52 protein-coding genes, 1 tRNA gene and 3 pseudogenes are annotated in these 51,818 nt (G+C 64.6%); 14 read left to right on the forward strand and 42 right to left on the reverse strand.

The features are described from left to right. Positions 1-92: 92 nt before the first annotated feature. The 5 genes from AC13CR_RS03745 to AC13CR_RS03765 all read left to right on the forward strand — a co-directional run bounded on the left by AC13CR_RS03745 (position 93) and on the right by AC13CR_RS03765 (position 4,852). Positions 93-169, forward strand: a tRNA-Met gene (locus AC13CR_RS03745). Between the two features lie 204 nt (positions 170-373). Then, positions 374-2,383, forward strand: a complete 2,010-nt coding sequence (locus tag AC13CR_RS03750; RefSeq protein WP_482900320.1) for an AAA family ATPase — start codon at positions 374-376, stop codon at positions 2,381-2,383. Positions 2,384-2,432: 49 nt separating this feature from the next. Further along, a complete protein-coding gene (locus AC13CR_RS03755) occupies positions 2,433-3,362 on the forward strand; it encodes a helix-turn-helix transcriptional regulator (RefSeq protein ID WP_482900321.1) in 930 nt (309 codons plus the stop codon). A gap of 90 nt (positions 3,363-3,452) precedes the next feature. Next, the gene (locus AC13CR_RS03760; protein ID WP_482900322.1) at positions 3,453-4,190 is read left to right on the forward strand and encodes a hypothetical protein; all 738 of its coding nucleotides are present in this window, start codon (positions 3,453-3,455) and stop codon (positions 4,188-4,190) included. Continuing rightward, positions 4,184-4,852 (forward strand): hypothetical protein, encoded by a 669-nt coding sequence (locus AC13CR_RS03765; protein WP_482900323.1) that lies wholly within the window; start codon positions 4,184-4,186, stop codon positions 4,850-4,852. The genes AC13CR_RS03760 and AC13CR_RS03765 overlap by 7 nt, the downstream gene beginning before the upstream one ends. 154 nt (positions 4,853-5,006) lie before the next feature. Here the strand turns inward: AC13CR_RS03765 and AC13CR_RS03770 are convergent, their stop codons facing one another. The 14 genes and pseudogenes from AC13CR_RS03770 to AC13CR_RS03835 form a co-directional block, all read right to left on the reverse strand. Beyond that, entirely contained in the window at positions 5,007-5,510 is a 504-nt protein-coding gene (locus AC13CR_RS03770) for a metallophosphoesterase (RefSeq protein ID WP_482900324.1), read from the reverse strand. Between the two features lie 376 nt (positions 5,511-5,886). Further along, the gene (locus AC13CR_RS03775) at positions 5,887-6,126 is read right to left on the reverse strand and encodes a hypothetical protein (protein ID WP_482919988.1); all 240 of its coding nucleotides are present in this window, start codon (positions 6,124-6,126) and stop codon (positions 5,887-5,889) included. 129 nt (positions 6,127-6,255) lie between these two features. After that, positions 6,256-6,915 carry a lysozyme gene (locus AC13CR_RS03780; protein WP_482900326.1) on the reverse strand — a complete coding sequence of 220 codons (660 nt, stop codon included), beginning with the start codon at positions 6,913-6,915 and terminating at the stop codon, positions 6,256-6,258. A gap of 65 nt (positions 6,916-6,980) precedes the next feature. Then, complete coding sequence (locus AC13CR_RS03785) at positions 6,981-7,235, reverse strand: hypothetical protein (protein ID WP_482900327.1); 255 nt, start codon at positions 7,233-7,235, stop codon at positions 6,981-6,983. A gap of 4 nt (positions 7,236-7,239) precedes the next feature. Continuing rightward, a complete protein-coding gene (locus AC13CR_RS03790) occupies positions 7,240-7,983 on the reverse strand; it encodes a DUF2793 domain-containing protein (RefSeq protein ID WP_482900328.1) in 744 nt (247 codons plus the stop codon). A 14-nt stretch (positions 7,984-7,997) separates the two neighbouring features. Then, positions 7,998-10,118: pseudogene (locus AC13CR_RS03795) on the reverse strand (baseplate multidomain protein megatron); the annotation flags it as partial. A 564-nt stretch (positions 10,119-10,682) separates the two neighbouring features. Continuing rightward, a pseudogene (locus tag AC13CR_RS03800) lies at positions 10,683-12,563 on the reverse strand (baseplate multidomain protein megatron); the annotation flags it as partial. Between the two features lie 3 nt (positions 12,564-12,566). Next, positions 12,567-13,055 (reverse strand): NlpC/P60 family protein, encoded by a 489-nt coding sequence (locus tag AC13CR_RS03805; protein WP_482900329.1) that lies wholly within the window; start codon positions 13,053-13,055, stop codon positions 12,567-12,569. Beyond that, positions 13,055-13,939, reverse strand: a complete 885-nt coding sequence (locus AC13CR_RS03810; protein WP_482900330.1) for a DUF2163 domain-containing protein — start codon at positions 13,937-13,939, stop codon at positions 13,055-13,057. The genes AC13CR_RS03805 and AC13CR_RS03810 overlap by 1 nt, the downstream gene beginning before the upstream one ends. Then, positions 13,936-14,562 carry a phage distal tail protein, Rcc01695 family gene (locus AC13CR_RS03815; protein WP_482900331.1) on the reverse strand — a complete coding sequence of 209 codons (627 nt, stop codon included), beginning with the start codon at positions 14,560-14,562 and terminating at the stop codon, positions 13,936-13,938. The genes AC13CR_RS03810 and AC13CR_RS03815 overlap by 4 nt, the downstream gene beginning before the upstream one ends. Then, positions 14,562-16,976, reverse strand: coding sequence for a tape measure protein (locus AC13CR_RS03820; RefSeq protein ID WP_482900332.1), 2,415 nt, complete (start codon positions 16,974-16,976; stop codon positions 14,562-14,564). Before AC13CR_RS03820 ends, AC13CR_RS03815 begins: the two co-directional genes overlap by 1 nt. Next, complete coding sequence (locus tag AC13CR_RS03825; protein WP_482900366.1) at positions 16,939-17,205, reverse strand: DUF7697 family protein; 267 nt, start codon at positions 17,203-17,205, stop codon at positions 16,939-16,941. Before AC13CR_RS03825 ends, AC13CR_RS03820 begins: the two co-directional genes overlap by 38 nt. Further along, a complete protein-coding gene (locus AC13CR_RS03830) occupies positions 17,202-17,639 on the reverse strand; it encodes a hypothetical protein (protein WP_482900333.1) in 438 nt (145 codons plus the stop codon). Before AC13CR_RS03830 ends, AC13CR_RS03825 begins: the two co-directional genes overlap by 4 nt. A 2-nt stretch (positions 17,640-17,641) precedes the next feature. Further along, positions 17,642-18,586, reverse strand: a complete 945-nt coding sequence (locus AC13CR_RS03835) for a phage tail tube protein (RefSeq protein ID WP_482900334.1) — start codon at positions 18,584-18,586, stop codon at positions 17,642-17,644. Between the two features lie 200 nt (positions 18,587-18,786). On the opposite strand from AC13CR_RS03835, the gene AC13CR_RS03840 reads away from it, so the two are divergent. Further along, positions 18,787-19,077, forward strand: a complete 291-nt coding sequence (locus tag AC13CR_RS03840; RefSeq protein WP_482900335.1) for a thermonuclease family protein — start codon at positions 18,787-18,789, stop codon at positions 19,075-19,077. A gap of 18 nt (positions 19,078-19,095) precedes the next feature. Here the strand turns inward: AC13CR_RS03840 and AC13CR_RS03845 are convergent, their stop codons facing one another. The 12 genes from AC13CR_RS03845 to AC13CR_RS03900 form a co-directional block, all read right to left on the reverse strand. Then, a complete protein-coding gene (locus AC13CR_RS03845) occupies positions 19,096-19,518 on the reverse strand; it encodes an acyl-CoA transferase (RefSeq protein ID WP_482900336.1) in 423 nt (140 codons plus the stop codon). Between the two features lie 82 nt (positions 19,519-19,600). Then, entirely contained in the window at positions 19,601-20,164 is a 564-nt protein-coding gene (locus AC13CR_RS03850; RefSeq protein WP_482900337.1) for a hypothetical protein, read from the reverse strand. After that, positions 20,161-20,784, reverse strand: coding sequence for a hypothetical protein (locus tag AC13CR_RS03855; RefSeq protein WP_482900338.1), 624 nt, complete (start codon positions 20,782-20,784; stop codon positions 20,161-20,163). The genes AC13CR_RS03850 and AC13CR_RS03855 overlap by 4 nt, the downstream gene beginning before the upstream one ends. Before the next feature lie 101 nt (positions 20,785-20,885). After that, a complete protein-coding gene (locus AC13CR_RS03860) occupies positions 20,886-21,503 on the reverse strand; it encodes a DUF6441 family protein (protein WP_482900339.1) in 618 nt (205 codons plus the stop codon). Next, entirely contained in the window at positions 21,500-21,814 is a 315-nt protein-coding gene (locus AC13CR_RS03865) for a head-tail joining protein (protein ID WP_036700376.1), read from the reverse strand. Before AC13CR_RS03865 ends, AC13CR_RS03860 begins: the two co-directional genes overlap by 4 nt. A gap of 18 nt (positions 21,815-21,832) precedes the next feature. Beyond that, positions 21,833-22,855: a major capsid protein gene (locus AC13CR_RS03870; RefSeq protein WP_482900340.1), complete on the reverse strand. Its 1,023-nt coding sequence runs from the start codon at positions 22,853-22,855 to the stop codon at positions 21,833-21,835. A 45-nt stretch (positions 22,856-22,900) separates the two neighbouring features. After that, positions 22,901-23,281: a head decoration protein gene (locus tag AC13CR_RS03875; protein ID WP_036700378.1), complete on the reverse strand. Its 381-nt coding sequence runs from the start codon at positions 23,279-23,281 to the stop codon at positions 22,901-22,903. 41 nt (positions 23,282-23,322) lie between these two features. Continuing rightward, positions 23,323-24,624 (reverse strand): S49 family peptidase, encoded by a 1,302-nt coding sequence (locus AC13CR_RS03880; RefSeq protein ID WP_482900367.1) that lies wholly within the window; start codon positions 24,622-24,624, stop codon positions 23,323-23,325. Continuing rightward, positions 24,624-26,123 carry a phage portal protein gene (locus AC13CR_RS03885; protein ID WP_482900341.1) on the reverse strand — a complete coding sequence of 500 codons (1,500 nt, stop codon included), beginning with the start codon at positions 26,121-26,123 and terminating at the stop codon, positions 24,624-24,626. Before AC13CR_RS03885 ends, AC13CR_RS03880 begins: the two co-directional genes overlap by 1 nt. Before the next feature lie 3 nt (positions 26,124-26,126). Further along, positions 26,127-26,342, reverse strand: a complete 216-nt coding sequence (locus AC13CR_RS03890) for a phage head-tail joining protein (protein WP_482900342.1) — start codon at positions 26,340-26,342, stop codon at positions 26,127-26,129. Beyond that, the gene (locus tag AC13CR_RS03895) at positions 26,342-28,381 is read right to left on the reverse strand and encodes a phage terminase large subunit family protein (RefSeq protein WP_482900343.1); all 2,040 of its coding nucleotides are present in this window, start codon (positions 28,379-28,381) and stop codon (positions 26,342-26,344) included. Before AC13CR_RS03895 ends, AC13CR_RS03890 begins: the two co-directional genes overlap by 1 nt. After that, positions 28,329-28,865: a hypothetical protein gene (locus tag AC13CR_RS03900; RefSeq protein WP_482900344.1), complete on the reverse strand. Its 537-nt coding sequence runs from the start codon at positions 28,863-28,865 to the stop codon at positions 28,329-28,331. Before AC13CR_RS03900 ends, AC13CR_RS03895 begins: the two co-directional genes overlap by 53 nt. 128 nt (positions 28,866-28,993) lie before the next feature. Here AC13CR_RS03900 and AC13CR_RS03905 point away from each other — a divergent pair, with 128 nt between their 5' ends. The 4 genes from AC13CR_RS03905 to AC13CR_RS03920 are packed head-to-tail and all read left to right on the forward strand — an operon-like array spanning position 28,994 to position 30,212. Continuing rightward, positions 28,994-29,215, forward strand: coding sequence for a hypothetical protein (locus tag AC13CR_RS03905; protein WP_036700431.1), 222 nt, complete (start codon positions 28,994-28,996; stop codon positions 29,213-29,215). Between the two features lie 9 nt (positions 29,216-29,224). Then, on the forward strand, positions 29,225-29,452 hold the full coding sequence (locus tag AC13CR_RS03910; RefSeq protein WP_482900345.1) for a hypothetical protein: 228 nt from the start codon (positions 29,225-29,227) through the stop codon (positions 29,450-29,452). Next, positions 29,442-29,666: a hypothetical protein gene (locus AC13CR_RS03915; protein ID WP_482900346.1), complete on the forward strand. Its 225-nt coding sequence runs from the start codon at positions 29,442-29,444 to the stop codon at positions 29,664-29,666. The genes AC13CR_RS03910 and AC13CR_RS03915 overlap by 11 nt, the downstream gene beginning before the upstream one ends. 12 nt (positions 29,667-29,678) lie before the next feature. After that, a complete protein-coding gene (locus tag AC13CR_RS03920) occupies positions 29,679-30,212 on the forward strand; it encodes a DUF3489 domain-containing protein (protein WP_482900347.1) in 534 nt (177 codons plus the stop codon). Here AC13CR_RS03920 and AC13CR_RS03925 read toward each other — a convergent pair. The 14 genes and pseudogenes from AC13CR_RS03925 to AC13CR_RS03990 form a co-directional block, all read right to left on the reverse strand. Continuing rightward, positions 30,205-31,536, reverse strand: a complete 1,332-nt coding sequence (locus tag AC13CR_RS03925; RefSeq protein WP_482900348.1) for a site-specific DNA-methyltransferase — start codon at positions 31,534-31,536, stop codon at positions 30,205-30,207. The two genes, AC13CR_RS03920 and AC13CR_RS03925, sit on opposite strands and share 8 nt — an antisense overlap. Next, on the reverse strand, positions 31,533-32,792 hold the full coding sequence (locus tag AC13CR_RS03930) for a site-specific DNA-methyltransferase (RefSeq protein ID WP_482900349.1): 1,260 nt from the start codon (positions 32,790-32,792) through the stop codon (positions 31,533-31,535). Before AC13CR_RS03930 ends, AC13CR_RS03925 begins: the two co-directional genes overlap by 4 nt. Before the next feature lie 494 nt (positions 32,793-33,286). After that, positions 33,287-34,213, reverse strand: a complete 927-nt coding sequence (locus AC13CR_RS03935; protein WP_482900350.1) for a hypothetical protein — start codon at positions 34,211-34,213, stop codon at positions 33,287-33,289. 124 nt (positions 34,214-34,337) lie between these two features. Then, positions 34,338-37,463: a type I restriction endonuclease subunit R gene (locus AC13CR_RS03940; RefSeq protein WP_482900351.1), complete on the reverse strand. Its 3,126-nt coding sequence runs from the start codon at positions 37,461-37,463 to the stop codon at positions 34,338-34,340. Between the two features lie 106 nt (positions 37,464-37,569). Continuing rightward, positions 37,570-38,685, reverse strand: a complete 1,116-nt coding sequence (locus AC13CR_RS03945; RefSeq protein WP_482900352.1) for a Fic family protein — start codon at positions 38,683-38,685, stop codon at positions 37,570-37,572. Further along, positions 38,685-39,962 carry a restriction endonuclease subunit S gene (locus AC13CR_RS03950; RefSeq protein ID WP_482900353.1) on the reverse strand — a complete coding sequence of 426 codons (1,278 nt, stop codon included), beginning with the start codon at positions 39,960-39,962 and terminating at the stop codon, positions 38,685-38,687. Before AC13CR_RS03950 ends, AC13CR_RS03945 begins: the two co-directional genes overlap by 1 nt. Then, positions 39,959-41,512, reverse strand: a complete 1,554-nt coding sequence (locus AC13CR_RS03955) for a class I SAM-dependent DNA methyltransferase (RefSeq protein WP_482900354.1) — start codon at positions 41,510-41,512, stop codon at positions 39,959-39,961. The genes AC13CR_RS03950 and AC13CR_RS03955 overlap by 4 nt, the downstream gene beginning before the upstream one ends. A 66-nt stretch (positions 41,513-41,578) precedes the next feature. Beyond that, the gene (locus AC13CR_RS03960) at positions 41,579-42,253 is read right to left on the reverse strand and encodes a hypothetical protein (RefSeq protein WP_482900355.1); all 675 of its coding nucleotides are present in this window, start codon (positions 42,251-42,253) and stop codon (positions 41,579-41,581) included. Next, positions 42,250-42,825, reverse strand: a complete 576-nt coding sequence (locus tag AC13CR_RS03965) for a DNA methyltransferase (protein ID WP_482900356.1) — start codon at positions 42,823-42,825, stop codon at positions 42,250-42,252. Before AC13CR_RS03965 ends, AC13CR_RS03960 begins: the two co-directional genes overlap by 4 nt. A 28-nt stretch (positions 42,826-42,853) precedes the next feature. Next, a pseudogene (locus AC13CR_RS03970) lies at positions 42,854-43,270 on the reverse strand (DNA cytosine methyltransferase); the annotation flags it as partial. Between the two features lie 71 nt (positions 43,271-43,341). Then, a complete protein-coding gene (locus tag AC13CR_RS03975) occupies positions 43,342-44,310 on the reverse strand; it encodes a helix-turn-helix domain-containing protein (protein ID WP_482900357.1) in 969 nt (322 codons plus the stop codon). Next, entirely contained in the window at positions 44,307-44,702 is a 396-nt protein-coding gene (locus AC13CR_RS03980; RefSeq protein ID WP_482900368.1) for a VRR-NUC domain-containing protein, read from the reverse strand. The genes AC13CR_RS03975 and AC13CR_RS03980 overlap by 4 nt, the downstream gene beginning before the upstream one ends. Positions 44,703-44,710: 8 nt before the next feature. Then, entirely contained in the window at positions 44,711-44,974 is a 264-nt protein-coding gene (locus AC13CR_RS03985) for a hypothetical protein (protein WP_482900358.1), read from the reverse strand. Then, the gene (locus AC13CR_RS03990; protein ID WP_482900359.1) at positions 44,971-45,228 is read right to left on the reverse strand and encodes a helix-turn-helix transcriptional regulator; all 258 of its coding nucleotides are present in this window, start codon (positions 45,226-45,228) and stop codon (positions 44,971-44,973) included. Before AC13CR_RS03990 ends, AC13CR_RS03985 begins: the two co-directional genes overlap by 4 nt. A 637-nt stretch (positions 45,229-45,865) precedes the next feature. Between AC13CR_RS03990 and AC13CR_RS03995 the strand changes: the two genes are divergently transcribed. After that, positions 45,866-47,128 (forward strand): tyrosine-type recombinase/integrase, encoded by a 1,263-nt coding sequence (locus tag AC13CR_RS03995; protein ID WP_482900360.1) that lies wholly within the window; start codon positions 45,866-45,868, stop codon positions 47,126-47,128. A gap of 3 nt (positions 47,129-47,131) precedes the next feature. Here the strand turns inward: AC13CR_RS03995 and AC13CR_RS04000 are convergent, their stop codons facing one another. Further along, the gene (locus tag AC13CR_RS04000; RefSeq protein WP_482900361.1) at positions 47,132-47,737 is read right to left on the reverse strand and encodes a hypothetical protein; all 606 of its coding nucleotides are present in this window, start codon (positions 47,735-47,737) and stop codon (positions 47,132-47,134) included. Between the two features lie 497 nt (positions 47,738-48,234). Between AC13CR_RS04000 and AC13CR_RS04005 the strand changes: the two genes are divergently transcribed. From AC13CR_RS04005 to AC13CR_RS04015, 3 genes are read left to right on the forward strand one after another with little or no spacing between them, the layout of a single operon-like run. Continuing rightward, positions 48,235-49,320 (forward strand): HD domain-containing protein, encoded by a 1,086-nt coding sequence (locus AC13CR_RS04005; protein ID WP_482900362.1) that lies wholly within the window; start codon positions 48,235-48,237, stop codon positions 49,318-49,320. Beyond that, on the forward strand, positions 49,317-50,285 hold the full coding sequence (locus tag AC13CR_RS04010) for a nucleotidyltransferase domain-containing protein (RefSeq protein WP_482900363.1): 969 nt from the start codon (positions 49,317-49,319) through the stop codon (positions 50,283-50,285). Before AC13CR_RS04005 ends, AC13CR_RS04010 begins: the two co-directional genes overlap by 4 nt. Next, positions 50,251-50,808 (forward strand): histidine phosphatase family protein, encoded by a 558-nt coding sequence (locus AC13CR_RS04015; RefSeq protein WP_482900364.1) that lies wholly within the window; start codon positions 50,251-50,253, stop codon positions 50,806-50,808. Before AC13CR_RS04010 ends, AC13CR_RS04015 begins: the two co-directional genes overlap by 35 nt. A gap of 461 nt (positions 50,809-51,269) precedes the next feature. On the opposite strand, the gene AC13CR_RS04020 is transcribed toward AC13CR_RS04015, so the two are convergent. Further along, positions 51,270-51,518, reverse strand: coding sequence for a hypothetical protein (locus AC13CR_RS04020; protein ID WP_482900365.1), 249 nt, complete (start codon positions 51,516-51,518; stop codon positions 51,270-51,272). Positions 51,519-51,818: the final 300 nt, after the last annotated feature.

Raw genomic sequence — 51,818 nt, forward strand, 5'->3', positions numbered from 1 at the left:
GACAGATTCTCTGACATGAAAGGCAGCGCAGGCCAGGACCCGCGCGCCCAACCCAGGGGCCCGAGCAGCCCGCCAGAAAAAGCTCAAACCGGCGCGGGGTAGAGCAGCCCGGTAGCTCGTCAGGCTCATAACCTGAAGGTCACAGGTTCAAATCCTGTCCCCGCAACCAGAAAATCAAGAAAGATCAAATAGATAGGCTGATGGTATTTTTATACCATCGGCCTTTTCGCGTTCTACATCAACGCCACATCAACACCCGGAACCAAAACCGGCATCGGCCCGCATTCGCCGACATTCACTGGCAGCGGACGACAGATGCGTCCGAATCTGACGGGGGCGCGGATTATCTTCTCCTCATCAACGGAGGGAAAAGATGACCTGCGAAAAACACCTTGCGCTCGACCTAGTCTCCTCCCTGGCAGAGCGCTTTGGGCCCGGAAGCAAGATCGCCAAGGAGCTGCCGGGATGGATCGAGTATCTGACCGACGTGGAATGCCCTGAGCGCCCGCGGACCCGGCCCGGTGCTGCCTGGTGGGGGAGGGTGCGCAGTCTGCTGGATGATCTCAGCCAGGAAGCTGGCGCTAGCGACGACAATGTGGTGCGGGCAAATGCGACGCGGATCGGCGAGCACTTCTGCTTGACGGAGGTCGAGGCGCGGATCCTCGAGTTCTTCGCCAACTATCGCATCTTCGATATGTTCGAGCATGTAGTCGATCAGGCGCTGGAAACGAGGGAGGTGACCCTGCTTTTCCTCGTCGCGCAATTCTCGGGCGCTGAGCAAGGGGAAGTCAGAACGGCACTGCGTCCCGATGCACGGCTGAAAGCTTCAGGCCTGTTGCAGAACGAGGGTCGCAACTGGTCCAGCCAGAAAGTTCCTTACGCTGTTTCACCTCGATTGGCGGATGTCATGCGGGCGGATGTCGATGACATCGAAGAACTGGTTGCGTTGCTGTTTCCCCCAGCGCCCGCACCTGAGGCCGAATGGCGGGACTTCGAGGGGCTGGGCGAAAGCGCTGATCTCATGCGCAAACTGCTGACCAATGCGATCGTGAACGGCACGCCGGGCGTGAACATCCTGCTTTATGGCGCGCCGGGCACGGGCAAGACCGAATTCTGCAAGGTGCTTGCCCGCGAAGTGGGGGCCAGCCTGCGCGCCATCGGCGAGGCTGATGACAGCGGCGAAGAGCCGTCGCGGGGCGAGCGGCTGGCCGAACTTGGCATTGCCGGACGGATGCTGTCGGCGCGGCAAGATACTGTGCTGCTGCTGGACGAAATGGAGGACCTGTTCGGTGGCGCGATGCCGTCGTTCTTCCGGCCAGAGCGGATCTCCAAGGTCTTCGCGAACCGGCTGCTCGAAACCAATCCCGTGCCGACGCTCTGGACCACCAATTCCATTGAGGCCTGCGATCCGGCCTTCCTGCGCCGTATGACCTTTTCCGTCGAAATGCGCACGCCGTCCGAGTGGGTACGCAAGCGCATCTGGCAAAGGCTCGCTGATCGGCATCGGCCGCTGGCCGAGACGGGCGCGCTGATGGCGCTGGCCGGGGTCCACGACCATCCCCCGGCGCTGGTGTCCGATGCGATGCGCGTGGCGCGGGACTGCGGCGGCGGGATCGAGACGTTCGGGCAGGTTCTGGGAGCTTCGGCCAAGCTGACCAATGGCGGGATCGCGCCGCCGCCGCGCCATCATTCCGAAATTGCGTGGGAAGCCGCTCTGGCCAATGCCGACAACGATCTTGCCTTACTGGAGGCGCAGCTCGCAGGCGCCGATACCGCACCGCGGGTATCCTTCTGCCTCGATGGTCCGGCCGGGACGGGCAAGAGCGCATGGGCGCGGCATCTGGCCAGGCAGCTGGGCCTGCCGGTGATCGAGAAACGCGCCTCGGACCTTCTGTCGATGTGGGTCGGCGGCAGCGAGAAGGCCATCGCGCGGGTCTTTGCCGATGCGCGGGCGGAGGGCGCGCTGCTGATCTTCGACGAGGCCGACAGCCTGCTGGCCGACCGGCGCAACGCCTCGCACCAATGGGAGGTCAGCCAAGTGAATGAGATGCTGACCTGGATGGAAAGCCATCCACTGCCCTTCGTCTGCACCACCAACCTCGCCGAGAACCTCGATCCGGCGACCCAGCGGCGCTTCACCTTCCGCATCCGCTTCGACTGGCTGCGCGAGGATCAGTTGCCACTGGCATGGCGTGCGCATTTCGATGCGCCGGTGCATGGTGATGTCCGGGCGCTCGACCGGCTGGCAGCGGGGGACTTTGCCAATGTCGCCCGCAGGATGCGTGCCCTCGGCCAACAAGATCCCGCGGCCATTCTTGAGGAGTTGCGGCGTGAATCCGAGGCCAAGGAAGGCAAGACAAGGGCCATCGGCTTCGGCCGTTGACCTTGCGAGCATCCGCAAGGAATGTGAGGCGCGGAAAACAGGGAAACCAATGCGCTATTCACGTCAGGAAGACCTGCTGAAACTGGCCCTGATGATGCAGGGCTCGGCGGAGGGAGTTTCCATCGCCGATATCGAGCGTACTTTCGACGTTTCCCGGCGCACGGCCGAGCGGATGCGCGATGCCGTGCTGCGCGCCTATCCGCAGCTGGAAGAGCGCCCCGGTCCGCAGGGTCAGAAATACTGGCGCTTTCCGCCCGGCACGCTGGGCAAGATGGAGGAGCCGACGCTGGATGAACTCGGCGCCGGTCACCGTGCTGTGGCAATTGCCCGGCGCGAGGGCGATCTTGCCACGGCCGAAACCCTGGAACTCCTGCTGGCCAAGGTGCAGGCGATGTTTCGTGCCGACCGCCGCCGTCGCGTCTCCGCCGATCTGGAGGCGCAGCTCCTGGCCGATGGCGTGGCCTTCCGCCCCGGCCCGCGCGAACGCATCGCGCCGGAGATCCTGTCCACCCTGCGTGAGGCGATCCTTGCCGGCGCGATGATCTCGGCCGACCACCGCGCCCGGGCCTCGGGCAAGCTGTCGCGCGACACCCGGCTTGGCCCGATCGCCATGCTGTTCGGCGAGGGTCGGCAATACCTGCTGGCCTGGAGCGAATACCAGGACGACCTGCGCCTGTTTGCCTTGGCCGGCTTCGAGCGGATCGCGCTGGAAGATGACATCTACGAACGCCCCGAGGGCTTCGACCTGCAGGACTGGCTGGCCGAAAGCTTCGGCATCTGGCGCGAGGAGCCGGAGGACGTGGAATGGCGGTTTCTGCCCGAAGTGGCGGATGAAGCGGCGGCCTATGTGTTCCACCCGAAGCAGGAGGTGGAGCGGCTGCCCGACGGTTCGCTGGTGGTGCGGTTCCGAGCCGGGGGGCGGCAGGAAATGGAGTGGTATCTGGCCAGATGGAAGGACAAAGTGGAAATGAATAAATAGAATCGTGGTGATGCTATTTCGGCTGGTTCTGCCTTGTATTGATAAAAAATCCAGTCACCGACATGATAAGATGTTGCAGGAAATATTTACATGCTGAAAGCCGTTGCGCAAGGGAAAGCCCATTGGCTATTCGACCGGGTGACTACTCATGGAACCGACTTAAAGAGAAGGCCGCAAGAGGACCTCGTAACCTCCGCTGTTTTCGGAAGCCTTGACCTTTTAGATGAAGCAGCCAAGCGCAGGGCGCTAAAACTTCTACTTGGCCATAAGGCCTGGCAAGAGTTTAACCCGCCTGAGTGCAATCAAGTAAAAATTGAACTTTGGCCGCAAGGAATGCGAATTGATGGAGGGCGGGTAGAGCCTGACGTGCTTCTACATGCAGGGGATAGAATCGCAATCGTTGAGGTGAAATGGTATGCGCCACTCTCACCTGATCAACTTGATAAAGAAATTCGAGCGGTGAGGAGTTTTTATCCCGGCAAGAACGTCCTCGCCATCTTGCTTCTGGGCGACGCCACCTTGCCGTTTGATTTCAGCCCCGATCGAATATTTTCGAACGCTCGTTCGTGGCGCGATGTGGCGCGTGATGTGGCGCGCGCCGTCGCCAACCCGACTGACTCTCCAGGGCAGTGGGCCGACATGATCATGGGGTTCTTGCGAAAAACGGAATTCGGTCGAATATTTCACGGTTTTGGCGACCAGCATTGTTATCCAGTCGGATCCGGTTCCTATTGCTTCAGGGCGGATGGCGATCCGCCATGGCTCAATCAGAAAATGATATCAGTTCAAGATGATCACTATAAGTGGAAAGGAAAAATGAAATGCTGACTCCGGAGCAGGAAAACAGTGCGCGGAATCTCTGGCAATCAGTTAGGAATATCCATCGCTCAGCAGCGCACTTGGATGTGCTTATGGATAGCTTGAAAGAGATGATCGAAGGAGAGTGCTTCGATGGGGGCGAGGTGCGCTTTAACAGTAAAATTGATGACGAGTATGCGGGAAATAATTGGATTTGCATGTCCCGATCAATGCATGCAGAGATTTGGACTGAAGAGCCGGCAGACAGGCGCCGAAGGCCAAGGCAGTTTGGAACCATATCAATCCACCTGATTATCCACGATGGCTCTGACGAAATGCTTGATGTGAACTGGCCTTGGCGAGGTCAGCCAAGCCTGATTGCTTGCTGGTCGCGGCCTGAAGTGCGGACTGAGGGTTGGGAGGAATATTATATGTATGCTGAGAATTTTAATCCAGAAGATGAGGATAATTTAGAGTGCATTGCTCGGTTTTCTCCCCGTGTCTGGCATTGGAAATCTGATGGAGAGTGTTCGGGCGCCTTCTTCTTTGCTGTTCCTGTTTTTTCCTTGAGAGATGAAAGGGATATAAAGAAGCACGTCATCAAGCCTCTGAAGAATTTTTTTGAAGGGAAGGGTGAAGACGAGTCTTTTCCCGAAGATAGCCCCTCTTTCCTTGCGGATCATTCGGTCTGACGGATTAATCTTTACTTCCCTCAAGTTGAGTGGCGATGGATGTGCGCGATCAGGGCGTTTTTCTCACGATCAGAAGTTCACTCAATAGGCAAGGATTATCTGGAGGCGATAGCCCTTGCATAAGTATTTTCTGACTATTCAGATCACCTCCCTTTCACTCCACTCCCTCTGCCATTCGCTGAAACGGCGACGACGGCAGCATCAAGGCCTCCAGCTCTGCCTGATCGGCGCTGACGGGAGCAAAGCCCCACTGATCGACACCGACATTGACCTGACCCTCAGCACCGCGCCAGCGGGTGTGGACATGACCGAAAAGCTGGATCGCTCCGGCCCGCGCGCCGTTCCAGGTGACCAGCGGATAGTGGCACAGGACGAAGCGGCGCTCTCCGATGCCGATCTCGACCAGATCATGAACCGAGGACCATGGCAGCGTTTGAACCAGCCAGTCGGGATCGTGGTTGCCGCGCACCAGATGTTTCCGCCCCGGCAGCGCGGCAAAACCCGCCTGCGCGGCCATGCGCCCCGCCTCGGTCTCGCAGGCGGCGAAATCTCCGATGATCCACAGATCGTCATCGGCTCCGACCATGCCGGCACGAGCGATCATCGCGGCATCCATCGCCTCGACCGACGCAAAGGGCCGGCCGAAGAAGCGCCGCACGGGGTCATCTGCGAAATGAGTATCTGCAGTGAAAAAATGGGCCAAGCGCGATCCTTCAGATTTGGGGCGGGGTGGTGGTGTTGCCGTAACCTGCACCGGCGGCGTTGCTATGCCAAGGTGAGGCCGTAACGCTCCAGTTTCCTGCGCCAAGGGAGTTATATCGCTTTGAGCGAGCAGGATACTGCATAGGCGTCGTTCTTCTCATGCGCACAATTGTGCCCATCTCAGCGCGGGACAGACCGGGGCCTCCCGTGCGATCATCCCCGCGCAGCGAATCCCTGCCGCTTTTTGAACCTGTGAATCCGTGAACCGGGCCGGGCATGGCGCTGCGGTCGAGGCGTCTGGCGCTTCCTGCATGGCGCGCCCGGCCCGGTTTTCACCTGCAGGCCCGCGCCTGATCGCGCAGGACGGCATAATCGCTCATCATCCGCACCAGAACCGCGTTTTCCGGCGTCGCTTCGACCTCGACTGCGGCGCGGGTTTGATCAGCGGCGCTGTACTCGACCACGGGCGGGCAGAGTGCGGTGTCAGAACTTTCCGTCACGCAGCCGCTCAGCGAGAGCGTCGCGATCATGAGGGCGGCGGCTGGCTGCTTCCAGCATCCTTTGACGCGCATCATTGGTCCTTTCTAGATTTTCGAGGCGTTCGTTGGCGCGCCCGGCCTTCTCGCCGCTGCGCCGCGCGCCGAGTATGAACAGGAGGGCGGCGGCGATGAACGCCAACCAGGACTTGAAGCGGGCCAGCATCACGAGGCCCGCCTGATCAGCCGGAACAGCACCCAGGCCCCGGCCATGACGATCAGCGCTGACAGCGCGAAGGAGACCGGCCCGTCGCCCTGCAGCGTCCCGGTCAGCCCGGCCAGCGCGCCGCCCGCCGCTGTCAGCACTTCCGGCGTGACCAGCTTTTCGACCAGGGGCGGGACTGCGGCCTCGACCGTGCGCGACGAGACAAAACTGCCCTTCGACCACAGGCCGATCTCGGCCGCGCGGCGGTTGACCAGCCCGGTCATCTTCTTGCCGTCATTATAGACCCATCGCGCAAGCTGATCGGGCACGGCATCATGATCGCCGGCATTCAGCTTTCTGAGCAGGGTGGAACTGGCGAACTGCCCCTCGCCGATGTTGAAGACGAAGCTGGTCAGCGCCGCCCTTTGCCCATCGGTGAGCGGCACCTTGACCAGCCGGCGCAGGATATCCTCGGCCTCGCCCAGATCGTGCTCCAGCGCGGCCTCGGCCTGTGCCTCGGTGATCTTCAGGCCCTTGTGGACTGTCATGAAGCGGTCCGAGGTGTGCCCGTAACCGATGCTCCAGGGGGTGCCGTCCTTGCTGCCGGGATCGGGATAGGCCTCCAGCCGCAGGCCCTCCCAGCGCTTGACGTGCTCGATGGTTTCTTTCGCCACAGACATGGTTCTCTCCATAAAAAATACCCCGCGCGCTGGCGGGGTGGGTGGATGGTCGGGTTGGGCGTCGGTCAGTCGCGGGCGGGACCGCTGCGTTCCAGCAGGCGTTTGATGTCGGCGCGCATCTCGCGCAGCATCTCGTACTGTTCCTTGCGGGTTTCCGAGATCGCCTGGCGGTCGGCGTCGAGCTGCTTTTCCAGCCTTGAGATCTCGCGCAGGGCGGTTTTGGAGGCACCTTCAAGACGGACCAGCCAGACGCCCAGCCCGGTTGCCGCCATGATCGCGCCCCACCATTCGCGGATGCTGTCCATGAGGTTCTCTCCCATGGGTTCAGTCCGGCGCGGCGCAGGTCAGGTAATGGATGGCAATGCGCACCGCGCCGCCGGCAAAGCTGCCGCCATTGGCGGTGAGGCGCACGGGCGTGTCGGCATAGAACGCCGTCGGGCCGATGACGCCGATATTGCTGCTGCCCACGGCGACGCCGAGCGCGCCGCCGAACTTCGAGGGCTCGCCGTTGACGCCGCAGTCGAAGGAGCTGGCGCCCAGCACCGCGGTCACGGTCCGCACGGATACGCCGAGCACGATGGCGCGGTTGGGGATCACGATGGTCGAGTCCCGGCTGGCCCCGGAAAGGCCGGAGAGGGTTTCCTCGAGCACCGCCATGCCGGTGCTGGCGCCATTTGCCTCCCGAGCCACGGCGACCGAGGCGGCCTGCGCGATGAAGCCCATGGCATCCACAACCGGGATCCACGCCGATCCGGTCCAGACGATGGCCTGCGCCTCGTCCTCGATCCAGGCCATCCAGCCGGCGCTCGGCAGGATCCGCATCCAGGCGCCGTCGATCCCGTAGGCGATGGACCCCGCCCAGCCCGACCACGCACCAACCGCGCCGCTGGCGGGGATGTAGCGGTCGCCTTCGGCCGGGCTGGCTGGCGGCGTGGTCAGGTCGCGATCGAGGATCGCCAGTTGCACGATGCCGTCGAGCATGCGCAGCGCCTCGTTCATGGTGACGTGCTTTTGCGCCTGCGCGGCCATGATGAAGGGCAGCGCGAGATGCGCTGTGGTGTCAGACATGGATTGTCTCCTGATCAGAACCAGAGGGTGGTGACGGGGGCAGCCCCGGCGCCGAAGGCCTGCCCGATCTGGGCAATGCGGATGGTGAGGGCTGCGCCGGGGCCGAGCGGCGCGCCCCAATCAGCGCTTTGCTGCGCCGCGGTGTAGACCACGCTGGCGGTCGCAGTCGTCAAGGATCTCTTGACGGTTGCGCCGTCGAGGATGTCGACCTGCCACGCCTCGCTGGCCTCGGTCATCGGCACCTCGGCGGCGTTCCAGCTATCGGCGGCGAGCGAGCGGTCGCGACGGATCCAGCGGATGGTCAGATCGCCCGGAACCCGCGCGCGCCGCCAGGGCTGCTCGACATGCACGGGCGCGAAGGGCCGCAGCCCGATGCCGCGCGGTGTGAAGGCCAGTGCGGCGAAGCTGTCATCGCTGACCGGACGGCTGGCCGGGCCGATGCGCCAGTTCCACGGCAGGCCCAGATCGGCCTCGGCGACAGGAAGTTCTGCCAGCGCCGTATCCAGCACCACCACCCGCGCACCCGCGGACACCATGGCGGCCATGTCGACATCCGTGCCGCGCTGTCCGCGCAGCAGGCGCGAGAGGCGATAGCGGCCGGGCGCGATCAGTTCGGCCTGCGAGAATTGCAGGATCTCCCAGTCGCCGGTCGGCTGCTCGACGGCGATCGTGTTCTCGCCGCCGAACAGGCGCAGATCGGTGACGCTTTCCAGCGTGCCGGTCGGCAGGTCCAGCCAGACCGAATTGCCGTAGTCGAACCGCGAGGTCGGGCCGGAATGGAGATCGGCCACCAGAACGCCCATCCGCGCCCGGGTGGTGAATGTGGTCAGCAGGTCGAAGCCGGAAGTCTCCGGGCTGCGGAACACCGCCATCCGGCCGGGCCATGGTCGGGCATGGGCGGCGATCAATGGGTGATGCGCGACATGATCCTCGGTCAGCTGCGGCAGGTCGAGAATCACCGCCAGCGGTGCCCCGAACACCACCGGCTGCGTCAGCGAGGCCGGGCGCGGACTGCCGGGCGGCAGATCATAGGCGTCCCGGTCCTGGCGGATGGCCTCAGTGCTGCGCGCCTCGGCATCCGAGGTGGAAATGATCCGCAGTTCCGAGTGTCGCCCATCGTGGTCGAGCGCGATCACGTCGCCCGGGTCCAGCGCCAGCCGCGATGGCGGCAGGCGGAAGGCGGCGGTTTCGCGGCCGATCCAGGCTTCCATCAGCGCCCGGCGGCAGCGCCGGTCGGCTTCCTCGGGCGGCACCGCCATCGGAAAGCTGTCCGAGGATACCCTGCTGGCGCTCACGGCAATGCGGCGGGACTCGACGGTGATGCCGTCATAATCCTCGTCCGCGCGCGCCACCTGCCATTTCAGCGCCTGCGGCAGTTCCGTCTCCTGGCCGCGCGTCAGTTCCATGACGTCGCCGGAGCCGCTGGCCACCATGTCGTCGGGCGCGATCACCGCCACTGGCGCACGGCCGCGCATCACGAACCTGATCCGGCCCTCGCTCTCGACGGCATCGAAGCCGAAATGCCGCGCCAGCATGGTGATCGAGGTCCGCGGCGATTCCAGCGCCGAAATCACATAACCATCTACCGCGCCAGTCAGCCCGGAGGTGTCGATCCACGCCTCCGGCAGCCCGGCGCGCAGGCACAGGCTCCGCACCAGCGCCGCCAGCGAGACCGCGCCCAGCCGCCCGGTCAGCCAGTGCCCGAGCCGCCAGTTGCCTCCATCCGACCACACATCGGAAAGCTCGGGGAAGAATGGATAGGGCCGCGCATCCCAGGTCCAGGCGGCGCTGTTCGCGATATCGACCATCGGCGCGGCATAGACCGCCGAGATCGGGTTGTTGACCGGCTCGCGCCAGTGCAGCCAGGTGGCCTCGAGATAGGCACGTTGGATGGCGTCGTCGCGCCAGCCGCGCGAGAAATGCGGGAAGAAGCTCTCCGAGGATTTAGGGTCATGGAACACGTTGGGCTGGTTGGTGCCGCGATCCACGGCAGGGCAGCCAAGCTCGGTGAAGCGGATCGGCTTCGACTGGGGCACCCATGCGGTCGGCGATAATGCCGGAACCCCGCCGGGGCGGTTGCGATGCTGATTGGCCCACCATGCGCGGATATCCTTGTAGCGGAAAACCCATGGCTCGGTTGTACCGGGCGGGATATCCATTGTGGCAGGGACCTCCACCGACCAGATTTGCAGATTGCTGACCAGTGATCCTGCCCATGGGCTGTCTGTCGTGAGCGCGCCACCCGGCACGGGGCCATTCGCGACCCCGTAGCCACAGGCGGAGTTCCCGCCCCACTGGCCTGCTACGGGCCCGCCGAAACCGACCTTGTCGGCAACCAGACCATCGATGGCGAACCACAACTCGCCTGTTTCCTGATCGAAAGCCGTGGTCAGATCGACCGTCTGCCCCGCGTAGGGAGCGGCGGGTACCTGCGCGACACGGACCCGGTTCGCGGACGGAAGGACGGCATTATGCTGGAAGAACAGGCGCAGATACCCGTCCATCAAGCCGAACCACATCCCGCTCAAGCCGTTGCTGATCTCGTAAATCAGGCCGTCAGACAGCGTGGCCGGAATCTGAACCGTGCAGGCATGGGTGATGCTGTTGCTGCGCACCGGAACGGTGGTCGCAAAGGCCGAGCCGGGCGCAATATTGTAGTTTGGCGCGCTGCCCGGCATCGTGTCGATCACCTCGCCACCGGGGTGAGGCGTGATGGTGTCTGTGATCGGCGTGCGGGTCTGGCTGATCCGGTCGGCATCGCTGGCATAGAACCAGTCGAAGCCCTCGCCGCCGGCGATGTTGCTTTGCAGATAAGCCTGGTCGTAGATCGAGGGCCAGGTCTGCGCGTCGAGATGGTCCCAGCCATCGCGCCAGTCGGACAGCGGCATGTAATTGTCGATGCCGACGAAATCGACATTCGCATCTGCCCAGAGCGGGTCGAGGTGAAAGAACACGTCACCGCTGCCATCCTGCGGGTGGTGCCCGAAGTATTCGGACCAGTCGGCGGCATAGCTGATCTTCGTGGCGGGCCCGAGGATCGCGCGGACGGCAGCGGCGAGATCGCGCAACGCCTGCACGGCCGGATAGCTCGCTGCCCCCGACCTGATCTGCGTCAACCCGCGCATTTCCGAGCCGATCAGGAAGGTATCGACGCCGCCGGCTGCCGCGCAGAGATGGGCGTAATGCAGGATCATGCGGCGGAAGCCCCAATCATTCGCCGCGCCGGTCCAGGTCACGGTCTCGCCAGAGATCGAGAAGTCGCCCGGCTGCGCTGCGCCGAAAAACGCATTGACCTGCGACGTGGCGGCAGCGGTCTTGTCCACACTCCCGGCAAAGCCCGGCGCTGGCGAGCAGGTGATCCGGCCGCGCCACGGCAGCACCGGCTGGCCGATGGTCGTTTCATTGTCGCTGTAAGGATCAGGCAGGGCGTTGCCGGCCGGGATATCCATCATCAGAAACGGATAGAAAGTCACCTTCAGCCCGCGCGCCTTCATCTCACGGATTGCCTCGACCACCGAGAAATCCGCCGGCGTGCCGCCGTAGACCGGGCGACCCTGATCGTCCTGACTGACCACCAGGGCCTGCGACCGGGGGACGCCGTTCACGCGCCATTCGGGCGCCGTGGCCTTCTCGGCCATCTCGACCTTGGGCCGGATGTTGCAATTGCCGGCCCGAAGGTCGTCGCCGAACCACGACACCACCAGCGAGGCGCCGGTGACCGCAGGCACCATCGCCTCGAGCCGGTCGAGCGAGACCAGCATGTCGGGCGTCTCGGGCAGTGCATGGACATTGTCCGCGGCGGTCGTGCCGCCGACGATCTGCCCGCTCGATCCCCATCCCGAACGCCCGCCCTCGGTCCTGCGCACAATCTCGGTCGCATAGGCCCATTCGCCCGAGGCCGGAATGATGGTCACCGCCTCGACCAACCCTTCGGCGGTGTCGGGATCATCGAGCGGGCGGAAAACTTCGAAGGAAAGCTGCGGCAGGCGGTTGCCGAAATCGCTGAGCAGCAGTTCCTCGAACACCACATAGGCGGTGCCGCGATAGGCCGGCGTGTTCGGCACCCCCATCTTGGCGGCAATGAACGGATCGGCCCCTTGCGTCTCGTCGCCGGGATACCAGCGCATGGTGATCGCGGAGGTATCGAGCAGCTTGCCATCCGCCCAGATGCGCCCGATGCCGGTAATCGGGCCTTCGCAGAGCGCCACCGCGAAGCTGGCATAGTAGCTGTATTCGGTGCTGGTGACCTTCGGCCCGCCGCCCTTGCCACCGCCCTGCCGGCGGGTGTTCACCTCCTCGCGGAAATCGGTCGCCCAGATGATATTGCCGCCGATGCGCATCCGTCCGTAGAGCCGCGGGATCACCACGCCTTCGGTCGCGGAGGTCACGCGCAGGCTGTCCATGCGCGCGCCCTCGATGCGCTGGCCGGGCATCATCGACGAGACGATCCAGCTATCGACCATCGAGCCGATGCCGGAGCCGATCATGCCGCCGATGGTGGCGCCCGAAAGCCCGAGAATGGTGCCGCCAAAGCCGCCGCCGATGGCGGTGCCGACCGCGCCGAGAAGGATTGTGGCCATGGATCAGGTCTTCTTCTTGTGCGGGCGGGGAAACAGGAAGGCGAAGGCGATGCGCCGCCGCCATGCGGTCGTGAGCGGTTCCTCGATCACCCCGAGCCGTTCATAGGAATGGATGAAGCTGTCCTCGCCGGTCAGGATACCGACATGCTTGACGATGGCTCCGGCCCTCATGCGGAACAGCACCACAGCGCCGGGACCGGCCGTCTCGGGGTCGATGCGGATCAGCACCCGCGCCGCGCTGTCGGCCAGAATCTCGCGCGTCCCGACTTCGCCCCAATCGCGGCTGTAGGGTGGCACCGGCAGGGTTTCGGAGCCAACCACCTCCCGCCAGATGCCGCGCGCCAGCCCGAGGCAATCGCAGCCGACGCCGCGCAGGCTGGCCTGGTCGTGATAGGGCGTGCCGAGCCAGCCGCGCGCCGCGGCGATCACCCGCAACGGATCGGCGGGCCGGGCAACAGATGTTGCGGGCGGTGCAACCACTGCCGCGCCCATCACAACACCGCCCCCTCATGGCCACCATCAGACGTGGCATAACGGACAACCGCGTCCTGGCCGGGGATATGCGGGAAGCCGCGGAAGTTCAGGATATTGGCGAACTTCGCCGCGCAGGTTTCCGGCCGCTTGTCGCAGCCGGCGCGGATGGTGAAGGTGTCGCCGGTGGTGATCACCCGCACCGGCGCTTCCAGCAGCGTGATGGTGACGACGCCGGAGGCGATTTCGTGCAGAACGATCTCGTCGCGGCGACCGGAATTGCCGCCGGATGCCCATTCCAGCACCCCGAAGGCGAACCAGCCATTGGCGAAGCCACTGATGCCGGATGCCGTGAAGGCCTGATCGCGGATCGGATCGAGCACCGCGCCGGTTCCTCGATAGACATGGTCGTTCAGGCCCACGCCGCATCGGGCGTCGCCCAGCGCCGCGTCACAGGTGCCCTGATAGACCCGGCCGACGGTCTGGCCCAGCACATGCGCCATGCTGCGCACCTCGGCCACGAAGCTCATGCGTCCACGCCGCAATTCGCCGATGGCGCCGCGCCGGATCAGCACCCGCTGGCTCGGGGCGCTCCAGTTCACCCGCCAGACCTCGACCAGCGCATTGTCCCAGCGCCCGTCCAGAATATCGGTCTCGGTGATCCGGTCGGACGTGAGCGCGCCCTCGGCATCCTGCGAATCCACCGACAGGTCCGAGCCAGATCGGATTTCCGAGGCCGAGAGGCCGCTTTCCGGCTCGAAATCCATGCCGCCAAAGGACAGCAGGCGATCATGGTCGGTGAAGCCGAAACACACACCATCGGCACGGGTGATCTTCCAGCACCAGGCCAAGGTGGTGGTGCCATCGTCCAGATGGGCTTGCAGGGCAGGGGACAGGGATTTCATCGGCGTATTTCCACGAGCGGGATGGAGGTGATCGAGCCGAGCCGCTCGATATCGAGGGTGACGTCCAGTGCATCGCTGTCGAAGCGGACCGGCACGTCGAACTCGAACCCCGCACGGATGGTCACGCCGGCGCCGGGCGCGGTGGTGAAACTGACGATCCCGGTTGTCGTGTCGACCGACCAACCGGAAACCTGCTCGATGCCGCCCAGCGCGATGCTGATCGTGCCCGCCACCGGCTTGGTGATGGTCCGAACCCATGTCTGCGCCCCGGAGGCGTATCGCTTCACCAGCTGGAACTGTGTGGTGACCCCGTCGCCGGTGCCGATCAACTGGTCGGCAGCAGTCGGCATCTCGCTCGGCTTGCAGGACTTGTGATCGGCCCAATCCTTGAACCGGAACCCGTGCAGCCGGCCGTTGCGGGCCTCGAAGAACTGAACCACGGCGTCCAGATCGTCGGCGCGGCGGATACCGTAGGACACGTCATAGCGCCGTCGGCTGTTCGCCCAGCTTGCGTTGCGTTCCTCGTCGCCGGAGGCCAGTTCGACAATCTGGGTGCGTCGTTCTGGCCCACCGCGCGCGCCGCGGCTGATGTTGTCCGGGAACCGGACCTCGTGAAATGCCATCATGTGCTCCTGTGGCCGAACGACACCGCGCGGGCGATATCGGCGCTGATCTGCGCGCGGGACTGCCGGAAGCTTTCTGCATCGCGGGCGTTGATGTTGATGGTGACCCCACCTGCGCCGCTGGCGACCTCGCGCCGCGACAGTACCCGCTCGCCGCGCTGCAGGATCGCCGGCACTTCGTCCGAGCGCAGGCCGGCCCAGCCGCCGTTGTGCATACGCGGGGCATTGGCAAAGGCCATTGCTGGCACCATGCGGCCGGGCGCGGCCCCGCCGACCATGCCGCCGTCATGGAAGATGTTGGCGAAGAGCCCGCCCGCGCCCATCCCCGGCATGAAGCCCGACAGAACTCCGGCCAGCGGCCCGAGCAGGAAGCGCCTCGCGCCCAGCTTCGCCATGTCGGCCAGCATCGAGGTCACCAGATCGCTGAAACTCAGCTTGCCACTCTTGACGAAATCCCCGACCGCGTTCTCGGCGCTCTGGAAGGCCCCGACCAGCGTATTGCCGATATCGCCTCCAATGCTGCGGGCCTTTTCGGCATAGTCGGAGAGCGATTCGGTAACCGCATCCCAGCCCAGAAGTGCATCATTTGCTGCCTCCTTGACATCCTCGCCTGCCTGCCGCCCGGCAGCACCGGCGCGGCCCGCAGCGCCACCGGCGCGATCCACGCCACCGGCAACCCGCTCGGCCGCGCCAGCGGCATCATCCAGCGCGTTCGCGCCATCCTCGCCCGAGGCGGTGACCGCATCCTTCAGCGCCTGCCAGCTTTCCAGCGGCGCGACCGCCGCCGCGCCCAGCGCCTGCGCGGCGTCGAGATGCGCGGCCGCTGCCGCCGCGGCTTCGTCGGCAAGATCGCCGAACAGGTCCGGGGTCTCGATATAGGTCCGGTCCCAGGCATCGGCGAATGCGCCAGCAGCAGCCGCAGCGGCATCGCCAGCAGCCCCGGCATACGGGTTGTCGATGCGGCCGATGTTGAACGGGTCCAAGGTTCCGATCTGCGCTCCGCCTTCGCCGACAGCCCATTCGGGCAGCATGGCGAGGGCGGCGTTGATGCCGGAGATGAAACTGTTGATCCGGGTGACGACGCCGTTCAGCATCGCCTCGACCCCGGCGATCAGCCCGTTGGCCGCCTTGAACGCCAGATCGCCGATGGCATCGGGAAGCAGACCCCAGATCGCCTTGATCGCCTCAAACCCGCCGTGCCAGACCGCGATAGTGCGGTCGACGGCGGTGACCGCGCCGGTCACGATCAGGTCGAGGACGGTGAAGACATAGGCCCGATACCCGTCCCAAGCCGCATTCAGCAGGGCGAAGGCTGCCTGGAAGGCCAGGACGATGCGCTGGCCGACCTCTTTTGCGACATCGCCGAGCAGCTTGAATGCCGTGCCGATGCCCCCGACCGATTTCACGAGCGAGGAAAACTGATAGATCAGCTCGCCCGCCGCGACGATCAGCGCGCCGATGCCGGTGCGGATCAGCGCCCCGCGTAGCACAGTCAGCGCGGTGGCGAGGCTGAAGGTCGCGACCCTCGCCGCGACGAAGGCGGCGACCCAGCGCCCGGCCATGAATGCGGCGAAGGCGATGCCGATCGAGGCCAGCCGCTCGATGTTGTCGGCCAGGAAGATCAGCGCGGATGCCACCGAAGACGACGCCCCCACCATCTGGTCCCAGCTGCCGACCAGTTGCAGCGCGGCATTGCCGATCAGCGTGAACGCGTCGCCGATGGTGGCCGGCATGGAGTCGGCTTCCTCGCGCAACAGCTCCAGATTGCCGACCAGCGCCGTGCGGATCACCTCGCCGGTGATCGCCCCTTGCTGGCCCATCAGCCGCAGGCCGGAAACCGTGGTCCCGAGTTCGTCGGCCAGCAGTTCCGCCACCCGGCCGCCGGTCTGGATCACCGTGTTCAGGTTGTCGCCCGACAGGCTGCCCAGCGCCATCGCCTTGGACAGCGCGTTCTGGACCGAGGCGGCGCGCTCGGCCTTCGCGCCCGAGACCACCATGGCGTTGTTCAGCGCCTCGGTGAAATCGAGGCTCTCGGCCGTGGACAGGCCGAGCTCGCGCAGCGCGGTGGCATTGGCGAGCCAGGACTCGGTGGTCTGCTCGATCCCTGAATAGGTGCGCCGGGCCATCGCAGCCAGACGCTCCATGACCAGCGCGCCCTTCTCCTGCGATCCGGTCGCCAGATCGACGCGGGATCGCAGGTCCGTCCAGGTGTCAGCATATTGCGCAACCTGGCGGATGCTGAGCGCACCGGCGGCGATGCCGGCGAGGCGGCGCAGCATGACGCCGGCGGTGTCGACCTCGGCCGAGAGGCGCTTGAAGCTGGCGGCGCCGGCATTGCCGACGCCCTCCAGTTCCGCCCGGACCTGCCGTCCGTTCTCAGCGACGAGACGAACGGAAACTTTCTTCTCGGCCATCGCCTCTGCCTTCCTCGATCTTCTGGTTGGACTTGCGGATCATCTCGGCCTCGATCACCGGCAGCAGTTCCGCGACTGCCAGCGGTGCAACGCCAAGGGCGCGACCCATTTCCAGAGCCGCGCCCATGTCCCAGCCGAGAACCGCGCCGGGGATGGCCCGGACCTGCCCGCTCAGGCGCCCGGCCAGATCCCAGACCTGCCAGCCCTCGTGCGTTTCCGGCGCGTTCAGTCGGGCAGGGCAGTCCGCGCATTGTCCGGGGCAGGCTGCGCAATATTGGTCGCCCCCGCCGAAGTGCCATTCGGCGAGGGCGCGAAGGCGTTTTTTTCCGCATCCAGCATCAGATGCGGGCCGAGGACCTTCTCCTGAAACGCCTCGAACACCGGCCAGATGTTCAGCAGGGCGTCGATGCCATCGGGCGTCACCGGAAGGGGATTGCCATCGTCATCGCCGACCCCCTCCCATTCGCTGACCACGCGACGGGCCACCGCCTGCGCCATGGCGACGGCGAGAACCTCCTTCGGGGCATCAGGATCGAGGCGGTCGAGACTGACGTCGGCACGGGCCGAGGCCATGATTGCGGTGGTGACGGGCGAGACCAGCAGCCGCAGGCCGGGCAGCAGTTCGATCCAGCGCGGTTCGGTGGTCAGGTTCAGTCGGATCATGATCAGTATCCTGCAATATCGTTGACAAGGGTGATGGTGCACATGCGCGCCGGGCTGGAGGCCTTCGCCGCCTGCCAGTCGAAGCTGGCCTGAATGCCCTGCGGGCCGCTGATCTCAAGGCGCGGATGCGGCAGATAAACTGCGTGGGCGGTGACGGTCAGGCTTTCGCCACTGGTCAGGGTGTATGCGAATTCCAATTCGCAGGGCCCGCCCGCGATGGCCTGGTTCATCAGCACCATGTCGGCAAAGCGCAGCTCGATCTGTCCGGTCAGCGCGGCAATCGTCGGATCCGCCCCGTCGATCATGCCGTCGCTGCGGATGGTCTCGATCCGGTCGAGATTGTTGGCATAGGTGATCTGCGCCGAGATCACGTTGCCCAGTGCCGCGCCATTGCGCGTGATGGCGCCGTTGAAATGCCCGAAGCGGATCAGGTCTAGATCGGCGGGCGTGCCGGCCTGCGAGGTGCTGGCGACGGTCTCACCCTGCGCCACAAGCTGCGCCGTAGCGGTCAGCAGCCCCGACCGCTGCATGGTCCAGCTGAGCTGGTTGACCATCACGCCGGAATACATGGCGAAGCGCGGGATCTCCGGCATGCCGGTCTCGATCGACATTGACGGCAGCGTCCAGTTGCCCGAGCGGAACTCATGCGTATATGGCCCCGGCGCAGTGCCGGTGGTGGTCGGCGCCCCGAACGCGGCCTTGAGCCAGAAGCCGAAACCCTCGGCATCGATGGGGATGGTCAGATCGCCGTCCGCGGTGATCGCGTCCTTGACCGGGGCCAGCGGATCGCGGCCATAGCCCAGCAGTTCCGAACTCAGCAGCGGCTGCTCGGCGCTGAGCGTCGAGGACGCGAAGGGCAGGCGGGTGTAGCCGCTGGCGGGCGGGGTGCCGTAGACAGTCTCGAACGCGGCCGCGAGTTGCGACCGCGCGCCTTGGGCGCGTGCCATGGGGATTCCTTCTGCTAAACTGATTTCCGCTAAGAGTCTTGATTTCGGGCTCTGCCCGAGGGCATTCCCGGCGCATGAAGTTATTTTCGTTTCTTCGGACTGCCGTGCTTGCCGTCATCCTGTCCGCTTGTGCGCCGCCACCGCCGCAACAGGCTGATGCTCCGCAGGGCCCGACAGCGATTTCCGCGACCGTCAGCAAGGTGATCGACGGCGATACCTTCGCGCTTCAGGGCGAGAGCCGCCGGATCCGGATCTGGGGCTTGGACGCGCCTGAATGGAACCGGGCGGGAGGGCCTGACGCCACCGCGACGATGCGGCAACTGGTTGCGGGCAGAAGGCTGCAATGCCAGATTCGCGGCGTGGACCGTTACGGCCGGATCGTAGCCCAGTGCTTTCTGCCGGACGGACGCGACATCGCCGCCGTGATGATCTGGGCCGGGGTGGCCAGTGAATATTGCCGCTATTCAAGGGGCTATTACCGCAGCTGCTGAAGCGAGCGGCCCCTCCCGTCAGACCAGCGGCCCAGTCGTCGTATAATAAAGCACGACGGTGATCACCGCCGCCTTCAGTGCCGCCGCGCCATCGATGGGCAGATCGACCGAGGCCGGAGCCTCCGGTTCGACCCAATCGCACAGCCCGCCCAGTGTCCGGTCGGCCGCCAGCGCCGCACCGATGGCAGCGATCAGGCTGTCGAAGGCATCGGCGCGGCCGGTGCCGGCCTGGACCACGACCTCCAGTTCGGTCCGGTGCTGGTAGTGGTAGCGCAGCGGCGAGAGCGTCACCTCCGGCTCGCCGGGCTGGCCATCGCGCAGGATGATCAGCCCCGCCGTCGGGATCCGCTCGGGCAGCACCTCGTCACGCAGGATAAGGGCGGCAACGGGCTGCAGCCGCGCGTGCAGCGCGGTGAGGACGGTTTCGCGAGCGGTGGGCATAAGTTGGCAGCCTGTTTGATGGGCGTGACCGCCCGCCATATGAAAACATTTCGCTGTGCGCTGCTATCAATGATCTGAATTGCTACGCCACGGTGGCAACTGCACCAGACAATATCCCCACAAACATATCCAGTTGGCAGACAATCTCTATCAGCGTCCCAACATCAGATTTACTGCCCGCGCCGCCCTCCATCTTTATGATGAGTTCAGCGGCTTCCGTCCCGAGCCTTACCAGCTCATTGAGGACCTGACCACTGGTCTCGATTTCATGATAGCCTTTGGCAGCCAATGCGTCCAACGCAGTTTCTGAGAGCTTGATTCCCTCGGGGACTGGAACCTTCGAAATCTGCTCTGCGCCACCGGTGTACAGATCCTTCGCATCGCGCAGATTGGCCTCGAACTCATCAAAATTGGGTTCCTGCGCAAGCCATATGGCCAGAGCATCTTGGATATGCCCGTTGGCTTTCATCAACAGCGCAGCGCCGTTCCCAAGCTCGCGCGGCAGGTCCGGCACGAGCCTGCGGACTTCCGGAGGACCCGCATCGAAGAGTTCGCGCATTGATGTTTCCTGGGCGTTCGCGGACGCGACGGTTATCGCAATCACCGCAATGCTCGCCGCAATAAAGCGCAGATTTGATCGATTCACAGGCCATCCTCCACCTTCGTCACCGTTCCGGACTGGCTTTGACCGGTCGTGGTTTGACTTGATCTGTGTGTATCACATTCCGTTCTGAGGAACTCCGGGTCCGAATTTTTGCCTTCTGGACAAAGCTCATCAAGGAGACCACCCCACATCGTATCAGAAATGACGCCTTCGTCCTTCATTTTCTTGGCAAGCCATAAGCGGATTTCCAAGACTTTCTTCTTGTCTTTTATGTCAGTCGTTGCCTCAAGGGCGTCGATAAACTGCTCCAGAGCAGCGAAACCGCTAGTCGCCTTCAGGGCCTTGCTTGCGGTGTCCGCTGCCCACCAAGCTGAGCCTGCGGCAAGGGCTGCAAAAGCGGCAGACAGCACGGGAATCTTCCAACTGTGTGCTGCAGGCCGAACTATAACGGTCAGTCCCTTGGCTACAGTTTCGAGGTGGTCGAGGCGTGGCTTGACGGCCTGGATCGTCAGGATTGCCCGTATGGCTTCAGGGTCGACTGTTTCAACGCCCTTAACCACTTCAATGTGAATGTCATTCTTTTGCGCGGTGGATCGGATCCGGTCAGCATCGAAGTCGCTGCCGAGTTCTGTCGCGACGTCTGCAAGAGGCTTCATCGCCATCACGTGGCCTTTTCCGTGCCCTATCGCCGATACCGAGCCTACACGCCACCCGTGCAATCAACTAGAAAAATGTCATCGGCGCTTCCTGTTGGCTATCTGCCTCATTTCGACCACCTCATGACGATCAGTTTTGGCAGTGCGTCTACCACCCGTTCCGCATCCCGCGCCAGATCCAGCCGCTTGCGCAGCCTGATCTGCGGGACCAGCAGGAAGATCGGCACGGTGGTCAGCCCGCGGCCGGTCTTCGAGCGTGACGCCACCGCACGGCTCTTCGTGTTCAGCCGCCCCTTGGCCACCAGCAGGCTGGGGCCGCGACGACGATAGACGAAGCGCAGGCGGAGGCCGGTGCGGCGTTCCCATTCCAGCGGCGTGATCCGGCCGCCGCGCAGGGATTTTCCGGCGGCGGGCATGGGGATCGCCAGCCACAGCCCGCCCCGGGACCGGATGAGCGGCCCGGTATCATGCGCGGAGATGATCACCGGGGCCTTTGACCAGACCAGCGCAGCAGCATTCAGGCTGGGCCTCGCCTTGGGATAGTCCTCGGAGCGGATCGTGCGGGCGAGCCGCGCGCCGAGGCCTGCGCCGCTGATCTGGCCGCGCCAGGCGGATTTCAGGCTGGTCCCGGCCTCGCGCATGGCGGTGCTGACGGCCTTCTCGCCGGCACGGACCTCGGCCCGCATCAGGGCGGCGATGTCGGTGATCTCGAGCTTCAGCTTCATGCCGGCCTCAGGTCCAGCGTCCAGATCAACCGCTCGCGGTCGCGCAACGGCTCCCCCTGAATCACATGGCTGTCCGCGCCGATGACGATCAGATCGCCGGGGCGTGGGGCCGGCAGATCGGCCACGCGGACGTCCACCATGGTGGTATCACTGACAAAGCGCCCGGCGCCAAAGTCGGTGACGCGGTCCGGGGCGCGGGTGATGATGCGGATGGTTCGCTCCTCCGACGTGCTGGCGGAGATCCAGAGGCCCGGCACCGCCATGACGGCATGGCTGAAGATGCGGTCCATGGCGTTGGCGAAGGCGGACATGACGATTTCCGCGTGGCGTCAGTTCGACGTATGCAGGCGGACGGCCAGCCGGGGGCGCTTGTTGACTGGCAGGATCGAGGCTTCGGTCATCAGGTCGATCCAGCGGCCCTTCTCGTCGAGATGCTGGCGAGCGTAGAGCGGCAGACCGATAGTATTGGCGGTTTCCAGCAGGTTCGCCGGGCCGCCATAGGTGGTGAAGGTGTCCATGGTGCCCAAGGGGAAGGCGATGCCTTCGCCTGCGGGCACCAAGCGCTCGGTGGCTTTCGTCGACAGGGTGACCGCGCCGGAATATTCCTCGAAGAGGATCCCGGCGAAGGGGAAGTTCCTGCGCATATCCTCGCGCAAGGGCTGGGCGCCCGTGGCGGCGTAGAACGTGTAGGCTTCTTCCACCTTGGCATGGCCGATCAGCTTGTCGAAGAACTCGCGGCTGACGAGGGCATGCACGCCGGTCATTGCCTCGCCGAGCAGGTTGTCCTCGATGGCGCGCAAGACCTCGCGAACCTTGGCCTGCACATTGGTGCCGGCGGTGCCCAGCAGGAAATCGACTGAGATCTGGGTCAGCCCGAATTCGGTGAAGTAGTTGTAGAGGGTCGTCCCGGCGCCGTCCTTCACGATGCCGCGCAGGGCGTTCATCTCCATGTATTCGCGGGTCTGGGCGTGCTTGCGGCGCATCAGCATCAGCTTGCGGCTCATGACGCCAACCAGCGGATCGGCCGCATCCGAGACCCCGAGCGCCGGAACTCCCTGGATATCGGCGGGCAGGATCACATCATCATGCGGGATCCATGGCAGGGCGAAGCTGCGCATGGACCGGCCCTCGCGGGTGCCGACGGTGGCGGGACCACCCAGTGGGACCGAGGGCAGCAGGCTCAGCACACCCTCATATTGCTCGATGATCACCGAGCGCTGGCTGACGCCTTCGAAGCGGAACAGCCCGAGCTGGCCGAGGCGGGTATGGAGATCGGGCAGGATATTGATGGCCTGCGTCATCTCGGCCAGCGAATAGCCGCCGGCGTCAAAAGGATTGCGGGTGATGGTCATGGGAGGACTCCGGGGATGATGGGGGAGGACTGTCGATGTGACGCGTCAGGCGCCGTCACGGGTGACGATGCCGACGGTGACCAGTTCGGCGATCTTGGCGGCAGTCTTGGTGGCGTCATCGACGCTGGCGTCGAAGACGAGGCCTGCGCGCGAGACGATGGCGGGTCCCCGGGCCACCACGATGCCGGTAGCGTCGGCCGCTGCGGCATCGGTGGCGTAAAGCAGCACCGCAGCGGCAGTCTCGGCCCCGTCCGAGCCGGTGGCGGGTGAGATTGTGTATTTGCCGCTGGCGGTGATCTGCCCCAGCACCGCGCCGGTGGGGTAGGCCGTGCCCGCGAGCAGTGTCACCACTTCGCGGCTGTAGTTCGGGTTCAGCTCGTATTTGAGGACATCGCCCATCGAGGGCGGTTGCGTCAGGACGGGCATGGTTCAGGCTCCGGAATGTCGGGGGAGGGGGTGCGCCGGGATCAGCGCGAGGCGGCGGATTTGCGGGCAGCGGCGACGATCGGGCTTTCCTTCGCCGTTACGGCCGGGGCGGTGGCGATGATGCCTGCCGCGTCGCTGCGGGCGGCCAGATCGGCCAGCACCTTCGCCCGCAGCGCCTCGGGTTTCAGACCACGGGCCACGGCATCGGCAGCGTCGATGGTCACGCCCAGCCGCGCCGCCTGGGCGCAGACCTGTGCGACCTCGGCCGCTTCGGCGCGGATGGCCTCGGGGGACACGTCCGCTGCTTCAGCTTGCGGCGCCGCGAGTGCCGGGGGCGAGGCCGGCTCCGGCGCGGTGGCGGAAACTGCCGGAGCGGTCTGCGGATCGTCATCGGTGTTGGTGGTCATGATTGGACCCTTTGCTTTTGGGGTGGAAATGCCGCTTGGCGCGGCGGCGAAGGCGCGGAAGGCGGTGACGGGATCGGCGACCTCATCGGCTAGACCGGCAAAGACTGCCGCTTCGCCGCGAAACACCGCCGCCTCGGTGCCCAGCGCGCGCAGGGTGTCGAGCCGGGTGCCGCGCCCCTCGGCGACGGTTTCCGCAAAGAGCTGGCGGAGGTCTACCAGCTCGCCCGCGATCCGGGCGCGCACCGTTTCCGGCAGCGGCTGATACGGGTTGGCGTCGATCTTGCGCGCGCCGGCATGGATCAGCGTCACTGCGACGCCCTTCTGGTCGAGCGCGCCGCTCATGTCGCTGTGCATCGCCAGCACACCGATGCTGCCGACCGAACCGGTGCGGGGCAGGATGACCCGGTCGGCCTGCGAGGCCAGCGCATAGCCGGCCGAGAGCGCGTGATCGGCGACGAAGGCATGGACTGGCTTCTGCGCCCGGGCCGCACGGATGCGGTCGGCCAGATCGAAAGCGCCCGCCACCTCGCCACCGAAGCTGTCGATATCCAGCGCGATGCCGCGAATAGAGGGATCGGCGATGGCCGCCTGCAGCTGCGCGGCGATGCCTTCATAGGAGGTGAGACCCGAGGATTTCCCGATCCAGGCGCCGCGATGCACCAGCGTGCCGGCGATCTCGATCACCGCGATGCCGTCCACCACGGCGAATGGCTGGTTCCCGTTTTGCGCCTGGCGACGGGTCAGATCATCGCCGAACAGCGAAGCTCTGGCGGGCAGGGCGGCAGCACGATCCTCTGCTGCGGCTTCCAGCCCGTCGAAGCTGATTTCGCGGCCGATGAGGCGGGGGCCAAGCCCTGCAAGGAAGGCCAGCGCCTTGGCCGGATCGACCATCAGCGGCGTGTTGAACACACGCTGGGCGATCTGGGTGTGATGCATCATGCGCCCTCCTCCGGGCGGAACTCCCGGTGCTCCTCGTCCTCGGTCTTGTTGGCTTCTTCCGACTTTTCGGCCGGTTGATCCCCCGCGCCGGTCTGGCCCGCGCCTTTTGCGGGCGATCCCGGCCGCCGGAAGTCCAGCCCCAGCTCGGTCTCGCGCTGGCGCTCGGCTGCGATTTCCCGGTCGACCTGTTCGGCGTCAAAGCCGCGCTCGGCGATGGCCTGCGTCCGGGACTTCAGGCCCGCCTCGATCTGCAGGATCTCCGCCGCGGCATCCTTGGCCGGGTCGATCCAGTCCCATTTCGTGGGGAGCCAGTCGCAGGCGAGGTAATGGCGCCGATCTTGCGCGTAGCCTGGCAGCTCGATGGCGCCCGCCAGCACCGCCATGTCCATCCAGCGCGTCCAGACCGCCCGGCAAAGCTGGTAGACCATCACCGAGTGCTGGAAGGCCGAGATGCGGCGGCGAAAGTCGATCAGCGCGATGCGGGTGTTCGAGAAATTCCCCTTCGCGGTGTCGCCGGTCAGATAGCCATAGGGCACGCCCAGCGCCGCGCCGATCTGCAAGAGCGTGCGATACTGGAAGGGTTCATAAGTGCTGCCCGAGTCCGGGGTGGCGGGCGTGGTGACATCCTCGCCCGGGTCGAGGCGCACGACCTGACCGGGCTCGACCTCCAAGTCCTCGTCGGCCGGATCGAGGGCGGTTTCCGGGGCGGGCGAGGTGATGAACATCGCGAACATCGCCGCGGTCTTCTTCCGCTCCAACTCGGCATCGTCGTAGAGATCGAGCGTGAACAGCTTCACCACCGCGGCAGCGAAGCGCGACACGCCGCGCAGCTGGCCCGCCTCGACCGGATCGAGGATGTGGATCACCTCGGAGGCGGGGACGCGCACCGTTTCCCCGGCCAGCCCCGGGTCTGTCATGTCGCCGGGGTGCCGGCGCAGGAAGTGATAGGCCACGCGGCGGCCGATACCGTCGAACTCGATGCCCTGGCGGATCGACCCCGCGCCGGGCAAGGGGCGGTTCATGTCGAGCGGCAGCATTTCCGAGGGCAGCATCTGCAACTGCACCGGTACGGTCAGGCCGTCCTCGGGGCGTCGTGTGCGAATGCGCAGGAAGACCTCGCCGGCCAGAAACACTTCCCGCGCGGCCCGGCGCTGGATCCCGTAGAAATCGGTCAGCCCCTCGGCATCGGCCTCGTCGGTCCAGGGCAGCCACAGCTTCTGCAGTTCTTCTTTCTGTCCTGCGTCCGCGATCTTCGACGAGGGCTTGATCCCGTCGCCGACGACGTGGTTGGCGAAGGCGTCGACCGCATTCGCGGCGTAGCCGTTGTTCCTGACCAGCCAGCGGGCGCGGGCGGTGATGGTCTCGCCCGAGGCGGCGATCAGCGTGTTGACATGCGCGCGGCTGGCACGGAAGCCGCGCATGCGGCGTTGCGACTGCGCGGCGTCAAACCCTCCGATGATGCCGCCAAGACGCTGGCGGAAGGCGTCGAAGACCATGGCTTACAGACCCTTCGTCGCGACCGTGCCCCAGCGGCGGCGCCGGGCCGGGGCACCGCTGACAGCTGCGATGCGGGCCTCCAGATCGCGGATCGCGGTCGCCAGTTCGGCGTCCGAGCCATAACTCACGGTCTTGCCGTCGTAGCTGACGCTGCGCAGCCCGGCGTAGCGGGCTTCCTGCAGCGCCGTCAGAAGGGCCTGCATCCGGTCCGGTTCCATCAGTCCCTCATGAATTTGGGTGTATAGGCCCGCCGTTTCCGGCGTGGTGTGGTCAGGGTTCCGGCCTTGGGCTGGGCCGGGTCGGCTGGTGCGGCGTTGGTTGCGACTGCTGCCGGCATGCGGGTTTCCACGCCCGCCTGCGCCTCGAGCCGCCGCCAGGTGGCCTCGTCCCAGCGATCGGCGCCGAGGATCCACGCCGCCGCGCGGGCATAGACCCGGCAGTCCAGCGCCTCGTTGCGTTCCCGCATCTTCTGCCATTCCTGATGGGAGTAGCCGCGCTTGTTGCGGATGGTGACCAGTTGTTCGGCCACCAGCTGCTTCAGCCATTCGCTGTCGATCCAGTCGGGCAGGTGGATGGTGCCGGGGGCGTCCAGCGCTCCCAGCGCCCGGTCTTCGTCGCTCGGCCGTTCCAGCCGCAGGTAGCGATAGGTCTCGGCCTTGAAGCTGGCGGTCGCCACCGACCAGAGCCGCGCACCGCGGCGCAGGCGTTTGCCGCCGAGGGTGGCGTCGACGAAGGTCGGGCCGGAAACAGGCGTCGCCCGATTGAAGCCTTCCAGCCCCTTCAGCGGCGCGACCTGTTCGAAACCGGCCCTGCGCGACCAGCCATAGACCGCTGCCGCCTCATAGCCGGTGTCGATGCCGAGTTTTGCCACCGTCATGAAAGCGCCATTGGCATGTTGCCAGCTTCGGCCCAACAGCGCGGTCAGCTGATCCCAGCAGGTGGGATCATCCGGGCCGCCCGGAATGACGATGTGATCGACGAGCCAGCTTTCCAGCCCCCGGCCCCAGGCCCAGATGTCGATCTCGATGCGGTCCTTCTGCACATCGACGCCGGCGGTCAGGAACAACCCCGCCATGGGCACCGTGCCGGACTTCCATTCCTCGCGCCGATCCGCCAGCCGCTGCCATTCCGGCGCCTCGCCCGACTCGACCCATGTCTCGCCCAGCAGCGTGTTGCGCGCCGCGCGCAGCATCTCCTCGGAGCCCTGCGCCGCCAGCCAGTCCCGTGCGATGTCCGCCCAGCTTTTCCAGCCGAGCGGCGAATAGAGCGCCGACAGGTGGAAGCCGATGGCCTTCGGATCGGCAGAGATTGCCGTCGCGCGCCATTCACCGCGCTCCAGCATCTGCGTCTTGTGATGCTCGGCGATGGGCCGTTCGCAGCCTTCGCAGTGATAGGCCGCCGTGTCAGGCTGCCCCTTCGCCCAGCGCAGCCGGTCGAACTGCAGCCATTGCATCGCGCCGCAATGCGGGCACGGGACGAAGTAGCGGCGCTGGTCCGATGCCTCGAACTCGCGCTCGATGCGCGATAACCCCCGGATCGTGGGCGTCGAGACCATGAAGACCTTGCGCCGATGCGCGAAGGTGGTGGTGCGGGCCTCGGCCAGCGTGACCGGATCGCCCTCCTCGTCGGCCGAGGCCGGATAGGCGTCGACCTCGTCCATGAAGACGTAACGCGCCGGCATCGAGCGCAACCCTGTCGCGGAGTTCGCCCCGGTCAGAACCAGGATGCCGCCGGGAAACTCCTTGGACAGCATCGAATTCCCGGCGTCGCGCGACCGGGCCGGGCTGACCTTTTCGCGCAAGGCCGGGCTGTCGGCGATCAACGGGTCGATCCGTCCGCGCGAGGTGCGTTTCGCCATCTCGACCGTCGGCAGCACCGCCAGCATCGGCCCCGGCGCGTGGTGGATGACAAAACCGATCCAGTTGTTGCCGGCCTCGGTCGCACCGACCTGCGCCGCCTTCATGAAGCTGATCCGCTGCGCCGGGTGGCCGGGCGAGAGCGCATCCATGATCCCGCGCAGATAGGGGGTGCGCGCCGTCCGATACCGCCCCGGCTCGGCCGAGGCGCGTGACGACAGCCAGCGATGCTGATCCGCCCATTCCGAAACGATCAGGTCCGGATCGGGGCGCATGCCGCTGCGCCAGACCCGCAGCAGATCCTCGGCACCGTCAAACCCGAGGTCGAGGCCGTCTGTCAGGTCATCGCTATCCGAGGGAGACCCTGAGATCGGCGAGGGCGTCGAGTTGCGCTCTGACATGGGTTTCCAGCACCCTCTGCAGGATCGCGGCCTCGATGATCACCGGCTTGGCCGTTTGCTTTTCCACCTCCGCAGCCACTTCGGCCGCCATCAGCGCCGCCACCCGGGCAGGCCAGGTCACCCAGACATCGCGTTCCTGCCGCGCGAGGCGGAACACCAGCGTCTCGGCGCGGGCGCGATCCACCAGCGTGCCCTTCTTCTTCTGGATCCCCAGCTGCTTTTCCTGCGCCTGGTAGACCGTCAGCGCAGTGCGGGCCTTCAGATAGGACGAACTGTCGGCCGGGCCGGAAAACGCGGTATCGCCACCGGTGCTGCGCCGCTGCTGGTCCGGATCGGTCATCTCCGCCCGACGGGCGTCCGACGCCGCCGCATTGATCGAGCCATCGTCGTACACCACCAGACGACTGGCTCTGCGCGCCTTCTGGATCGCTCCGCGCGACAGACCGGAATGGGCGGAATACTCGCGCTCGCTCATGCCTTTCATGTCGTCGCCGAAAGTCTCAACTGATTGCAAATAAACGGAAATAATTCCTGATTTCGGTTGATTACACTCCGCGCAAGAGCGATTCCAATGGTACGGAAACGATGCACTTCAACCCCCGGAGCCTCTTCATGACCATGGCCATCACCACCATCCGCCTCGATTACGCCGCCCTGCCGGCGCGCTTCGATCCCGGCCGCAAGAACGCCATCGCCGAGGCGATCGAGGCGGAACTGCGCGGGCACGGCATCAAGGCCGACGCCTCGGACGTGATCTCGCATCTCAAGATCGAACTGCCGACCGCGCAGCTGGCCGGTGCCAGCGCCGTGCTGGCCGCTCTGCAGCTCATCTGAGGCCGGCCGATGAGCACCCGCCGCGCCACCGACAACTCCGCAGCCCTCGATGCCTTCCTTGCGAAGAAGATCGAGATCGACAGCATGTTGGCCCGGTTGCAGGCCCTCAGCGCCGATCATTTCAACGCCCATCCCGACGAGATCAACTGGGGCGATGTCGGCACATTGGAGCATTACGCCAGCCTGCTGCGCCGGACCACCGACGCTGCCTTCAAGGAGGGCGAACATGCCGCTTGACCCCGCCCGGCGCCACCAGATCGAACAGGACGCCATCACCGCCGCATGGGAGGCCGAGCGCCTCGCCGCCTGCGACGAGGCCATCGCCCTGCTGCGCGAGGTCGCCGATCTGGAATGCGACGACGATGGCGACGTGATCATCGGGACCGATGCCAACGGAAACAACGATCTGCTGTCGCGCATCACCACCTTCCTTGCCGCGCACGATCAGTAACAGGAACCCGTTATGATGAAACTCACCGAAACCCAGACCATCATCCTCAGCGCCGGGGCCCAGCGCCCTGACAACATCGCCCTGCCGCTGCCCAAGGGGCTGGCCGGGGCGGCGGCGAAGATGGCCGTCACGAGGATGATCGGCCACGGCTGGCTGCAGGAGGTCGATGCCAACCTCCGGCGCGGCGAGCCACTCTGGCGCGAAACCGGCGATGGCCATGGCACCACGCTGGTGGTCACCGACGCGGGCCTGCTGGCCATCGAGATCGAGCCGGCGGTGGTCGAGGCGATGGCCGCCATCCGGGAGGATCCCGCCAACCCGCCCGTACCGAAACAGCCGACGCAGCGTGCCGGGACAAAACAGGCGATGCTGATCGCGATGCTGAAACGCCCCGAAGGGGCCTCCATCGCCGAGATTGTCGCGGCCACGGGCTGGTTGGGTCACACTTCACGTGGGGTGATCTCGGGCGTCTTGAAGAAACGGCTCGGGTTGGCGGTGACCTCCATCAAGGAGGAGAGCAGAGGGCAGGTGTACCGGCTCAACTGACGTCAAGAACTGCGGCCTTCCTACCCGTCGCCATCTCCCAGCGCCGCACGGCGACGTCGCAATAGGCCGGGTCCAGTTCCATCGCGCAGCAACGCCGCCCAGCGCGTTCGGCGGCTATGATCTGGGTGCCCGAGCCGCAGAACGGCTCGAAAATCAGATCGCCCGGATCGCTGAAGGCCCCGAGCACTGCCTCGACCAGCGCCACCGGGAACACTGCCGGGTGCGATCCGGCCGCGCCCAAGCCGCCCTTGTGGCGCATGATGCGAAATACGGAGTCGGGGATACGATGGCTCTGGATCGCATTGCCGGCCCCTCGCTTGGCGTGGACTGTGCCGTCGGCGCCGCGCAGCCCGCCGCCGCCGAGGACCTCGCCTGCATGCTTCGACGGGACGGTCTTGTGCGGTTTGCGCGGCGCGCGGTTGAAATGGAAGATGAACTCGTGCGAGGGCGCGAGGCGGCCGTTCCAGTCGCCCGGCAAGCCCGGCCCCTGATCCCAAACATACCAGCCGAACCGCCGCCAGCCCTGCGCGCGCATCCAGTCGACCCAGCCCTCCCAATAGGGCTGCCATTCGCTGTCCCGGTGCACGAGGCCGAGATTGACCAGAAGCTGGGCATCTGCGGTGACCGGCGCTGCGGCAAAGACGCCCTGCATCAGCGCATCCCATTCGCCGACCTTCTCCTTCGCGGCGCCATAGTCGCGCTGTTGGGCATAGGGCGGCGAGGTGAACATCAACGTGGCCTCGGCCCCGTCCATCAGCCGCGCCACCGCTGCGGGATCGGTGGCATCGCCGCAGCACAGGCGATGCGCGCCCAGCGCCCAGATGTCGCCCGGCCGGGTGATCGGCTCAGTGGTGGCCTCGGGGATGGCATCTGCCGCGTTGTCATCGATGGGCGCGTGGTCATCGGCATCGTGAAGCAGGGCGTCCAACTCGTCCTCGGGGATGCCGATCAGCCCGAGGTCGAAATCCTCGGCCATCAGCCCCCGCAGTTCCTCGAGCAGCAGCGCCTCGTCCCAGCCGCCCAATTCGGTCAGCTTGTTGTCGGCGATCCGGTACGCGCGGCGCTGCGCCTCGGTCAGGTGGCCCAGCACGATGACCGGGGCCTCGGCCAGCCCGAGCTGGGCGGCGGCCAGGACGCGGCCATGACCCGCGATCAGCTCGCCATCGGCGGCGACGAGGCAGGGCACGGTCCAGCCGAACTCGGCCATGCTGGCGGCGATCCTCGCGACCTGGTCGGCATCATGGGTCTTGGCGTTGCGGGCATAGGGTTTTAGCCGGCCGAGGGGCCAGTGCTCGATCCGGCCGGGCAGGAGGGGTGCGTTCATGCCGCGAGCCGCTTTGCCTTGAGGGCGGCGAAGGACTCGCCGGTCCCGGCCAGCACGGCGTCCTCGCCGGTGAAGGACTGCCAGCGCTCGATGGCGACATCAAGATAGGCGGGGTTCAACTCGATCCCGAAGCAGACCCGGCCCGTGGTTTCCGCCGCGATCAGGGTGGTGCCAGATCCCATGAAGGGTTCATAGACCGCCTGACGGGGGCTGGAATTGTTCAGGATCGGGCGGCGCATGCATTCCACCGGCTTCTGCGTGCCGTGAACCGTGTCGGCATCCTGGTCCTTGCCGGAAATCTGCCACAGCGTCGTCTGCTTGCGGTCGCCCGCCCAGTGGCCCTTGCCCTTGGCCCGCACCGCATACCAGCAGGGTTCGTGCTGCCAGTGGTAATCGCCGCGGCTGAGGACCAGCCGGTCCTTGGCCCAGATGATCTGCGACCTGATGGCGAAACCGGCAGCGGTCAGGCTGTCGGCCACGGTCCCGGCATGCAGCGCACCGTGCCAGACATAGGCAACATCGCCGGGGAACAGCGCCCATGCCTCGCGCCAATCGGCGCGGTCGTCGTTCAGCACCTTGCCGGTGCGGCGGGTCTTGGCCGCGCCCGCCTGGTTGCGCCAGGACGGGTCATATTCCACGCCATAGGGCGGATCGGTCACCATCAGCAGCGGCTTCACATCGCCCAGCAGCCGCCCGACCACATCGGCGGAGGTGCTGTCGCCGCAGATCAGCCGGTGCGATCCGAGCTGCCACAGGTCGCCCGCGACAGATACCGGCGTGACCGGTGGCTCGGGAATGTCGTCCTCGCCCTCGACCGCCCCGCCTTCCACCTGATCCGGATCGCGCAGCAGGGCGTCCAGATCCTCGTCGGTGATCCCCAGCAGCGTCGGGTCGAAATCCTCGGCCAGCAGCCCCGCGATCTCGTCGCGCAGCAGGGCCTCGTCCCATTCGCCGAGCTCGGTCAGCTTGTTGTCTGCGATGCGGTACGCCCGACGCTCAGCCTCGTCGAGATGGCCGAGCCGGATCACCGGCGCCTCGGTCAACCCCAGCATGGTTGCCGCCAGCACCCGGCCATGCCCGGCGATCAACTCGCCATCGTCCGCGACCATGCAGGGCACCGTCCAGCCGAACTTCGCCATGCTGGCGGCGATCTTCGCCACCTGGTCGGTGCCGTGGATCTTGGCATTGCGGGCATAGGGCCGCAGCCGGTCGAGAGGCCAAGTCTCGATCTGGCTCGGCGTGAACACCAGGTCCATGGGGTGGGTCTCGTCTGGGGCAGGGCGGACATGCCGACGCGCGCGACCCGGGAAGGCAGCGTCAGAATCGGGATCCGCGATGTGGTGAAAAAACGAAAGCGCCCGCGAGGGGCTTCCTCCGGGCGCTATTCTTCGATGCTCAAGGGGTAAGTCAAGGAGGGCAGCTTTGTCAATCGGAAATCCATGCGTGGATTCAACAGCTTCCCGGCAGGTGGCTTCCGCTGGCTGGCTTCCGGCGTGGTGACTTCCACAAACTGGATTCCCTAGATTCCGCAAAAGAATCCAGCACGCCAAGGTCGCGATTCGGCAAGCCTTTGATAATGATTCGTTTTCCCCAAGGTCGCGCGGCAGGTGGCTTCCGCCTGGATTCCCCGGTGAGAATCCATGTCGCTAGCGAAATGCCGCGCTGCGCCCCCCCGCATACGTTCGGCGCCGGGGAGGAACCAGAGGAAGGGGGCCAACAGCCCAAACTCGACCGATGCCGTGCAGAGAGGTCAGAACGGAATCTCGTCCGGTAATGTGTTGAGCTTTGGCAGGGCGTTCGCTGGCAGAGGAATGTTGTAGGTCACGTAAAGGTTCAGGATGTCTTCACGGTCCATGAACATTATCTGGCTGCGCTTGGACGCGTCGAGCTTTCCGCCAAGCCAATTGCGTGCTTGCTTAGTTATGACACCGCCAGCGACGATAAAGGCATGGTCGACGAGGGCCTTTTTACTCGTTTCTGGATCGAATATTTCATGTCCCAGCATCATCAATACCTGCTGATAAATCTCAGCGATGTTGGCATTCGATCCCTTTGTCATCCCGGCAGCGTCAAGCTTTCCCTTCTTTGCCTGAATGCCAAAGTATAGGACGTGCTGGGTGGGCAGGACGAAGCGCATCCAGACGTCCTTGCCATATTCGAGGGCCTTGTCTGCGTGCCCAGCAGCCGTGACGCGGTGAAAGCCAAGCTGCCTAAACAAGGGCAGCAGGATTTCCTCGATCAACTCATCCTCGCTGCATATGTCTAGATATGCGTTCAGCTGCCTCTTACGCTCTGTTTCCTTGGGGGTTAAAGGGCGATGGGGGTTGGTCGCCGTTGACACTGTCTTGCTGCCTATGTGGCGAACCTGCAGCGTCTGCTCTTCATCATAGTAGGCCTCATAGCCTTCCCTGGTTAGCGGCTCATTCAGCAAAGACAAGGCTTTGCTGCGATCAAGGTCGCCGTCTTCCGCTTCTCGCGGATCCATCAGCGTCCGCAGCAAAACGACAAAACGCGTTGGTAGCTGAAAGGCGGCGGGCTGTGGGTCTTCCAAAAGCTCTTCGAGGCGCTGTGAAGTCCAGACAGCGCGTGTGCTGCCATCGTGAACGAAATCGAGATCGCACTCTTCAAAGAAACTTTGTGATGAAAAAGCTGGACCGGCGAGGAAAATGCTCTGCATCCCCAATGACCATTTCGGCAATGGCACGAAAGTTGCGCGGCTTGAACTTCATACAGCTAATCCTCTCAGTTCTTCAGCAGTTGCACCGAAGGACCGATTTTCTCCCATCTCATTATAAACGCCATCAACTCGTGATCTCTGCCAGCATAGCTTCCGCCTGTGCCAAAACGCCCTGAACGGCCGCGTCCTCCAGATCCGGCGGGTAGCCGAATCGCCGCAGGATCCGCTTGACGAACACCCGCAGGCGCGCACGCGCACTGTCGCGATGCGCCCAGTCGATGCTGACATTGGCCTTGAGGCCCTTCAGGAGTTCATGCGCGATGATTTTCAGCTGGTCATTACCGAGGATGTCGACGGCGCTCTGGTTGTCGGCCAGCGCGTCGTAGAAGGCGATTTCCTCTGGCGTCAGGCCGGTTTCCTCGCCGCGGTTCCGGGCCTCGCGAACCTCCTTGGCCAGCGCGATCAGTTCCTGCAGCACCTCGACGGTGCTGATGGCGTTGGTGTGATAGCGCGCGATGGCCTCTTCCAGCCGTTCCGAGAATTTCCGGGTTTCGATCACGTTTGAGCGGCTGCGCGATCTGATCTCGTCACTCAGCAGCTTGCGCAGAGCCTCAAGTGCGAGGTTCTTCTTCTCCATCTGCCCGACCTCGGCCAGGAACTCGTCGGACAGGATGGAAATGTCGGGCGATGACAACCCGGCCGCCGACAGGATATCGACGATTTCGGTCGAGGCGACAGCCCCGTTCACGATCTGGCGGATCGCCAGGTCGCGGTCGGCGGCCGAGCGGCCGGATGTATCGGCGGCCTTGACCATGGCGGCACGCACGGTCTGGAAGAAGCCAACCTCGTCGCGGACCTCGCGCGCCTCATCGCTGGCCGAACTGAGGGCGAAGGCCTTGGACAGCGCCAGCACCGCATCCTGATAACGTCGATGCGCGGCTTTTTTGGCCTCCTTGTCGGTTTCGCGCTGCGCCGCCTCGTCCTGCCTGGCGAGAATCCAGTCCAATGCCGCGGCCAGCGCGACGAGGCGCTGCTGCGGCGTGCCGGTCAGCCCCTCGGAATAGTCGAGGCCGTGGAACATCGCGCGCACGATGTCCAGCCGCTCCAGCAGCGCGGCCACGGCTTCGGCCTCGTCGATCCCGGCCTGCTCCTGGTCCGACTTGGAATACTGGCCCAGCGCCGACTTCAGGTTCTGGGCAATGCCGATGTAATCGACGATCAGCCCGGCCGGCTTGTCGCGGAATACCCGGTTTACCCGGGCGATGGCTTGCATCAACCCGTGGCCGCGCATCGGCTTGTCGATATACATCGTGTGCATCGATGGCGCATCGAAGCCGGTCAGCCACATGTCGCGCACGATCACCAGCTTGAGCGGGTCTTTCGGATCCTTCGCCCGCTTGGCCAGCAGGTCGCGCCTTGCCTTGCCGCCGATATGGGGCTGCCAGGCCTCGGGGTCGGCGGCCGAACCGGTCATCACGATCTTGACGACGCCCCCGGCGTCATCATCGGAATGCCAGTCCGGGCGCAGCGCCACGATCCGGTCATAGAGATCGACGCAGATGCGGCGGCTCATGCAGACCACCATCGCCTTGCCGTCCATCGCCTGCACACGGGCTTCGAAATGGGCGACCAGATCCTCGGCCACCATGCGCAGCCGCTTCTCGGATCCCACCAACGCCTCGACCGTGGACCATTTGCGCTTCAGCCGCTCCTGCTCGCTGACGGCCTCGCCCTCGGTCAGCTCCTCGATCTCGGCATCCACTTTCGGCTTTTCCGCCTCGGGCAGTTCGATCCGTGCCAGACGGGATTCGTAGTAGATCGGCACTGTGGCCCCGTCCTCGACCGCGCGGCTGATGTCGTAGACGTCGATGTAATGGCCAAAAACCGCCGGTGTGTTCACATCGTCCGCCTCGATCGGCGTGCCGGTGAAGCCGATGAAGGAGGCGTTGGGTAAGGCATCGCGCAGGTGCTTGGCGAAGCCATAGGCGATCTCGCCGGTCTTCTCGATGCGGGCCTTGAAACCATATTGGCTGCGATGCGCCTCATCGGCGATGACCACCACATTACGGCGATCGGTCAGCAGCGGATAGGCTGCGCCCTTTTCGGGGGCGAATTTCTGGATGGTGGTAAAGATCACCCCGCCCGAGGCCCGCGACAGCGCCGCCATCAGATCCTCGCGACTCTCCGCCTGCACGGGCGTCTGGCGGATCAGGTCGCGGCACATCGAGAAGGTGGCGAACAGCTGGTCGTCCAGATCGTTGCGATCAGTGATGACGACGATGGTCGGGTTTTCCATTGCCTGTTCGCGCACCAGCTGCCCGGCATAGAAAGCCATCAGCAGGCTTTTGCCCGAGCCCTGCGTGTGCCAGATCACCCCGGCCTTGCGGTCGCCCTGCGCCCGGCTGGCCTCAACTGTGCTGGCCACTGCTCGCCGCACGGCGTGGAACTGGTGATAGCCGGCGATGATCTTGGCGATACCGCCGCCGGTATCACCAAAGACGGTGAAATCGCGCATCAGCGACAGCAGGCGCGAGCGTTCGAACACGCCTTCGATCAGCACCGACATCTCGGGCGCGCCCTTCGGGGCGACATCCGCGCCGTCGGTGGTGCGCCATGGCATGAAGCGTTCCTGATCGGCGCTCAGCGAACCGATGCGCGCCGCGATACCGTCTGTCGTCACCAGCACTGCATTGGTGCGGAACAGCGACGGGATCTGCGCCTTGTAGGTCTGCAACTGGTTGAAGGCCGCGCTGAGCGTCGCGGCCTCGGCCCCGGGCTTCTTCACCTCGATCACCGCCACCGGCAGACCGTTGAGGAACACCACCACGTCCGGGCGGCGGTTGTGGCCATTCTCGGTCACCGTGAACTGGGTGATCGCCAGCCAGTCGTTCTGCTGGTCCCCCGCATCCACCAGCCGCACGGCATCACCGCGGATCGTGCCATCCTCGGCGCGGTATTCCACCGGCATGCCCTCGACCATGGCGCGGTGCAGCCGGCGGTTTTCCTCGATCAGCGAGGGGTGGCCGGTCGAGATCAGCCGGCGCAGCGCATCCTCGCGGGCGTCCTCGGGGATCTGCGGGTTCAGCCGGGCGATGGCGGCGCGCAGCCGGCTGGCAAGGATCGTGTCGGAATAGGCCTCGCGTTCCGGCGCAGGGCCATCGGGGCCGGAAACGGCATCGTTGAGGCAGGCATAGCCCAGCGCCCGCAACTGATCGAGCAGGACGGTTTCAACTTCGGCCTCGGTCAGCATCGGCGCCCCCTCGGTTTGTCGCTCACTTCTGCGACACAAAGGCGGTTGCCTATCACTTTCGCGCCGATAGTGACACACAACCCGGTTTGATGCGCATAAGTGATCGTCAAAACGCGTCCCGCCCCTCGCAGATGTTCAGCAGCTCGGGGAAGGCCAGCACGGCAGGCCGCCGGCCACTTGCCGGCCTGATCTCGCGCAAAAGACCGTTGTCGCGCACCAGTTGCAGGATGCGCCGGGCGGTCGGGCCGGGAATATCGGCCTGCGCCACGAAGTCGGACGCCACGAAGATCGGGCGGCTGAAGAACCAGTCCAGTGCCCGCACCCCGTATTGCGACCGGGTGGCCTCGACCATCCAGTCCTTGCGCGCGGTGTAAAGCGCGTGGATCGCCTGCGCCTTGGCCTGGTTGGTGCTCGCCTGCTCGATGATCGCGCGCAGGAAGAAGCCGCACCAGCCGGTCCAGTCGCCATCCCGCGACACCGCCAGCAGGCGGTCGTAATATTCGTCGCGGTGGCTTTCGAGATATTCCGACAGATAGAAATTCGGCGCCGTCAGCAGGCCCTTGGATTTCAGGAACAGCGGGACGATCAGCCGCCCCAGCCGCCCGTTGCCGTCCAGAAACGGGTGGATCGCCTCGAACTCGGCATGCAGCACGGCAAGCTGGATCAGCGCATCGGGGGCCGGGTCGTGGATATAGCGTTCCCAGGTGTCCATCGCGGCGGGCAGCGCATCGGCCGGGCAGGGGACAAAACGCGCCTGTTCGATGGGGCTGCCCTCGGGGCCGATCCAGTTCGGGATGCGGCGATACTCGCCCGGTGCCTTGCCCTTGCCGCGCACGCCCTGCATCAGCCGCGCATGGGTCAACCGGATCAGGCGCTGCGACAGCGGCAATTCCTCCAGCAGGCGCGAGGCCTCTGCCAGCGCGGCGCGATAGTTCAGCACCTCGTGGATATCGGCCTTTTTCGGCGTGCTTTCGTCCCCCGGTTCGCCCTCGGCCTCATATTCCAGCACCTCGCCGATGGTGGCCTGGGTGCCCTCGATCCGGCTGGACAGCACGGCTTCCTGCGTGGTCAGCGGCGAGAGCAGCACATTCGGGTTGGGGATGCCGTGCAGCACGCCCTCGTATCGCGCGACGGCGGCATTGGCCGGACCGATCAGCGGCAGAAGCTGCGGCCAGTCGAGCGCGCCGGGCGGGAACTGCCCCTGATGATAGGCAACCGCCATCACGCCACCTCGCTTGCGATCTGTTCCGCCTCGGCCAGCCGCAATTCCCCCGACATCAGCCGCGGCAAGAGCAGGTCGCGGGTCCGGGCGAGGGTGCGGGATTCGCGTTTGCTCGCCTCGATCATGTCCAAATGCGCGCTCGCGATCTTATCGAACGCCCCAAGAATGGGGCCGTCAGGAATGACGGTTTCAGTCGCGGCGACAGCATCCGGGCGCACGGCGGGATACGCGCCGCCATCGGCCAGATGAGCCAGTCGTTCGATGTTTTCCGGCGAGGTTGCCGCACACCAGACAAAACCCCGGTCGCGCGGATTGTTCGGGCGCATCACGGCAAAGCCGGTGCTGCCGGTTAACCCGTCCTCGCCAACATGCGTGAACGAGCCATTGCCGGGGCGCACCGTGCCAACGATGGTGTCGCCGGGCCGCAGGATACGCCGGGCGCGGCTTGGGGCGTCGGCCCAGTCGTATTCCTCGATCTTGTCGATACTGCCCCATTTGGTGTTGGCAAGATCAACATACCGGACCAAGGCAGGTGCCCGCTTGGCCGACCAGCTTTCTGGGTTGAGTGTCGCGACGTCGCCAAGCGTTCCGGCCTCCCACCCCTCGGGCTTGCCGTCCGCGTCCAGCCGGTCGGGGAAGAGGGACCAGAGATCGGGCGAGAGGTAAGGCGCGAGTCCTGCCGCCTTGGCGCGGGTGGGGCCGAAATCCACGAACCAGTCGCGAAACAGCGCCCGCGCCATGGATTCGAGCGTGGCGTTCATCCTCCGGTTCAACTCGATCTTGTCATCCAACGCCCCGAGGGTGGCGGCAATGGCACGTTGTTCGGGGAGAGGAGGGAGATCAATCTTCATCCGCCCAAATGCCGACTTGTTTAGGATCGGCTGGGCGGAACCACTTGCTGAGCCTCGGATTTCGTCCTTCCGGGCGCTAAGATTGTAGTAGATGAACAAGGGGTCATTGTCGCTGCTTGCTATTATGCTGTTGATCTGTTGGTTGGTCACGCACCGGTGCGCTGCTATTGCAGCCTTCCCCATGTCAGAACCGATGCATGAGACCATCACGGCCCGCGCAGGAATGATCGAGTTTTTTACTTTGGATGCGCCAGCGTCGGAAAGATAGCGCGCCACTTCATCGATGATCCGCTGCCCCTGCATGTCGCTTGGCGAAACGAAAGGAATGCTTCCTCCGTAGTTCTCCGGCTCAGAGGTGGCCGGAGTTTTCCCAGTTACAATCTTGCCCAACTGGTCAAGTGTCGCAAGCTGCCACCCCTCCCTCACACGCCTACTCCCGCCAGCCGCGCACGGATGGTCGCCGTCAGCTCCTCGGCCTCGGCGAACTGAGCTTCCAATTGCTCCTGCAAGGCGCTGAACCGCTCGGCAAAGGGCGTCTCGTCCTCCTCTGCCGCCTCGGCGCCGACATAGCGGCCCGGGGTCAGGACGTGGCCGTGGGCGCGGATTTCCTCGATGCCGGCGGATTTGCAGAAACCCGGCACGTCCTCGTAATCCTCGCCCAGCCGCCAGGCGTGGTAGGTATCGGCAATGCGGGCGATGTCGGCATCGGAAAACTCGCGCCGGGTGCGGTCCACCATGAAGCCCAGCTTGCGGGCGTCGATGAACAGCACCTCGCCGCGCCGGTCGCGCAGGGTCTTGTCCCGCGCGATGCCGTTCGACTTGTCCCGCGCCAGAAACCACAGGCAGGCCGGGATCTGGGTGGAGTAGAACAGCTGCCCCGGCAGGGCGATCATGCAATCCACCACGCCATCGTTTCCATTGGGGCCCTCGATCATGGCCTTCCTGATCTCGCCCTCACCCGACTGGTTGGAGGACATCGAGCCATTGGCCAGCACCACCCCCGCCGTGCCGGTGGGCGACAGGTGGTGCAGGATATGTTGCAGCCAGGCGAAGTTGGCGTTGCCCGCCGGCGGAATGCCGTATTTCCAGCGCGCATCCTCGCGCAGCCGCTCGCCGCCCCAGTCCGAGATGTTGAAGGGCGGGTTCGCCAGGATCACATCGGCGCGCAGGTCGGGCAGTTCGTCCTTGTGAAAGCTGCCCTCGCTGTTCCAGCGGATATCGGCGTCGATGCCGCGCACGGCAAGGTTCATCTTGCACAGCCGCCAGGTGGTATAGTTGCTTTCCTGCCCGTAGATGGCGATATCGCCCAGACGGCCGCCGTGAGCCTCGACGAACTTTTCGGACTGCACGAACATGCCTCCCGAACCGCAGCAGGGGTCGTAGACGCGGCCCCGATAGGGTTCCAGCATCTCGACCATGGTGCGCACGACGCTGCGCGGGGTATAGAATTCGCCGCCGCGCTTGCCCTCGCTGCCGGCGAACTGGCCGAGGAAGTATTCATAGACCCGGCCCAGCAGGTCGCGGGCGCGGTCCTTGCCCTGCCCGAGCGCGATGCCCGAGATCAGGTCGATCAACTCGCCCAGCATGACGGCGCTGAGCGCGGGGCGGCCGTAATCCTTGGGCAGGACGCCCTTGAGGCTGGGGTTGAGCTTTTCGATGGAGATCATCGCCTCGTCGATCAGCTTGCCGATGTTGGGTTGTTTTGCATTGGCCTGAAGATGCGACCAGCGGGCATCAGGGGGCACCCAGAAGATGTTTTCGGCCAGGTATTCGTCGGGATCCTCGGCGCCTTCGGGGTATTCGGTCAGAAGTTCGGCGTGCTTGGCCTCGAACCCGTCCGAGATGTGCTTGAGAAAGATCAGGCCAAGGGCGACGTGCTTGTAATCGCTGGGCTCCATATTGCCGCGCAGCTTGTCGGCGGTCTTGAACAGGCTGGATTCAATGCCGAGGTCAGAGCCGTTGTCGTTCGATGCCATTGAAATATCTGTCCCTCGGAAAGTCTTTTCAGAACCGTATTGCAGCTGATCGGCGAAATCCAGCCGCTAACCCTGGCGGGAAGGTCGCTGATCCCAAGGCCGCGCCCTCGGCATCGCCGCCGTCACCTCGACCTCGCGCAGCATTCTGCCCGCGATCAGCCCGTCGCGGATCCAGCCCAGCGCCTGCCACCAGTCGTCATAGGCGCGGCGGGCGGCCTCGATCTGACGCGGGTGCGGTGAGAAAGTAACGGGGCAGGCCAGCACCTCGACCGTGCGCCACTTGCCGCGGGTCAGGATGCGCACGGTGCCAACCACCATGGTGCTGGCCCGCTCGCCATGCTGGTTGCGCTTCACCTCGACCGGCACGCAGCGTGGCACGGCGCCGGGCATCCAGTCGGGGGTGAGGCCGGCGCGCGCCAGTTCCGCCACCCGGATCGCCATGCGCTTGCCGCCCAGACTGTCAGGCATCCCGGCGACGCAGGCGGCGATCACCTCGGCATCCTCGTGGGTGTAGCCGCCGATCTTGTGCTGGCCGCCGTCGATCCTGCAGCCGAGGATGGCGCGCTGGATCAGGACGTATTCGAGGCCGAAACCGAAACCCTCCTCAGTCACGTCCTGGGGCAGTGGCAATTCCAGCTGTGCCTTCTCGACCCGGAACGCCCATTCCAGCGCTGCCTGCACGCCCAGCGCGCGTTTCTTCCTGCCGCTGCCCGCGCGGCCGACCCGTCCCTGAAAACTCATAGCTGCAATCCTTCAAGGAAATCCATCTGCGCCGGGCGCCGGGCCGCATCCGTTGGCCGCCAGATCCACGGGCCCGAGGCCATGGGCAGCTGCGAGAGCGCGCCACGCATGTGCTGCTGCCAGAGGGTGAACTCCGTTGCCGAGCAGGCGCAGAGCGCGTGCCCGATGGGCCAGCCCATCAGCCACCCGACGAAGAGCGGGTTCAGCCGCCGCCGCGACCGGCCCTTCAGGATCCGCCGCGAGACGACGCGCCCATGCGAGGCAATCATTGAAGCCCAGAGCGGGCGCGAGATTGGGGCGTGCCGAAAGCACCGCCGCCCATCCGGCCAGATCGCCGGGTCCGGGCGGGTGAAGCCCTGTTCCGCCCGGTAATGCAGCAGGTCCATCCGGGACTTGCCGTCCATGCGCGTCACGCTGTCCGCGCTGGAGCCCTTCCAGTTCTGCGCCGCCGGGGTCGGCCACTGGTTCGGCGTCGACCAGTTGGTGATGCCCAGCGCCAGTGCCTCCGCCTTGCGGGTGAAATCGCTGTTCCCGGCCGGGTTGTAGTGATTGGTGCCGGGATGCAGGCTCATCGGTGTGGGCCAGGATGAAGATCCGCTGCCGCTGATGCGGCGCACCGACCTCTGCCGCGCTGAATAGGCCCGCCGCAGGCGTGTAGCCCATGCCCCAAAGCTCTCGCAGCACGGTTTCAAGCCCGAGGGTGACGTGACCGGCGACGTTTTCGAGGAAAACCCATTCGGGGCGGCATTCGCCGATGACGCGGGCGACTTCGGGCCAGAGGTGCCGGGGGTCGTCTGCACCGATGCGCTTGCCGGCGGCGCTGAAGGGTTGGCAGGGGTATCCGGCCAGCACCGTGTCGAACGCGCCGCGGAAGGGACGGGCGTCGAAGCTGCGCAGATCGTCCCAGATCGGCGCCGGGGCGAAATACCCCGCGCGCTGGGCCGCGATGAGCACGGATCGGGGCCAGTCCCCCCATTCGACGAAGGCGCGGCTGTGATAACCGGGTTCGGCGAGCATGAGGCCCAGATCAAGGCCTCCGCCGCCTGCGCAGAGGCTGAGTCCGTGCCGGGGACGTGACACCAGCCCATTCACAGGACCCCCCGCTGGCGCAGGCGTTCTTCCGTGACCAGCCCACGGGCCAGCATGGCCTCGCGGATGGAATTGCTGATCATGCTGGACGGCAGGAAGCCGTCCGCGTTGACGATCCGGGCGTAGAAGCCGGCCCGCTCGTCCTCGCTGGGCAGCGGGCCGGGGTCGGACTTGCGTTTCCGGGCGGGTTTCCGGCCGCCGGCATCTGCCGCCGCCTGCGCATCGCGCTGGGCGGCACGCTCCATGGCGCGGTCGAGTGCCTTGGGCCCGTCGGGTGGATTGGGGTGATCGCGCCGTGTCGTGGCGGCGGTCTCGATGATCAGATCCTCGGTCAGGCCGAGATCGTCACGCCAGCGGCGCACATGCGCACGCGCCGGCCAGCCCTGCCACCAGGCCGGCAGGGCGGCATCGGCATCAAAGCCCAGCGCCGAAAGCAGCTCCTCGAAAAACCGATCGAAATCGACCTCGCGCGCCCGCGCGTCCTCCTCCTCCTCCTTTACTGGTTCTCTTAAAGGTTCTCTTACAAGGTTAGTCTCCGGATTCCGGAGATGGCTTTGGGCAAAATCCGGAGATGGCTCTGCCGATAATCCGGAGATGGCTCCATGTCCGGATTCCGGAGTTGGATCACCGTCATGTTCCGGCTGCGTTCCGGTTTCGCTATCTCCGGATTCCGGAGGTGGTTCTTGTGGAAACCCGTCTTCGAACCCCAGGATATAGCGTGTCGCCTGCCGCTTGTGGGTGCGGGGATCATGGCTGCGCAGGCGGTGGATCAGCCGCAATTCCTCGAGCCTGGCGAGGTGTTCGTTCAGTGCCGAGACCGACATTTCCGCGTCCTCAGCAAGACGGGCCTGTGTCGGGAAGCAGCCGAAATCCGGGTTGTGGCGGTCGCAGAGATGCCAGAGCACGATCTTGGTGGCGGGCTTCAGCCCGCGCTGCTGGATCGCCCAGTTGGTCGCGTGATGGCTCATGGCGTGACCCTCCCGTCCGGGCGGGCAATCCGCGTGGCAAAACCATGCGCCGCCAGTGCGCCCAGCGCGTCGTCGAGCGAGCGCACCAGCGCCCAGCCGAAGCCCTGCGCCAGCACCGCATCGCGACACGCCTCCTGATCGGGGCGCAACCGGCCCTTGGGCGCCTTCAGCTCGAGAAACAGCACGCGGCCGCCAGAAATCACCATCAGATCGGCGAAGCCGCGATGGACACCCATGCCGACCAGGATCGCCTGACGCTTTGCGCCGCGCGGCCCCGGCTCGGTCACCTCGTTCGCGCAATGGTGGATGATGGCGCTGCGGGGCAGGGCAAAGCGCAGCGCCTGCACCACCGCACGTTGCAGATCGGCCTCGGGGGTGCCGCGCCGCTTCATCGGCCGGTTCATCGCCGCACCTCCTGATCGTCATCAGCCCGCCGGGCACGCAACGGGCGGCGGGCGTCGAGGATCAGGAGCAGCCGGCGTGCGTCCTCGCGTTCCTCTTCGCCCTGGCCATGCTGTGCCAGCACCTTGCAGGCGAGCCGGATGAGGTGGTCGCTGTGATGCGCAACATCGGCGATCACCGCGCGCGCCTCGGCTACACGGTCGGCCAGCCAGACGGCATCGCTCTCGGGATTGACGGGGATATCGGGCAGGGAGGGTGTCATCGCCGCGCCCTCCGATGAGGTTGTCGTGGCTGTTCCTGCGCCCCCAGCCAGTCCTCGATGGCAGAGCGCCGATAGAGGACCTTGCGCCCGGCGCGGACGCAGGTCGGCCCGACCCGGCGGTCTTCCCAGCGGCGCAGGGTATCCTCGGTCAGGCCCAGCTCGCGGGCGAGATCGCCGCGGCTGACCCAGCCGGTGAGGATCGAGTCCGGTGGCATCCTCTGCGCGGTTCGCGGCGCGGTGTCGGTGCATGTCATCTGCTGTTTCTCCGAATGTCGCCCGATGCGGGCGGTTGACGGGGAGCAGCAGGAGCAGAGCGCTTGGGGTGGCAGGGAGGCAGTGACCGGCAGTCACCGGCAATGGCTTTGCCACCCCCATGCCACCCCATGTTTTGCCGGGTTTTTGCGATTTCAGTCCAAGGCCATGCTGCGGCGCAGCATGATTTGCAAACCTTGCAAACCTCGGAAATCGACGAATCCGATCCGGAGGCGGGGCAGGGGATGCATTTCGGCCCCCTGGACCGCTCAAATCAGCCCCGGCGCGGCGGTTTCCGGAATGTCAAGGGCGGCAGGGGTGGCAGGGTGGCAATGACCGGCAGTGGCTTTGCCGGAACCCTGCCGGGGCTTGATTTCATGGCGGATTTCTCCCGCCCGGCAGCTTTCGCCCGGATTCGCCGACATTCAGGCCGGCACGGCGTGGCAAGCGGGGTTCTGTGGCGCTGCCAGGCGGTCGCTGCGGAATGCAGGATTCCCCATGAAACAAGGGGTGGCAGTGCTTTCGCCGGCTCACTGCCGGTCATTGCCGGTGGCTGCCTGTCCGCCACCCCGGGCGGCATGATTGCCTTGCGATCGCGGCGAATCGACGCCTCATGGACTGACTGCAAGGAGGCATGCGATGGCAATTACCCGGGTTCGCCTGACCGAGAAGATCCTGCGCGATGCGGTGCCGCGCGAGGGACGCGATTACCAGATCTTCGACGCCGACATCCGCGGTTTCGCGACTTGCATCTATCGCGGCGGCGGCCGTGCCTTCACCTTCGACTATCGCCACGCCGGGCGCCAGCGCCGCATGACCTTCGCCCGCTGGCCGGAATGGTCGGTGACCGCGGCCCGTGATCGCGCCAAGGAGCTGCGCCGCATCGTCGATGCTGGTGGCGATCCGCTGGGTGATCGCGACCTGAGCCGCGAAGCGCCCCGCATCTCCGATCTGATTGAACGCTACATTGCCGAGCATGTGGTGCGGCTGGCGCCCCGCAATGCCGCCGATCAGAAATCCATGCTGCCGAAGCTGATCGCCCCGCATTGGGGTCGCAAGCTGGTGGTCGAGATCACCAAGGCCGATGTCGAAAAGCTGCTGGCGAAGATCGCCGAGGGCCGCGCCCGGCCGCACAAGCTGAAGCCCAACAACCGCGCCCGCAAGCTGCAAGGGGCGAAGCCCACGCCGGTGCGCGCCAACCGCGTCGGGGAAATCCTGCGCAAGATGTTCAACCTTGCCATCGAATGGGGCTGGCGTGACGACAACCCGGCCAATGGCTTCTATCGCCGGATCGAGAACCCGCGCGAACGCTTCCTGTCCAAGGACGAGATAGACCGCCTCGCCAAGGCGCTGGACGCGGCCGAGGACCAGCGCGCCGCCGGGATCATCCGGCTCTGCATGCTGACCGGGGCGCGGGTCGGCGAGGTGCGGCAGGCGCGCTTCGAGCAGTTCGATCTGGATTACTGCCTGTGGTCCAAGCCCGCCTCGACCACGAAACAGCGCAAGGTGCACCGGGTGCCGATTTCAGAGGATGTGGCGGCGATCGTGCGTCAGCGCCGGCTGCTGGTGCCGAAGGGCAGCCCATGGCTGTTTCCAGGTGATGTGCCGGGGGAGCCGGTGAAGGAAATCCGCCGCTTCTGGCTGGGCATCCAGCGGCAGGTGCAGATCGGCGATGTGCGGATCCACGATCTGCGCCATACCTTCGCCTCGCTGCTGGTCAGCGGCGGCGCGTCGCTCGAGATGATCGGCAAGCTTCTGGGCCACAGCCAGATGCAGACCACCCAGCGTTACGCGCATCTGATGGAGGGGCCGCTGCGCGCCGGCGTCGATGCCGTGGCCAGCATGCTGCGGCCGAGACCCGTGCTGGTCCATGACCGCGACGGGGAACGGAAGACGGCCTGAGGTTCAGCCGGCCTTCTGCAGCTGCGTCAGCGTCTTCCACACGGCATTGACGCGCCGCCGGATCGAGCGTTCATCGGGGAAATCGTCACCCTCCGTTTGTTCGGCAAACCAGTCCTGCATGTCGCGGATCAGCTCGGCCTGTGAGGCGGGCAGGCCGTGTTCATGGATGCGCACGATCAGCGCGTTCATCATGCCGTCCCAATCGTAGGGCGAGATCGAACCCGTGCCACCCGCGATGCGGCGCATCAGATCATGGTCATCCTCGAACCTGCGGATCTGTTCGCCGGTGATGAGCAGATCGGCGATGGAGACCTCGACACCGGCGGCCGGATCGGTGACAAAGAGCCATTCGGATGTGCCGACGGGGCGAACACGCCGGACATGGGCAGACTGTGGACCGATGCCATATCGACGGAACATCGGCAGCATGTCGAAGGCCGCCACAGCGACCTCGCCGGCAACGGTCTCATCGCCGCAGACTGTGGGAGGAATGCCGGTGACGATGTCGAACCGCTCCTTCGCCGACCAGCCGGCGATGTCGGCAATGGTGCAACCCCAGCGGGCCGCGGCTTCGTGGACGGTGTAATATTCGCGTGGTGGCAGCTTCATGATAGTCCATTCCTTGTGCCCCAGTTCCGATCCTGTTTCTTCAGGGCGGTCGGGGGAATCCAGTGGTGATCTTGCGCCAGGTCGTCCGGCTTGCGCGTGTTGCATCAGCGTCATGATACACGCAATGGTTTAGTTGATAGTCGCCGAGAGGAGCCGAGAGGAAATGAACACGCAGGGGTATTCGGCCTGGCCGCCCGCAGGTATCTGGGTTCCACTCGATAGCTTGAAGGTTGCAGCGCGACTCTATCGCAGGCTGAGCCTTCCTGGCGGGAGCGTCGCAAAGCCCAAGATCGCAACTGATTGTCAGAAGCGAAGGGCGGCTTGGGGCGGCAAGCCTCCTGACGCCGGCGCGGCATGGCGACCGCAGCGTGATCGAGAAAGCGGCCGTTCGGGCTCGGCGCGGCGAGATGAGGGGAGTTAAGGCCACCGGTAGCGGCAAACACCTCTCGCATATGGAGTCGGCTTGAACTAAATACTTCCTTAGCAAGGAGAGTCGGATGCTGGACGTGATGAAAGGACAGGAGAGCGAATTGGCAACGCTGATCGCGCCCGAACTCATGCCCCTCGCTGCTGCCGAAGCGACATTCCGATCCGATGATGTAATTACGTTCGATGACCCCTTTGTGAATGAGCTTCTGTCGACAGCCCCTCTGCGCAGGCTTTCAAAAATCGGCTTCCTCGGTGCGATCGACCTAATCCGGCACGGTTCTGGCCGATCACCACATCGTCGGCGCCACAATCGATTAGAGCACACGATTGGCGTAGCCCGTCTCGCTGACACTTATGCGTCCGAGGCGGGCCTCCCCGACGACCGTCGTCGCTTGCTACTCGCAGCCGCGCTCCTGCATGACGTCGGACATGGGCCGCTCTCGCACACGCTTGAGCCAGTCTTCGTCGAGGCCTTTGGTGTCGATCATCATTCAGCGACCCGCAGAATCGTGCGCGGCGAGACCCGGCTGGGGCGCGATGTCCGCGAGGCCTTGCGCGCCGCTCGTCTCGATCCCGATGAAGTCCTCGCCATGATTGATGGGCATCACGGCGGGCCCGACGCCTTTCTTTTCGCAGGCCCGATCAACTTCGACACGCTTGACGGTATTTCGAGATGCCGGGCTTTTATGCATCCGCGTACAGCTCCCCGCGCCATGCTGCGGGCCGTGCGCGATTGGGCTCGTTTCGGTCGTGCGCCTTTGCCCGAATTTGACGCATTCTGGGCGCTCAAGCAGGAAGTTTACTCTCTTCTGATTGGAGGCGTGCGGGGGCATCTCCTTGACGCTGCCGCACAAGTCTACATGCGGGCCAATATCGATGACTTTGACGCCGCCGACTTCGAGCGCAGCGAAGCAACGCTCCGAAAGAAGCACCCGCGGCTCTTTGACTATCTAGGTAAAATTGCGAATGGTGGCACTTCCTTGAAGGACCGACTCCCGGCTGACTGGATGATGGAGGAAATTGTCGTCAGATACCGGGTATTCACGGTGTTAACTGAACGGATTTCAAGTAAGCCCCATCTGATCCATGAACGCTACAAACAGAGCAAATCGACACGGCGATTGTCGTTTGGTGAATTAATCGAGGCGCTATGACAATTGAGAAATTGACCGAAAGCGCGGATGTGCAGTCTGTGCTTAAAGGTGCAAATGACAGATCCGAGAAAATCCTCTTCGAGCTAAGGTCTGTGGCCGAGGAGGAGTTCCGCGGCGATCCAGACCTGATTGTTGGCGTGAATGGTAGCGTGGCGCGCAGGGAGGCGACCAGCGGGTCGGACGTCGACCTGTTCGTTCTCACGCGCAGTGGAGACATGGCGGTGGCTAAGGAAGCACAGGCCGCCTATCGTGCAAGACTTGTCGAGAAAGGGATCAAGATGCCCGCTCACGGCGGTGTGTTCGAGGATCCTCTGCGCACGACATCCCTTGCATCCACGATCGGCGGCGAGGATGATACGAACACGTATATAACGCGAAGGATGCTGTATCTCCTCGAGGGCGAGTGGATCGCGAACAAGGACGGCTTCGATCGTCTCAGGGAAGACCTGATCGCACGATATGTTCCAGAGGATCTGGAGGATCAGAAGATCACGCGTTTTTTTCTCACCGACGTGATCCGTTACTGGCGGACCATTTGTGTCGACTTCGAACACAAGACGGCGGACGCCGCTAAGGCGCGTGCGATTCGCCTCATCAAATTGCGTCTGTCCCGCATGCTACTGTACGTCGCGGGTATCGCGGCGGCAAGAGAGACTGTCGGTATAAGTGCCGAAGCCAAGCGAAAAATGCTAATCGACAGGCTCGCGCTCCCACCACTGCGACGGCTTGACGAAGTTTACGGTGTTGATCGAATGGCTTCCGCTCGCGCCTGCTACGCTACTTTCCTGCATGCCATTGACGACGACAGTATCCGGGAAAAACTAGAACTGCCCGGTGAAGAAGGAATGTCGACGGAGGAATATTCCATGTTGTCCGGTGTGGCGCGTGACTTCAAAGTCGAGCTGCTAAAGCTTCTAGGCTCAAAAGCAGATGATAGCCCGCTTGTGGAGGCACTACTGCTTTGAGGCATGGTGCTCAACGTACGTTGGCGTTATTGTTTTGAGAATCATTCTGCTGCGTCATGGGCAAACCATGTGGAATCGAGATGGCATCATCATCGGGCAACAAGATATCCCTCTAAATGAAAGAGGTCGCCAAGAGGCACTGCAAGCCGCATGCTCCCTAGGAGGGACCGGTCTGGATGCGATTTATTCTAGTCCCTTGGCACGCAGTCGTGAAACGGCTCAGATCGTCGGGGCCCATCTCGGACTTGATGTTATCTTGGTGCCGGAACTTGCCGAACGAAACTGGGGCGTATTCGAGGGGCGCCCGCGAAATGAGCGAGATAGAAACGGCGACCCCGAAAATGGCGAGAGCAAGTTGGCTTTCATGGATCGGATCAATAATGCCCTTCAAAAAATAGAAGGGCAAAGGCCGTTGTTGGTGACCCATTCCGGCGTAATTCGCGCAATCACGCGAAGTGGTGCGGGCCGAGTTCCGCACGCAGTACCGATCCCTTTCCTAGTCTTCGGACGATTGCTTCGGTGAGGCTGCACCGCACCAGGCTAGCGTGGTCGAAAAGCAAGTATGGGCCGTATCAGCGTTTGGATCGCGTTGCTGGATTGGCGCTTCCATGCGATTACAGTCAGAGGGACCTTCAGCGGGAACTACATCAACGTCACATCAACCTGCGAACGCTGCTTGTCCCCCATGAAAGCCGGTCAAAGCCTGTGAAAGTCGTCGGATGCAGGAAGTAAAAATCCGCAAAACCAAAGGCTTGCACGGTAAGCGATTGAAATTAAAGAATCATTCTAAATCAATTGGTTTTGGCTCATAACCTGAAGGTCACAGGTTCAAATCCTGTCCCCGCAACCAAAATCTTGCAGTAGTATTAAAGACTTACGCCCCGCCAATAGGTGGGGTACTCTAATACCTACGCCCCGACTCAACACCAACTCAACAAAAACGAGCGGGGTCGGGAAAACGGGTCCAGATCACGCCGCGGCACTCTAACCAAACAGTCCAGCACGGCCGATGTTCGGGTTCTTGGTGAACTGATAATTCGTGTACGGCGTGACGACATCCTGATCAGACTTGTGGTTTTCGATCACAATGAACTGTGCCACGTTCGCCATCCCCTGCAGATAACGGTAGAAGTGCGTCGCCACATCGGCCTTGCGCAATTCCAACTCATCGTCGGTGAGATCTTCAAAACGGCCCTCTTCTGCGGGACGATAGGCAAAAAGCGGCGAATCCAATATGACAAACCCAGGATGAGGCCGACCCTTCTCGACGCAGTATACGAGGACACCGACCTTGAATGCAGCATGTAAAAGTGCCCGAACACCAGCGCCATTGTCCCGTCGGCGCTTACCATCGACAACGATGTCCTGATCGCTTTTCTCGAAATGTACCGCATTGAACCGCGCCGGGTTTTCCGGAGGCTGATTTGTCTTAGTTACGCGGCCATGTCTGATCTTTCCAGAGCGGCATAGAAGTTTGCCTCGGCCTCTGCTGGCGGGATGTTACCGATGGGTTCCAGCAAGCGTCTGTTGTTG

The organism is Paracoccus sp. L-17 (assembly GCF_056857655.1).

Coding starts and splice junctions, on each gene's coding strand:
- AC13CR_RS03750 (WP_482900320.1), top strand. CDS start 374: ATGACCTGCGAAAAACACCTTGCGCTCGACCTAGTCTCCTCCCTGGCA.
- AC13CR_RS03755 (WP_482900321.1), top strand. CDS start 2,433: ATGCGCTATTCACGTCAGGAAGACCTGCTGAAACTGGCCCTGATGATG.
- AC13CR_RS03760 (WP_482900322.1), top strand. CDS start 3,453: ATGCTGAAAGCCGTTGCGCAAGGGAAAGCCCATTGGCTATTCGACCGG.
- AC13CR_RS03765 (WP_482900323.1), top strand. CDS start 4,184: ATGCTGACTCCGGAGCAGGAAAACAGTGCGCGGAATCTCTGGCAATCA.
- AC13CR_RS03775 (WP_482919988.1), bottom strand. CDS start 6,126: ATGCGCGTCAAAGGATGCTGGAAGCAGCCAGCCGCCGCCCTCATGATC.
- AC13CR_RS03780 (WP_482900326.1), bottom strand. CDS start 6,915: ATGTCTGTGGCGAAAGAAACCATCGAGCACGTCAAGCGCTGGGAGGGC.
- AC13CR_RS03785 (WP_482900327.1), bottom strand. CDS start 7,235: ATGGGAGAGAACCTCATGGACAGCATCCGCGAATGGTGGGGCGCGATC.
- AC13CR_RS03790 (WP_482900328.1), bottom strand. CDS start 7,983: ATGTCTGACACCACAGCGCATCTCGCGCTGCCCTTCATCATGGCCGCG.
- AC13CR_RS03805 (WP_482900329.1), bottom strand. CDS start 13,055: ATGGGCGCGGCAGTGGTTGCACCGCCCGCAACATCTGTTGCCCGGCCC.
- AC13CR_RS03810 (WP_482900330.1), bottom strand. CDS start 13,939: ATGAAATCCCTGTCCCCTGCCCTGCAAGCCCATCTGGACGATGGCACC.
- AC13CR_RS03815 (WP_482900331.1), bottom strand. CDS start 14,562: ATGGCATTTCACGAGGTCCGGTTCCCGGACAACATCAGCCGCGGCGCG.
- AC13CR_RS03820 (WP_482900332.1), bottom strand. CDS start 16,976: ATGGCCGAGAAGAAAGTTTCCGTTCGTCTCGTCGCTGAGAACGGACGG.
- AC13CR_RS03830 (WP_482900333.1), bottom strand. CDS start 17,639: ATGATCCGACTGAACCTGACCACCGAACCGCGCTGGATCGAACTGCTG.
- AC13CR_RS03835 (WP_482900334.1), bottom strand. CDS start 18,586: ATGGCACGCGCCCAAGGCGCGCGGTCGCAACTCGCGGCCGCGTTCGAG.
- AC13CR_RS03845 (WP_482900336.1), bottom strand. CDS start 19,518: ATGCCCACCGCTCGCGAAACCGTCCTCACCGCGCTGCACGCGCGGCTG.
- AC13CR_RS03855 (WP_482900338.1), bottom strand. CDS start 20,784: ATGGCGATGAAGCCTCTTGCAGACGTCGCGACAGAACTCGGCAGCGAC.
- AC13CR_RS03860 (WP_482900339.1), bottom strand. CDS start 21,503: ATGAAGCTGAAGCTCGAGATCACCGACATCGCCGCCCTGATGCGGGCC.
- AC13CR_RS03865 (WP_036700376.1), bottom strand. CDS start 21,814: ATGTCCGCCTTCGCCAACGCCATGGACCGCATCTTCAGCCATGCCGTC.
- AC13CR_RS03870 (WP_482900340.1), bottom strand. CDS start 22,855: ATGACCATCACCCGCAATCCTTTTGACGCCGGCGGCTATTCGCTGGCC.
- AC13CR_RS03875 (WP_036700378.1), bottom strand. CDS start 23,281: ATGCCCGTCCTGACGCAACCGCCCTCGATGGGCGATGTCCTCAAATAC.
- AC13CR_RS03880 (WP_482900367.1), bottom strand. CDS start 24,624: ATGCATCACACCCAGATCGCCCAGCGTGTGTTCAACACGCCGCTGATG.
- AC13CR_RS03885 (WP_482900341.1), bottom strand. CDS start 26,123: ATGGTCTTCGACGCCTTCCGCCAGCGTCTTGGCGGCATCATCGGAGGG.
- AC13CR_RS03890 (WP_482900342.1), bottom strand. CDS start 26,342: ATGGAACCGGACCGGATGCAGGCCCTTCTGACGGCGCTGCAGGAAGCC.
- AC13CR_RS03895 (WP_482900343.1), bottom strand. CDS start 28,381: ATGTCAGAGCGCAACTCGACGCCCTCGCCGATCTCAGGGTCTCCCTCG.
- AC13CR_RS03900 (WP_482900344.1), bottom strand. CDS start 28,865: ATGAAAGGCATGAGCGAGCGCGAGTATTCCGCCCATTCCGGTCTGTCG.
- AC13CR_RS03905 (WP_036700431.1), top strand. CDS start 28,994: ATGACCATGGCCATCACCACCATCCGCCTCGATTACGCCGCCCTGCCG.
- AC13CR_RS03910 (WP_482900345.1), top strand. CDS start 29,225: ATGAGCACCCGCCGCGCCACCGACAACTCCGCAGCCCTCGATGCCTTC.
- AC13CR_RS03915 (WP_482900346.1), top strand. CDS start 29,442: ATGCCGCTTGACCCCGCCCGGCGCCACCAGATCGAACAGGACGCCATC.
- AC13CR_RS03920 (WP_482900347.1), top strand. CDS start 29,679: ATGATGAAACTCACCGAAACCCAGACCATCATCCTCAGCGCCGGGGCC.
- AC13CR_RS03925 (WP_482900348.1), bottom strand. CDS start 31,536: ATGAACGCACCCCTCCTGCCCGGCCGGATCGAGCACTGGCCCCTCGGC.
- AC13CR_RS03930 (WP_482900349.1), bottom strand. CDS start 32,792: ATGGACCTGGTGTTCACGCCGAGCCAGATCGAGACTTGGCCTCTCGAC.
- AC13CR_RS03935 (WP_482900350.1), bottom strand. CDS start 34,213: ATGCAGAGCATTTTCCTCGCCGGTCCAGCTTTTTCATCACAAAGTTTC.
- AC13CR_RS03940 (WP_482900351.1), bottom strand. CDS start 37,463: ATGCTGACCGAGGCCGAAGTTGAAACCGTCCTGCTCGATCAGTTGCGG.
- AC13CR_RS03945 (WP_482900352.1), bottom strand. CDS start 38,685: ATGGCGGTTGCCTATCATCAGGGGCAGTTCCCGCCCGGCGCGCTCGAC.
- AC13CR_RS03955 (WP_482900354.1), bottom strand. CDS start 41,512: ATGGCATCGAACGACAACGGCTCTGACCTCGGCATTGAATCCAGCCTG.
- AC13CR_RS03960 (WP_482900355.1), bottom strand. CDS start 42,253: ATGAGTTTTCAGGGACGGGTCGGCCGCGCGGGCAGCGGCAGGAAGAAA.
- AC13CR_RS03965 (WP_482900356.1), bottom strand. CDS start 42,825: ATGAGCCTGCATCCCGGCACCAATCACTACAACCCGGCCGGGAACAGC.
- AC13CR_RS03975 (WP_482900357.1), bottom strand. CDS start 44,310: ATGAGCCATCACGCGACCAACTGGGCGATCCAGCAGCGCGGGCTGAAG.
- AC13CR_RS03980 (WP_482900368.1), bottom strand. CDS start 44,702: ATGAAGCGGCGCGGCACCCCCGAGGCCGATCTGCAACGTGCGGTGGTG.
- AC13CR_RS03985 (WP_482900358.1), bottom strand. CDS start 44,974: ATGACACCCTCCCTGCCCGATATCCCCGTCAATCCCGAGAGCGATGCC.
- AC13CR_RS03990 (WP_482900359.1), bottom strand. CDS start 45,228: ATGACATGCACCGACACCGCGCCGCGAACCGCGCAGAGGATGCCACCG.
- AC13CR_RS03995 (WP_482900360.1), top strand. CDS start 45,866: ATGGCAATTACCCGGGTTCGCCTGACCGAGAAGATCCTGCGCGATGCG.
- AC13CR_RS04000 (WP_482900361.1), bottom strand. CDS start 47,737: ATGAAGCTGCCACCACGCGAATATTACACCGTCCACGAAGCCGCGGCC.
- AC13CR_RS04005 (WP_482900362.1), top strand. CDS start 48,235: ATGCTGGACGTGATGAAAGGACAGGAGAGCGAATTGGCAACGCTGATC.
- AC13CR_RS04010 (WP_482900363.1), top strand. CDS start 49,317: ATGACAATTGAGAAATTGACCGAAAGCGCGGATGTGCAGTCTGTGCTT.
- AC13CR_RS04015 (WP_482900364.1), top strand. CDS start 50,251: ATGATAGCCCGCTTGTGGAGGCACTACTGCTTTGAGGCATGGTGCTCA.